53 protein-coding genes (2 of these 53 running past the window's edge) are annotated in these 55,902 nt (G+C 70.3%); 34 read left to right on the forward strand and 19 right to left on the reverse strand.

Annotation, left to right across the window (positions count from 1 at the left end):
• Nucleotides 1-1,641: the final stretch of a pullulanase-type alpha-1,6-glucosidase gene (pulA, locus tag HDC37_RS07955; RefSeq protein ID WP_179559876.1), read on the forward strand. Its footprint begins 4,380 nt before the window's first position; 1,641 of the gene's 6,021 nt are visible here — the last part of the coding sequence; its start codon lies off the left edge, out of view; the stop codon is at nt 1,639-1,641.
• A gap of 73 nt (nt 1,642-1,714) precedes the next feature.
• On the opposite strand, the gene HDC37_RS07960 is transcribed toward pulA, so the two are convergent.
• Together HDC37_RS07960 and HDC37_RS17140 are read right to left on the reverse strand one after the other, a co-directional pair.
• On the reverse strand, nt 1,715-2,092 hold the full coding sequence (locus tag HDC37_RS07960) for a VOC family protein (protein WP_179559877.1): 378 nt from the start codon (nt 2,090-2,092) through the stop codon (nt 1,715-1,717).
• A 26-nt stretch (nt 2,093-2,118) separates the two neighbouring features.
• Nucleotides 2,119-2,253, reverse strand: a complete 135-nt coding sequence (locus tag HDC37_RS17140) for a hypothetical protein (RefSeq protein ID WP_257021371.1) — start codon at nt 2,251-2,253, stop codon at nt 2,119-2,121.
• Between the two features lie 165 nt (nt 2,254-2,418).
• On the opposite strand from HDC37_RS17140, the gene HDC37_RS07965 reads away from it, so the two are divergent.
• The gene (locus HDC37_RS07965) at nt 2,419-3,045 is read left to right on the forward strand and encodes a hypothetical protein (RefSeq protein ID WP_179559878.1); all 627 of its coding nucleotides are present in this window, start codon (nt 2,419-2,421) and stop codon (nt 3,043-3,045) included.
• A gap of 124 nt (nt 3,046-3,169) precedes the next feature.
• Here HDC37_RS07965 and HDC37_RS07970 read toward each other — a convergent pair whose 3' ends face one another.
• Complete coding sequence (locus tag HDC37_RS07970; RefSeq protein ID WP_179559879.1) at nt 3,170-6,655, reverse strand: choice-of-anchor I family protein; 3,486 nt, start codon at nt 6,653-6,655, stop codon at nt 3,170-3,172.
• A 232-nt stretch (nt 6,656-6,887) separates the two neighbouring features.
• Here HDC37_RS07970 and HDC37_RS07975 point away from each other — a divergent pair, with 232 nt between their 5' ends.
• The 3 genes from HDC37_RS07975 to HDC37_RS07985 are packed head-to-tail and all read left to right on the forward strand — an operon-like array spanning nt 6,888 to nt 9,696.
• Nucleotides 6,888-8,018: an acyl-CoA dehydrogenase family protein gene (locus HDC37_RS07975; protein WP_257021372.1), complete on the forward strand. Its 1,131-nt coding sequence runs from the start codon at nt 6,888-6,890 to the stop codon at nt 8,016-8,018.
• 2 nt (nt 8,019-8,020) lie between these two features.
• Nucleotides 8,021-8,923, forward strand: coding sequence for a 3-hydroxyisobutyrate dehydrogenase (gene mmsB / locus HDC37_RS07980; protein WP_179560082.1), 903 nt, complete (start codon nt 8,021-8,023; stop codon nt 8,921-8,923).
• Nucleotides 8,920-9,696 carry an enoyl-CoA hydratase-related protein gene (locus tag HDC37_RS07985; RefSeq protein WP_179559880.1) on the forward strand — a complete coding sequence of 259 codons (777 nt, stop codon included), beginning with the start codon at nt 8,920-8,922 and terminating at the stop codon, nt 9,694-9,696. Before mmsB ends, HDC37_RS07985 begins: the two co-directional genes overlap by 4 nt.
• A gap of 1 nt (nt 9,697) precedes the next feature.
• Here the strand turns inward: HDC37_RS07985 and HDC37_RS07990 are convergent, their stop codons facing one another.
• Nucleotides 9,698-10,228 (reverse strand): MarR family transcriptional regulator, encoded by a 531-nt coding sequence (locus HDC37_RS07990; RefSeq protein ID WP_308472137.1) that lies wholly within the window; start codon nt 10,226-10,228, stop codon nt 9,698-9,700.
• A 101-nt stretch (nt 10,229-10,329) separates the two neighbouring features.
• Here HDC37_RS07990 and HDC37_RS07995 point away from each other — a divergent pair, with 101 nt between their 5' ends.
• The 6 genes from HDC37_RS07995 (at nt 10,330) to HDC37_RS08020 (ending at nt 16,787) form a co-directional block, all read left to right on the forward strand.
• Entirely contained in the window at nt 10,330-11,106 is a 777-nt protein-coding gene (locus HDC37_RS07995) for an electron transfer flavoprotein subunit beta/FixA family protein (protein ID WP_179559881.1), read from the forward strand.
• Between the two features lie 7 nt (nt 11,107-11,113).
• Nucleotides 11,114-12,091: an electron transfer flavoprotein subunit alpha/FixB family protein gene (locus HDC37_RS08000; protein WP_179559882.1), complete on the forward strand. Its 978-nt coding sequence runs from the start codon at nt 11,114-11,116 to the stop codon at nt 12,089-12,091.
• Nucleotides 12,092-12,889: 798 nt separating this feature from the next.
• Nucleotides 12,890-13,783: a cytochrome b/b6 domain-containing protein gene (locus HDC37_RS17515; RefSeq protein ID WP_308472138.1), complete on the forward strand. Its 894-nt coding sequence runs from the start codon at nt 12,890-12,892 to the stop codon at nt 13,781-13,783.
• 93 nt (nt 13,784-13,876) lie between these two features.
• On the forward strand, nt 13,877-15,208 hold the full coding sequence (locus tag HDC37_RS08010) for a histidine kinase (protein ID WP_179559884.1): 1,332 nt from the start codon (nt 13,877-13,879) through the stop codon (nt 15,206-15,208).
• On the forward strand, nt 15,196-15,903 hold the full coding sequence (locus tag HDC37_RS08015; protein WP_179559885.1) for a response regulator transcription factor: 708 nt from the start codon (nt 15,196-15,198) through the stop codon (nt 15,901-15,903). Before HDC37_RS08010 ends, HDC37_RS08015 begins: the two co-directional genes overlap by 13 nt.
• The gene (locus tag HDC37_RS08020; protein WP_179559886.1) at nt 15,900-16,787 is read left to right on the forward strand and encodes a DUF4097 family beta strand repeat-containing protein; all 888 of its coding nucleotides are present in this window, start codon (nt 15,900-15,902) and stop codon (nt 16,785-16,787) included. Before HDC37_RS08015 ends, HDC37_RS08020 begins: the two co-directional genes overlap by 4 nt.
• On the opposite strand, the gene cofE is transcribed toward HDC37_RS08020, so the two are convergent.
• Entirely contained in the window at nt 16,763-17,563 is an 801-nt protein-coding gene (cofE, locus tag HDC37_RS08025) for a coenzyme F420-0:L-glutamate ligase (protein WP_179559887.1), read from the reverse strand. The genes HDC37_RS08020 and cofE overlap by 25 nt on opposite strands.
• A 7-nt stretch (nt 17,564-17,570) precedes the next feature.
• On the reverse strand, nt 17,571-18,077 hold the full coding sequence (locus HDC37_RS08030) for a GNAT family N-acetyltransferase (RefSeq protein ID WP_124292371.1): 507 nt from the start codon (nt 18,075-18,077) through the stop codon (nt 17,571-17,573).
• Between the two features lie 118 nt (nt 18,078-18,195).
• Here HDC37_RS08030 and HDC37_RS08035 point away from each other — a divergent pair, with 118 nt between their 5' ends.
• Complete coding sequence (locus HDC37_RS08035; protein WP_179559888.1) at nt 18,196-18,756, forward strand: acyl-CoA thioesterase; 561 nt, start codon at nt 18,196-18,198, stop codon at nt 18,754-18,756.
• Between the two features lie 6 nt (nt 18,757-18,762).
• On the opposite strand, the gene HDC37_RS08040 is transcribed toward HDC37_RS08035, so the two are convergent.
• Entirely contained in the window at nt 18,763-19,062 is a 300-nt protein-coding gene (locus HDC37_RS08040) for an ATP-dependent DNA ligase (protein ID WP_141939847.1), read from the reverse strand.
• 133 nt (nt 19,063-19,195) lie between these two features.
• On the opposite strand from HDC37_RS08040, the gene HDC37_RS08045 reads away from it, so the two are divergent.
• A complete protein-coding gene (locus HDC37_RS08045; RefSeq protein ID WP_179559889.1) occupies nt 19,196-19,966 on the forward strand; it encodes an EAL domain-containing protein in 771 nt (256 codons plus the stop codon).
• A 15-nt stretch (nt 19,967-19,981) separates the two neighbouring features.
• Here HDC37_RS08045 and HDC37_RS08050 read toward each other — a convergent pair whose 3' ends face one another.
• Nucleotides 19,982-20,251 carry a hypothetical protein gene (locus HDC37_RS08050; RefSeq protein WP_257021374.1) on the reverse strand — a complete coding sequence of 90 codons (270 nt, stop codon included), beginning with the start codon at nt 20,249-20,251 and terminating at the stop codon, nt 19,982-19,984.
• A 48-nt stretch (nt 20,252-20,299) separates the two neighbouring features.
• On the opposite strand from HDC37_RS08050, the gene HDC37_RS08055 reads away from it, so the two are divergent.
• Nucleotides 20,300-20,593: a hypothetical protein gene (locus HDC37_RS08055; protein ID WP_179559890.1), complete on the forward strand. Its 294-nt coding sequence runs from the start codon at nt 20,300-20,302 to the stop codon at nt 20,591-20,593.
• A gap of 25 nt (nt 20,594-20,618) precedes the next feature.
• Here HDC37_RS08055 and HDC37_RS08060 read toward each other — a convergent pair whose 3' ends face one another.
• A complete protein-coding gene (locus HDC37_RS08060; protein WP_308472139.1) occupies nt 20,619-22,565 on the reverse strand; it encodes a diguanylate cyclase domain-containing protein in 1,947 nt (648 codons plus the stop codon).
• Between the two features lie 145 nt (nt 22,566-22,710).
• Between HDC37_RS08060 and HDC37_RS17520 the strand changes: the two genes are divergently transcribed.
• From HDC37_RS17520 to HDC37_RS08100, 8 genes are all read left to right on the forward strand, one after another.
• The gene (locus tag HDC37_RS17520; protein ID WP_179559892.1) at nt 22,711-23,265 is read left to right on the forward strand and encodes a hypothetical protein; all 555 of its coding nucleotides are present in this window, start codon (nt 22,711-22,713) and stop codon (nt 23,263-23,265) included.
• 21 nt (nt 23,266-23,286) lie between these two features.
• Nucleotides 23,287-27,003: a bifunctional proline dehydrogenase/L-glutamate gamma-semialdehyde dehydrogenase gene (locus HDC37_RS08070; RefSeq protein WP_179559893.1), complete on the forward strand. Its 3,717-nt coding sequence runs from the start codon at nt 23,287-23,289 to the stop codon at nt 27,001-27,003.
• Between the two features lie 321 nt (nt 27,004-27,324).
• On the forward strand, nt 27,325-27,759 hold the full coding sequence (locus HDC37_RS08075; RefSeq protein WP_179559894.1) for a hypothetical protein: 435 nt from the start codon (nt 27,325-27,327) through the stop codon (nt 27,757-27,759).
• Entirely contained in the window at nt 27,759-27,983 is a 225-nt protein-coding gene (locus tag HDC37_RS08080) for a helix-turn-helix transcriptional regulator (RefSeq protein ID WP_179559895.1), read from the forward strand. Before HDC37_RS08075 ends, HDC37_RS08080 begins: the two co-directional genes overlap by 1 nt.
• A gap of 1 nt (nt 27,984) precedes the next feature.
• Nucleotides 27,985-28,977 (forward strand): NAD(P)-dependent alcohol dehydrogenase, encoded by a 993-nt coding sequence (locus tag HDC37_RS08085; protein WP_179559896.1) that lies wholly within the window; start codon nt 27,985-27,987, stop codon nt 28,975-28,977.
• A 125-nt stretch (nt 28,978-29,102) separates the two neighbouring features.
• Nucleotides 29,103-30,008 carry a dimethylargininase gene (gene ddaH, locus HDC37_RS08090; RefSeq protein WP_179559897.1) on the forward strand — a complete coding sequence of 302 codons (906 nt, stop codon included), beginning with the start codon at nt 29,103-29,105 and terminating at the stop codon, nt 30,006-30,008.
• The gene (rocD, locus tag HDC37_RS08095; RefSeq protein WP_179559898.1) at nt 30,005-31,231 is read left to right on the forward strand and encodes an ornithine--oxo-acid transaminase; all 1,227 of its coding nucleotides are present in this window, start codon (nt 30,005-30,007) and stop codon (nt 31,229-31,231) included. Before ddaH ends, rocD begins: the two co-directional genes overlap by 4 nt.
• Nucleotides 31,232-31,237: 6 nt before the next feature.
• Nucleotides 31,238-32,032: an IclR family transcriptional regulator gene (locus tag HDC37_RS08100; RefSeq protein WP_179559899.1), complete on the forward strand. Its 795-nt coding sequence runs from the start codon at nt 31,238-31,240 to the stop codon at nt 32,030-32,032.
• A 6-nt stretch (nt 32,033-32,038) separates the two neighbouring features.
• Here the strand turns inward: HDC37_RS08100 and HDC37_RS08105 are convergent, their stop codons facing one another.
• From HDC37_RS08105 to HDC37_RS08130, 6 genes are read right to left on the reverse strand one after another with little or no spacing between them, the layout of a single operon-like run.
• Complete coding sequence (locus HDC37_RS08105; RefSeq protein ID WP_179559900.1) at nt 32,039-33,211, reverse strand: acyl-CoA dehydrogenase family protein; 1,173 nt, start codon at nt 33,209-33,211, stop codon at nt 32,039-32,041.
• Entirely contained in the window at nt 33,211-34,095 is an 885-nt protein-coding gene (locus tag HDC37_RS08110) for an amidohydrolase family protein (RefSeq protein WP_179559901.1), read from the reverse strand. Before HDC37_RS08110 ends, HDC37_RS08105 begins: the two co-directional genes overlap by 1 nt.
• On the reverse strand, nt 34,092-35,714 hold the full coding sequence (locus HDC37_RS08115; RefSeq protein ID WP_179559902.1) for an AMP-binding protein: 1,623 nt from the start codon (nt 35,712-35,714) through the stop codon (nt 34,092-34,094). Before HDC37_RS08115 ends, HDC37_RS08110 begins: the two co-directional genes overlap by 4 nt.
• Nucleotides 35,711-36,619, reverse strand: a complete 909-nt coding sequence (locus HDC37_RS08120) for an SDR family oxidoreductase (protein WP_374939159.1) — start codon at nt 36,617-36,619, stop codon at nt 35,711-35,713. The genes HDC37_RS08115 and HDC37_RS08120 overlap by 4 nt, the downstream gene beginning before the upstream one ends.
• Before the next feature lie 5 nt (nt 36,620-36,624).
• Entirely contained in the window at nt 36,625-37,074 is a 450-nt protein-coding gene (locus tag HDC37_RS08125) for a MaoC family dehydratase (protein WP_179559904.1), read from the reverse strand.
• Nucleotides 37,071-38,219 carry a zinc-binding dehydrogenase gene (locus tag HDC37_RS08130; RefSeq protein WP_308472140.1) on the reverse strand — a complete coding sequence of 383 codons (1,149 nt, stop codon included), beginning with the start codon at nt 38,217-38,219 and terminating at the stop codon, nt 37,071-37,073. Before HDC37_RS08130 ends, HDC37_RS08125 begins: the two co-directional genes overlap by 4 nt.
• A gap of 161 nt (nt 38,220-38,380) precedes the next feature.
• Here HDC37_RS08130 and HDC37_RS08135 point away from each other — a divergent pair, with 161 nt between their 5' ends.
• The 9 genes from HDC37_RS08135 (at nt 38,381) to HDC37_RS17525 (ending at nt 45,937) form a co-directional block, all read left to right on the forward strand.
• Complete coding sequence (locus tag HDC37_RS08135) at nt 38,381-38,926, forward strand: UGSC family (seleno)protein (RefSeq protein WP_179559905.1); 546 nt, start codon at nt 38,381-38,383, stop codon at nt 38,924-38,926.
• Complete coding sequence (locus HDC37_RS08140) at nt 38,923-40,038, forward strand: hypothetical protein (RefSeq protein ID WP_179559906.1); 1,116 nt, start codon at nt 38,923-38,925, stop codon at nt 40,036-40,038. Before HDC37_RS08135 ends, HDC37_RS08140 begins: the two co-directional genes overlap by 4 nt.
• Complete coding sequence (locus tag HDC37_RS08145) at nt 40,035-40,292, forward strand: hypothetical protein (RefSeq protein WP_179559907.1); 258 nt, start codon at nt 40,035-40,037, stop codon at nt 40,290-40,292. The genes HDC37_RS08140 and HDC37_RS08145 overlap by 4 nt, the downstream gene beginning before the upstream one ends.
• A gap of 8 nt (nt 40,293-40,300) precedes the next feature.
• Complete coding sequence (locus tag HDC37_RS08150) at nt 40,301-41,581, forward strand: aconitase X catalytic domain-containing protein (protein ID WP_179559908.1); 1,281 nt, start codon at nt 40,301-40,303, stop codon at nt 41,579-41,581.
• A complete protein-coding gene (locus HDC37_RS08155; RefSeq protein WP_179559909.1) occupies nt 41,578-42,000 on the forward strand; it encodes an aconitase X swivel domain-containing protein in 423 nt (140 codons plus the stop codon). The genes HDC37_RS08150 and HDC37_RS08155 overlap by 4 nt, the downstream gene beginning before the upstream one ends.
• Before the next feature lie 115 nt (nt 42,001-42,115).
• Nucleotides 42,116-43,213 carry an ABC transporter substrate-binding protein gene (locus HDC37_RS08160; RefSeq protein WP_179559910.1) on the forward strand — a complete coding sequence of 366 codons (1,098 nt, stop codon included), beginning with the start codon at nt 42,116-42,118 and terminating at the stop codon, nt 43,211-43,213.
• A gap of 78 nt (nt 43,214-43,291) precedes the next feature.
• Nucleotides 43,292-44,122 (forward strand): ABC transporter ATP-binding protein, encoded by an 831-nt coding sequence (locus HDC37_RS08165; RefSeq protein ID WP_179559911.1) that lies wholly within the window; start codon nt 43,292-43,294, stop codon nt 44,120-44,122.
• A 1-nt stretch (nt 44,123) separates the two neighbouring features.
• Nucleotides 44,124-45,017: an ABC transporter permease gene (locus HDC37_RS08170; RefSeq protein ID WP_218869492.1), complete on the forward strand. Its 894-nt coding sequence runs from the start codon at nt 44,124-44,126 to the stop codon at nt 45,015-45,017.
• Nucleotides 45,018-45,094: 77 nt separating this feature from the next.
• Nucleotides 45,095-45,937: an IclR family transcriptional regulator gene (locus tag HDC37_RS17525; RefSeq protein ID WP_179559912.1), complete on the forward strand. Its 843-nt coding sequence runs from the start codon at nt 45,095-45,097 to the stop codon at nt 45,935-45,937.
• Here the strand turns inward: HDC37_RS17525 and HDC37_RS08180 are convergent.
• The 3 genes from HDC37_RS08180 to HDC37_RS08190 all read right to left on the reverse strand — a co-directional run bounded on the left by HDC37_RS08180 (nt 45,883) and on the right by HDC37_RS08190 (nt 50,760).
• Nucleotides 45,883-47,253, reverse strand: a complete 1,371-nt coding sequence (locus HDC37_RS08180; protein WP_179559913.1) for an FAD-dependent oxidoreductase — start codon at nt 47,251-47,253, stop codon at nt 45,883-45,885. The two genes, HDC37_RS17525 and HDC37_RS08180, sit on opposite strands and share 55 nt — an antisense overlap.
• Nucleotides 47,250-49,013, reverse strand: coding sequence for a dihydroxy-acid dehydratase (locus HDC37_RS08185; protein WP_179559914.1), 1,764 nt, complete (start codon nt 49,011-49,013; stop codon nt 47,250-47,252). The genes HDC37_RS08180 and HDC37_RS08185 overlap by 4 nt, the downstream gene beginning before the upstream one ends.
• Nucleotides 49,014-49,179: 166 nt before the next feature.
• Entirely contained in the window at nt 49,180-50,760 is a 1,581-nt protein-coding gene (locus HDC37_RS08190) for a molybdopterin-dependent oxidoreductase (RefSeq protein ID WP_308472141.1), read from the reverse strand.
• A gap of 130 nt (nt 50,761-50,890) precedes the next feature.
• Here HDC37_RS08190 and HDC37_RS08195 point away from each other — a divergent pair, with 130 nt between their 5' ends.
• Entirely contained in the window at nt 50,891-52,066 is a 1,176-nt protein-coding gene (locus tag HDC37_RS08195; protein WP_179559916.1) for an alpha/beta fold hydrolase, read from the forward strand.
• 8 nt (nt 52,067-52,074) lie between these two features.
• Here the strand turns inward: HDC37_RS08195 and HDC37_RS08200 are convergent, their stop codons facing one another.
• Nucleotides 52,075-53,286, reverse strand: a complete 1,212-nt coding sequence (locus HDC37_RS08200) for a carbamoyl-phosphate synthase large subunit (protein ID WP_179559917.1) — start codon at nt 53,284-53,286, stop codon at nt 52,075-52,077.
• A 95-nt stretch (nt 53,287-53,381) separates the two neighbouring features.
• On the opposite strand from HDC37_RS08200, the gene HDC37_RS08205 reads away from it, so the two are divergent.
• Nucleotides 53,382-55,169: a circularly permuted type 2 ATP-grasp protein gene (locus HDC37_RS08205; RefSeq protein ID WP_257021375.1), complete on the forward strand. Its 1,788-nt coding sequence runs from the start codon at nt 53,382-53,384 to the stop codon at nt 55,167-55,169.
• Nucleotides 55,163-55,902, forward strand: the 5' portion of a protein-coding gene (locus HDC37_RS08210; protein WP_179559918.1) for an alpha-E domain-containing protein. The gene runs 193 nt beyond the window's last position; 740 of the gene's 933 nt are visible here — the first part of the coding sequence; the start codon lies at nt 55,163-55,165; its stop codon lies off the right edge, out of view. The genes HDC37_RS08205 and HDC37_RS08210 overlap by 7 nt, the downstream gene beginning before the upstream one ends.

Consider the following 55,902-nt stretch of genomic DNA (forward strand, 5'->3'; position numbering starts at 1 on the left):
TTGAACCTCGCCGGCGCGGTGGAGACCTCCACCTGCTGCCAGAACGTCGCGACCGAGCACGAGCTCGCCGAGAAGCTGATGGTCGACTCGGTGGTGCTGTGGGCGAAGGAGTACAAGGTCGACGGGTTCCGCTTCGACCTCATGGGCCACCACTCCAAGGCGAACATGCTCGCCGTGCGCGCCGCGCTCGATGAGCTGACCCTCGAGGAGGACGGCGTCGACGGTTCGGCGATCTACCTCTACGGCGAAGGCTGGAACTTCGGCGAGGTGGCGAACAACGCCCTGTTCGAGCAGGCCACGCAGGGCCAGCTCGGCGGCACCGGTATCGGCACCTTCAGCGACCGACTCCGCGACGCCGTGCACGGCGGCAGCCCGGTCGCGGGCGAGACCGTGCAGCAGCAGGGCTTCGGCACCGGTCTCGGCACCGACCCCAACGGGGTGCCGATCAACGGCACGCCGGAGGAGGCGCTCGCTGACCTCGGGCTGCAGACCGACCTGGTGAAGCTCGGTCTCGCCGGCAACCTCCGCGACTTCACGCTCACCGATCACACCGGTGCCGTGAAGGCCGGTGACGAGCTCGACTACCGCGGGTCGCCCGCCGGCTACGCCGAGCAGCCCGATGAGATCATCACCTACGTCGACGCGCACGACAACGAGACGCTGTACGACCTGTCGGTGCTGAAGCTTCCGGCCGACACCGCCATGGCCGACCGCGTGCGCATGAACACCCTGTCGCTGGCGACCACAGCGTTCGCGCAGACGCCGTCGTTCTGGCACGCCGGCACTGAGCTGCTGCGCTCGAAGTCGCTCGATCGCAACAGCTACAACTCCGGTGACTGGTTCAACCGCATCGACTGGACGGGGCAGGAGTCGACCTTCGGCTCGGGCCTCCCGCGCGCGGCCGACAACGAGGACAAGTGGGCGATCATGACGCCGCTGCTCTCCGACCCGGCGCTGAAGCCCGCCGCTTCGGACATCGCCGCGGCCGAGGCATCCGCTCTGGATCTGCTGCGGACGCGCGAGGATGTCGATCTGCTCCGCCTCGGTTCGGCTGAGCTCATCCAGGAGAAGGTGTCGTTCCCCGGCAGCGGACCCGAGGCGCCGGCGGGGCTGCTGGTGATGCTCATCGACGACCTTCTCGGCGAGGATGTCGACCCCGAGCTGAGCGGTGCGCTGGTCGTCTTCAACGCCTCGCCCGGGGCGCTCTCGCAGACCCTGCCCGAGCTCGAGGGGCGGGAGTTCGCCCTGGCGCCGACACTCGCGGACGGCACCGACGAGGTCGTCAAGGGCACGAGCTGGGATGCCGCGACCGCGGCCTTGACGGTGCCGGCGCGCTCGGTGGCGGTGCTGGTCGCGGGTCAGGCGGACGACGGATCGGGTGAGGAGCCTGGCCCCGGTGACGGTTCGGGCGAGGAGCCCGGTCCCGGTGACGGATCGGGCGAGCCTGGCCCGGGTGACGGCTCCGGCGATGGATCGGATGACGGCGGCGCGGCGAGCGGCGGCGAGTCGGCCACCCCGGGTGTGCTGGGGGTGACCGGTTCGGAGCTGCCGTTCGGTCTCGCCATCGCCGCGGTGCTGCTCCTCCTCGGCGGAGCGCTCATGGTGCTCCTCCGTCGTCGAGCGGCCGCTCGGAACAGCTGACCGCGTCGCGGCCTTCACATGTCGGGGGTGTGCGGCTTCTCACCCGGGAAGTTCTGCACAACCCCGACATGGGTCACGATCGGAGCGCCGAACCGACGCGCAGCAGGTTGCCGTCGGGGTCGACGAGCGCGAACTCGACGAGGCCGTAGTCGGTGCGGGCAGGTGGCATGATGCGGTGACCCGTTGTCGGGTCGGGCACCACGTGCGCACGCCACTGCTCGTACAGCGCCTCAGCGTCGTCGACGTAGAGGTAGCACATCGATGCCGTGGTGAGCGGGTCGAGTTCGGCATCCTCGGAGAAGTGCAGCGCGATGTCGCCTCGCGCGAGGATCAGGTAATGCCACTCCTCGGGAGGCCGCGAACCGCGGTCTTGGAAGCCGAGGGCCTCGTAGAACCGCAGGGTCTGCCGGAGATCGCGGCTCAACAGGATGGGAACGGCCGACTCGCGCACGCCGCCAGGGTAGCGCGGGGCTCGGCTCACACGCTGCCCAGCACCGGTCCGCCGAAGATCAGCAGCGCCGCTGCGGCGGCGGTCGCGAAGGCGGCGAGCAGCAGGGCGATCACGAAGACCGTGCCGCCGATCGAGAGAAGGAATGCCGCTGGCTTACTCATACCTCGACGCTAGGAAGCGGATGCCGCGGCGACATCGACCCCGGGGTGTATCCCCGTCCTCCGCGAGGATGACCTTCGTGCTGCGGTCGGGGTGGCGGTCGTTGAGCGAGCGGAGCGAGACGAAACGCACCGGCCGTCGAGCAACGCGCGGGATAGTCTGCTGGCATGACGCGCGGCACAACGTGGATCATCGGCGGCACCGGGCTCATTCTGAGCGGGGCCGTCGGACTCCTCGGTGCCGGCTCCGTCGGCCTTGCGGGGTCGAGCATTCTGGTGACCGTGCAGAACGTGGTATTCGCGGCATCCGTCCTTCTTCTTGCCGTCGGGATGAGGCGAGCCGACAGCGTGGTCGCGAGGCGGCCGACCGGCGTCGTCGCGCTCGCCGTCCTCGCAGTGTGGCCCTTCGTCGCTGACGGCGCGGTCGCGGCGGTCGGTTCGGTTCAGCCGAATGGCGGAGCGGGGTGGGCGGTACTCGGTTATGCGTCCCTCCTCATTCCGACGGCGGCCGGGCTCGTGGGCGCTGTCGCCATCCTCCGTGCCGGCGCGGTGCCCGAGCCGTGGCGGTGGGCACCCCTGTGGGCCTTCGCTCTCCAGGTCGGCGTGTGGGCTCTGACGCAGGCGCTCGCCGTCGCGCTCGGCGCCGATGTGCTGAGTGTGAGCGGCGTCTTCGTGCTGCTCGGGGCGGTGGCGTTCCTCACGGGGACCGTCGGCCTGGGGGTCGTCGCCGTCATCCTGGGTGCGCGTCGCCGCGGCGCGACGGTCGAGGTCTTCCGGTCGCCACCCGGAAGGTGAGCGCGGCGCGTTTCGTCTCGGTCGCTGCGCTCTCTCGCTCAACGACCGGGGGGTGATCCGCCCGACACGAGGGAAGGCCCCCGGACCGTGGTCGCGGGGTCCGAGGGCCTCCCGTGTGAGGCGATTACTCGCCGGCAGGCGTCCGGCGGCGGAGGGCGAAGAGCACGCCTCCCGCGACCAGCAGCAGCGCCGCGCCCAGGGCAGCGCCGAGCGGCAGCTCCGCACCCGTGACACCGAGCTGGCCCGCGGTCGAGCCCGTGCCCGAACCGCTGCCCGCGCCCGACCCGCTGCCCGCGCCGGTGCCGGGGGTCGAGCCGCCGTCGCCGTCGCCGGGCGCGGGGGTCTCACCCACGACCGCGCGGCCGAGCGGCGCCGGCTCGACGACCTCGAACTCCTCGAAGTACGCCACGGACGCCGCAAGGTCGACCTGGCCTGAATCGGCGACGTTCGTGCCCTCGGCGAGAGTGGCGAAGTTGTCCCCACCGGCGGCGAGGAACGAGTTCGTCACGATGGTCAGCTCATCGTCGGCGCCGATCGCCTCGCCGTTCAGCGTCATCGACAGGATGCGCGAGCCGGCAGCGGCGTTCGGGTCGTAGACGTAAGAGAACCCTTCCGACACACCAAGGTGCAGCTTCGGCCGCGACGACCCTTCGGGCTGCCACTGCTCCTCGAGCACCTGCTCGAGCTGCGCGCCGGTGAGGGTCAGCGTGACGAGCGTGTTGGCGAACGGCTGCACGTTGGCGACGTCGCGGTAGGTGACCGTGCCGTCCTCACCGAACAGCAGATCGGCCCGCAGGCCACCGGGGTTCATCAGGGCGATCTGAGCGGGCGTGCCGGCGTACGACTCGTTCGAGGTCGCCCACAGGTACATGTCGGCCACGAGGTTGCCGAGCGACGACTCGACGCCGCGGTCGTCACCCGGAGGGGTGCCGCCGCGGACGATGTCGCCCGTGATCGACCCGACCTCGACGCTGCCGAGCTCATCGGCCACCTCGACGGCGTCGACGACGATCGCCTCGACCTCGGCGTCGGCCGGGAAGAGCGCGGCCCCGTCTGCCACCAGCGGCACCAGCGACCCGCCGACAGAGACGAGCTCGCCCGTGGCCGTGTCGACCGAGATGTCGAGCTTGCCGAGCATCGTGCCGTACTGGTTGGCCTGGATGACCGGGCGCTCCGTGCCCGCAACGCCGTTCACCGGCACCTCGCAGGCGTACGGCTGGTGGGTGTGACCCGAGACGATCGCGTCGATCTCGGCCGAGGCTCCCGTGATCAGGGCGGCGTAGTCGCTGTCGCCCTGCGCAATGGTTGCGCAGTCCTCGGTCGGTGCACCGTCGTGGGTGAGGAGCACGATCACGTCGGCGGCCTCGGCGGACGTGATCTCGGCGGCGACGCGGTTCGCCGCCTCGAGCTGGTCGCCGAACTCGATCTCGGTGATCCCCGCGGGGCTCACGAGTGTCGCGGTGTCAGCGGTCACCGTCCCGATGAACGCCACGCGGACGCCGTCGACCTCCTCGACCACGTACTCCTGCAGCGCCGGCTCGTCGGTGCCGGCGAGGTAGACGTTCGCACCGAGCGCGTAGGGAGCGCCCGCCGCCTCGTCGCCCTGACCGTAGCGAGGGATGACGCGGTCCACCAGGTCGGCGAAGCCGGCGTCGAACTCGTGGTTGCCCACGGCTCCGAGGTCGAGTCCTGCCTCGACGAGCGCGTCGATCGTCGGGGTGTCCTGCTGGATGAACGACGTGAAGGTCGAGGCGCCGATCATGTCACCGGACGAGACGAACAGCGTGTTCGGGTTCTCCGACTCGAACTGCGACACCGCACCCGCGATGACTGCTGCCCCGGCCTCGCCGCTCCCGAAGTTCGGCTCCAGCCGGCCGTGGAAGTCGTTGATCGTCAGCACCTGCACGTCGGTCGTGGTGTCAAGGGTCGAGTCCACGGAGTAGACGGTGGTCGACCCCGAGACCTCGTTGCCGACCGCGAGGAGCGGGGCACCGGTGGGGGAGTCCTCCGCGGCGATGAAGGCGATGCCCTCGGGGCCGAGGTCACCCGCGGCGGCCAGGCCCGCCGCATCCGTCGCGTCTTCGCCCGACACCGAGAAGTCGCGGTTGTTCAGATAGGTCACGAACGAGGCATCCGCGGGGCTGCTCAGGTCGAAGACCATGATGCCGCCGACGCGCTCGAGCCCGACGAAGGCGTATGGGACGCCGTCGACCTCGCCCACCGTGACGCTCTCGGGCTCGGGACCCTTGGCGTCGCTGCGCGTGTCGAACTCGGAGGCGCCGTGGTCGGAGTTGAAGTTCGCCGGGAGGAGCTCGGCGGTGAGGCGCTCGAAGGCGTCACCCGAATCCCAGACCAGCTCACCGGCGGTGTTCCAGATCGAGAACGAGCGGGCGCCGTAGGAGTACAGCTCCTCGTAGCAGCCGTCGTCGGCGTTGAAGCCGTCCTCCTTCGACACGGCCAGGCGACCGAGGTCGGCCGTGCCGGTCAGCGAAGCCAGTGGGCTGTCGGCGCACACCGGGCCGTAGCCGTCGGTGGCGAGGTTGGCCATGCGCGACTCGTCGATGTACTCGCCCCACTCGCGCACGTCACCCTCGTTCGCGGTGACGAGGTAGGTCTGACCGCCCGTGGTGTACGCGTCGATGGCGTCGGGCATGTACATGCCGTTCAGGCCCGGGTAGGTGTCGATGTTGACGGCGGGGCCGTCCGCGGCGCCGTCGCGGTCGCTGGCGTCGAGGCCCGCGCCGGCGGCGCCGTGGTCCTTCGTGCCGAGCGGGACGATCGCCGACACGGTCGCCGAGGCGAGGTCGACGACGGCGAGCGAGTTCGCCTCCTGCAGGGTCACATAGGCGGTGGCGCCGTCGACGGTGATGTACTCGGGCTCCAGGTTGCGGCTGACCGGGAGGTCGCCGGCGGGGTTCGGCCCGAACACGCGAACACCGTCGGGGAGCGTCTGCGATCCGCCCGCCTCGAAGTCGTTGAAGTCGGCGGTGGCGACGGCGCCCTGACCCGGCGCGGCCACACCCTCGGGAAGTGCGACGACGCTGATCGACCCCTCCGGGTCGACCGTGAAGTCGTCGTTGGGCTCGCCCTCGTTCGCTGCCACGGCGTACTGCCCGTCGGCCGAGATGGTCACCATGTCGGGGAGCGCCCCGACGGTGACCGAGCCGAGCGCCGCCGACGCGGCATCCACCGCATTCGCGTCGAAGAACAGCAGCGATCCGGGCTCGGTCTTCGTCGCCGCCTCGAGGGCGATGACACCCAGCCCGTCGTCGCGGACGGCGACGGAGTTCGCCACGCCCGCTCCGCTGATGTCGAACTCCTTCACGATGCCGGCTGGGTCGGAGTAGTCGAGCACCGACACGGTCGCCGCCTGCGCGTTGACCACGAACAGGCGGTCGCCGTAAGAGGCGACGATCTCGGCGGCGCCCTCATCGAAGACGCCGGTCTCGAACGAACCGAGCGGCGTCAGCGACACCGCTGCGTCGTCGGCGGAGCTGGTGATGGGGTCGGTGACGATGGCGCCGAACGCCGCACCCGGCGCGAGCGCCAGGGAACAGGCGACGGCCGCCGCGGTGAAGCCGGCCGCGGCGCGTCGATGAGATGAAGGCATGAATGTCCTCAGGTCGGGCGTGCCGGGGCGCACGCCTTCCGTGTCTAGCCACGGCACCTTGCGACGAGGTGAACCACCCGGAAACGATCGGATACTCCGGAGACCTCGCAAATACATGGATGTCCATCTAAAATGAGCAACGTGCCAAGGACGGCCCGGAAGGAGCGGACGGATGTCGCAGATGATCACCCCCCACGCACGCGAAACGCCTCGGCGGCCGCAGCCGGTTGCGATGAACGCAGATGACCGCGCCGCCATCCTCGAGGCGGTGCGCGACTTCGCAACGACCGAGATCGCACCGCACGCGCTGGAGTGGGATGAGAAGAAGCACTTCCCCCGCGACGTCCTCGCCCGCGCCGGCGAGCTGGGCCTGGGCGGACTGTACGTCGCGGAGGACGTCGGCGGCACTGCTCTCGCGCGCGTGGACGCCGTCGCCATCGTCGAGGAGCTCGCCCAGGCCGACCCCTCGATCGCCGCCTACATCACGATCCACAACATGGTGGCGTGGATGATCGACACCTACGGCACCGACGCGCAGCGCGACGAGTGGCTCCCGCGTCTGACGGCCATGACCGATTTCGGCGGCTACTGCCTCACCGAACCCGGCGCGGGCTCCGATGCCGCCGCCCTCACCACCAGCGCCGTCCGCCAGGGCGACGAGTTCGTCCTCACGGGCGTGAAGCAGTTCATCTCCGGCGGCGGTGAGGCCTCGGTGTACGTCGTGATGGCGCGCACCGGCGAGCCGGGAGCCAGGGGCATCACCGCCTTCCTCGTCCCCGGTGACGCGCCCGGCCTGTCGTTCGGGGCCAACGAAAAGAAGATGGGCTGGAACGCCCAGCCCACCCGTCAGGTGATCCTCGACGAGGTGCGCGTCCCTGCCGCGAACATCCTGGGCGAAGAGGGCCGCGGCTTCCGCATCGCGATGACGGCGCTCAACGGCGGCCGCATCAACATCGCGGCCTGCTCGCTCGGCGGGGCTCAGTGGGCGCTCGACCGTGCGATCCGGTACGTGCACGAGCGGTTCACGTTCGGCGAGCCGCTCGCCGAGAAGCAGGCCGTCGTCTTCGCTCTCGCCGACATGGCCACGGAGCTGCGCGCCGCGCGCGCGATGGTGCGGGATGCCGCGCTGTCGCTCGACCGGCACGCCCCCGATGTCGCCATGCAGTGCGCGATGGCCAAGCGGTTCGCCACCGACGTCGGCTTCCGCGTCGCCAACGACGCCCTCCAGCTGCACGGCGGGTACGGCTACCTGCACGACTACGGCATCGAGAAGGTGGTGCGCGACCTGCGGGTGCACCAGATCCTCGAGGGGACCAACGAGATCATGCGCGTCATCATCGGTCGCGAGCTGCTGGAGGGATGACGATGCGCGTCGCCCTTCTCGGGCTCGGCCACATGGGAGCCCCGATGGCCCGCAATCTCGCTGCCGCCGGGCACGACGTCATCGGCTTCGATGTCTCCGGTGCGGCGCGCGAGAGCGCGGCAGCGTCGGGCCTGCCCGTCGTCGACACCGCGCACGAGGCGGTGGCCGCGGCATCCGTCGTCGTCACCATGTTCCAGACGGGCCGTCAGGTCATCGACGCCTACGAGGGCGGACTCCTTGCGGCGGCACCTGCCGACACGCTCTTCATCGACTGCTCGACCATCTCGGTCGAGGACGCCCGCACGGCGCACCGTCTCGCCGAAGCGGCCGGTCACCGGGCGCTGGACGCGCCGGTCTCAGGCGGTGTCGTCGGCGCCGAGAACGCCACCCTGGCCTTCATGGTCGGCGGAAGAGAGGATGACTTCGCCGCGGCCGAACCGCTGCTGTCGGTCATGGGGCGCCGGGTCGTGCACTGCGGCGGCGCAGGTCTCGGGCAGGCCGCGAAGGTCTGCAACAACATGATCCTCGCCGCCTCGCAGATCGTCGTCGCCGAGGCGTTCGTGCTCGGGGAGCGCCTGGGGCTCAGCCACCAGGCCCTCTTCGACGTCGCCTCGAACGCGTCGGGTCAGTGCTGGGCGCTCACCACCAACTGCCCCGTGCCGGGACCGGTGCCCACGAGTCCGGCGAACCGCGACTACCAGCCCGGATTCGCCGGCGCCCTGATGGCCAAAGACCTCGGGCTCGCCGCCGACGCGATCGCCGAGACGGGGGTCGATGCCCGTGTTGGCCTCCTCGCCCGCGATCTGTACCGCGCATTCGCGGACGGCCCCGGGGCCGGGCAGGATTTCTCCGGGATCATCACGATGATCCGATCCGGCAGCGACGACCCTGGAGGACGAGGATGACCGAATACGAGACGATCCTGGCCGAGACGCGCGGCCGGGTCGGGTGGATCACGATCAACCGGCCGAAGGCCCTGAATGCGCTGAACACCACCGTGATGCGCGAGATCGTCGACGTGACGACCCGCTGGGACGCCGACGACCGCATCGGTGCGATCGTCGTCACGGGCTCGGATCGGGCGTTCGCCGCCGGCGCCGACATCAAGGAGATGGAGGAGAAGTCGGGCCTGGAGATGCTCATGACCGATCACTTCGGCGGCTGGGCGCGCTTCGCGGCGCTGCGCACCCCCGTGATCGCCGCCGTCTCGGGCTACGCGCTCGGCGGCGGGTGCGAGCTGGCGATGATGTGCGACATCATCCTCGCTGCCGACACCGCGGTGTTCGGCCAGCCCGAGGTGAACCTCGGCGTGATCCCGGGAATGGGTGCGACCCAGCGTCTCGTCCGCGCCGTCGGGCCCTACAAGGCCGCCGAGCTGATCCTCTCGGGGCGGAACATGACCGCCGACGAGGCGGAGCGTGCCGGCCTGGTGTCACGCGTCGTCCCGGCATCCGATCTCCTCGACGAGGCGACCGCGCTCGCCGACCAGATCGCGGCGAAGTCGCTGCCGTCGCTCTACGCGGCGAAGGCGGCTCTGGATGCTGCGCAGGAGTCCTCGCTCGCCGAGGGACTGCGTTTCGAGCGTCAGGCGTTCGCTGCACTGTTCGACACCGCAGATCAGAAGGAAGGCATGCGCGCGTTCCGCGAGAAGCGTCCGGCGGAGTTCCAGAACCGGTGAGCTACAGCGGTTCGGGGGTCGGCCGCGGGTCGTCGAAATCGCCGGCCGCGCGGCGCATGCGGGCGATGATCGAGACGAGCTCGTCGGTGTCGTCGCTGCTCAAGCCCGGCTCGGCGAACACCTGGGCATTGAGGGCCGCCGTCGCGCGCTCGGCGAGGTCGCGTCCGGCGTCGGTGAGGACGACGAGGGTGGCCCGCCCGTCGACGGGGTGCGGCTCACGACGGACGTACCCGTCGGCCTGCAGCCGGTCGACGGTGTTGGTCACGCTCGTGGGGTGGACCTGCAGGCGGGCGGAGGCCGACGCCATGGGCATCCGCCCGGCCCGGCTGAAGCTCAGGAGGGTCAGCAGTTCGTACCGGGCGAAGGTCAGGCCGAGGGGCCGGAGCGTCGCATCCACCCGTGCGAGCATCAGCTGCTGCGCGCGCATGATCGAGGTGACGGCGGTCATGCCGGCAGCGGCATCCGTCCAGCCGTGCGCGAGCCACTGGCGCTTCGCTTCGGCGATCGGATCGACCGGCAGACGTCGGGCCACGGCGGCTCCTTCCCGCTTCCACGGTACCGGGATCCCGGCGCCGGCCCCGCTGCCCGCGACTCCGGCGGCAATAGACTCGACCAGACGGACAAGGAGGCTCCATGAAGATCGTGGTGCTGATCAAAGAGGTACCCGACACGTGGGGTGATCGGAAGCTGAGCCTGGAGACCGGGCTCGCCGAACGCGACGCCAGCGATCGCGTGCTGGACGAGATCTGCGAGCGCGCGCTCGAGGTGGGCCTTTCGTACGCCGACGGGCATGAAGGCACCGAGGTCGTCGTTCTGTCGATGGCGTCGGAGGCGTCGACCGCGACGGTGCGCAAGGGGCTCGCGATGGGCGCAGCGTCGGCGGTGCAGGTGGTCGACGGCGATCTCCTGGGAGCAGACATGGGGCTCACGGCCGAGGTGCTCGCGGCGACGCTGCAGCGGATCGGGTTCGATCTCGTGATCGCCGGCAACCTCTCCACCGACGGCTCGGGGGGGATGGTCCCGGCGATGGTGGCCGAGATCCTCGACGTGCCGAGCGCGACGAACCTCACGTCGGTCGAGATCTCCGATGGCGCCGTCGAGGGGGTCCGGCTGAGCGATGCCGGGTCGATGCGGCTGCGGGCGGAGCTGCCGGCGGTGATCTCGATCACCGAGGCGCTCCCCGACGCGCGATTCCCCAACTTCAAGGGCATCATGGCGGCGAAGAAGAAGCCGTTCGAGACGCTCAGCCTCGCCGACCTCGGCCTGGATGCCGCCGACCCCGAGGCGGCGCGCTCGATCGTCATCTCGCTGGCCGAGCGGCCGCCGCGTGAGGCGGGCGTGAAGATCGTCGACGAGGGCGACGCCGGGCGGAAGCTCGCCGACTTCCTCGCAGAGAACCGGCTGGTGTGAGGGCGTGATGGCTGAATACGCGGATGACGCGATCCTGGTGCTTCTGGACGTGATGCCATCGGGGGAGCTGGCCAAGAGCGCCGCGGGACTCGTCGGGGCGGCTGCATCGGTGGGGACACCGGTGGCGCTCGTGGTGACGGACGACGGAGAGTCGGTCGCCGCTGCGGCCGCGGCGCTCGGCGCCGGCACGGTCCTGGTCGCGGCTCCCGGCGAGGGGCTTTCGGTTCCGGTCGTCGATGCGCTCGACGCAGCCGTGGCCGAGGTGCGGCCCGACGCGGTCCTGATCTCGCACTCGGTCGAAGGACGCGAGGTCGCCGGCCGCTTCGCCGCACGCTCCCGGTCGGGTCTCTGCGCCGACGCGGTCGGGGTCTCCCGCGACGCCGAGGGCGTCGTTGCGCACCACTCCGTGTTCGGGGCGGCCTACAACGTCGACGCCGCGGTCACCTGGGGTGCGCCGGTCATCACGGTGCGGCAGGGAGCGATCGAGGCGCGCGCCGAGGCGGTGGCGGCCCCGGTCGTCGAGACGCTGACCGTGTCGCGGTCGGGTCGGCGCGCGGCATCCGTCCTCTCCGTCGAAGGGGCCGTCGCGACCTCCAGCCGGCCGGAGCTGCGGGGAGCGACGAAGGTCGTCTCGGGCGGCCGGGGACTCGGATCGGCCGACAAGTTCGCGCTCGTGGAGCAGCTGGCCGATGTGCTCGGTGCGGCGGTGGGCGCGTCGCGAGCGGCCGTCGACGCCGGTTATGTGCCGCAGTCGTATCAGGTAGGGCAGACCGGCGTCTCGGTGTCACCGCAGCTGTATGTCGCTCTCGGCATCTCGGGGGCGATCCAGCACAAAGCGGGCATGCAGACGGCGAAGACGATCGTCGCGATCAACAAGGACGGCGACGCGCCGATTTTCGGCATCGCCGACTTCGGCATCGTCGGTGACCTCTTCACCGTCGTTCCGCAGCTGATCGAGGCGCTCGAGGCGAAGAAGAAGGCGTAACGGATGGCGACGTTTGCGCGGACCGTGCGCCGCGGCCTGCCGCGGGTCGCCGGCGGCGACCCCTGGCCTCCCGCGGGTGCGGAACCTCCGGTCGCCCCGCGAGCGGAGCGAGCCGAAACGCCGGCCGAAGTCGAATCACCGGTCGCCCCGCGAGCGGAGCGTGAGGAGATGCCCGCACCGACGGCTCGCGAGCCGAGGAGGATGCGACAGGGGCTGCCCCGGGTCCCGGGCGGCGAGCCGTGGCCGCCGGCGGCGGAGGTGCCTCTCGTCTCGGGCGCTGCGCGCCCTCGCGGGGCGACCGATGCTTCGCCGTCGCCGGTCGTTGAGCGAGCGCAGCGAGACGAAACGCTCGCCGCCCCGTCAGAAGACGTCTCCGCCGCGTCATCCGAGCAGCACACATCGACGGCTCGCGTGGGAGTGACCGTCCGACGCGGCCTGCCGCGGGTCCCAGGCGGCGAGCCATGGCCTCCTCCCGGTGAGGTGCGTTTCGTCTCGGGCGCGTCGCGCCCTCGCTCAACGACCGCCTCCCCGGTCGGTGAGCGAGCGCAGCGAGTCGAAACGCCCGCCGCGTCCGCCGACCCGGTCGTTGAGCGAGCGCAGCGAGTCGAAACGCCCGCCCCGTCCGCCTCCCCGGTCGTTGAGCGAGCGCAGCGAGTCGAAACGCCCGCCCCGTCGCACACCGCCCCCCGCGCCCCGCTGCCGTTCACCCCGACCGTGTTCCCCGGTGCCGCCGCTTCCGCTCGTCCCTCGCCTCCGCGCGAGCCGCGCCGCATCGGTCCTTACACTGCGTTCCAGTGGGTGGGGGTGGCCGCCGTCGGCGGCTTCACGCTGCTCGTCGCCGCGGGCCTCGTCGTCGTGATCGTACGGTTCCTCCTGAGCATCCCGCCTCTGCAGGGGTTCGTCCAGGAGTTCCCGGGCGATTACCACCTTCCCGAGTGGGCGCCCGTCGGCATCCCTGCCTGGCTCGGCTGGCAGCACTTCTTCAACGTCTTCCTGATGGTGCTGATCATCCGCACCGGACTCCAGGTGCGCACCGAGAAGCGGCCGACGGTGTTCTGGAGCCCGAAGGGCAACAAGCGCCGCAAGATCAGCCTCAACCTGTGGCTGCACCAGGCGCTCGACGTGCTGTGGGTGACCAACGGCCTCATCTACGTCGTCCTGCTCTTCACCACCGGTCAGTGGGTGCGCATCGTGCCGACGAGCTGGGAGGTCGTCCCGAACGCCATTAGCGCGGGCCTGCAATACCTCTCGCTCGACTGGCCGACCGAGAACGGCTGGGTCAACTACAACTCCCTCCAGCAGCTGGCCTACTTCGCCACCGTGTTCGTCGCGGCGCCGCTGGCGATCATCACCGGAGTGCGCATGAGCGGCTTCTGGCCGAAGGACGCCGAGCGCCTGAACCGGCTCTACCCGGTCGAATGGGCGCGGAAGGTGCACTTCCCCGTGATGATCTACTTCGTGGTCTTCATCATCTTCCACGTCACCCTCGTCTTCGCCACCGGGGCGCTGCGCAACCTCAACCACATGTACGCCGCGCAGGGCTCGGTCGATCCGAATGCCTACAGCGACAACTGGGCGGGGCTCATCATCTTCACCCTGGGGCTCGGCGTCATCGTCGCCGGGTGGGTCGCCGCCCGGCCCCTCGTCGTCGCTCCGATCGCGCGCCTCTTCGGCACCGTGAAGAGCCGGTGAGCCGGCGGGGGGAATCCCCCGGGGGATAACCCCCGGTGAAGAGTCCGGATGCCTCGGGCGCGCCGAACAGGCCGCAGTTCTACCGTGGGTGTCATGACCACAGCACCTCTCACCCCCGCCGCACCGCGCGAGGCACCCGGACCGGCGCCGACGCGCCCCGCGAAGGGCACATCGCAGATCGCCTCGCCCTCGCGCATCGCCTTCGCCATCGCCCACCTCGCCGCGCTCGGCGTGATCGGCTCCGCGCTCTTCGGGTTCCTCTTCTCCCTCCTCGGGCTCGGCCTCGGCTTCCTGCTCGTGATCGGCATCGGGCTCCTCTTCCTCGTGGGCCTCGTCTACGTCCTGTTCGCGCTCGGCTGGCTCGAAACCGCCCGCGTCGACGGGCTCTACCACTTCGGTCTCACCCCGCGGCGCCTGCGACGCAGCGGCCGCCCCGGCTTCGGTGGCTGGATCCGCTCCCTCGGCCAGCAGGCGATCGACCCCAGCATGTGGCGAGCCATCGCGAACCTCGCAGTGGCGACCCTCCTCGGCGGGATCACCCTGTTCCTTTTCCAGGCCATCTCGAGCGGCATCGTCTTCACCTTCAGCCCGCTGTTCGCCACGGACGGCGTTCTCCGGATCTTCGGGACGGGTTTCGTCGTCGCGAGCGGCTGGGCCGTCGTGGTCGGCATCCTCATCGCGGTTCTCGCCGCCGCGGGCATCATCGGCCTCGCGATCCTCCACGGCGTGCTCGCCCGCGCGATCGTGGTGCCCTCCCGCGAGGCGCAGCTGGCGGAGGAGGCCCGGACGTCGAACGCGCAGCGGGCCGGCGCGGTCCGCGCCGCCGACGTCGAGCGCACGCGCATCGAGCGCGACCTCCACGACGGCGTTCAGCCGCGACTGGTCTCCGTCGGGATGACGCTGGGACTCGCGCAGCAGAAGCTCGACACCGATCCCGCGGCGGCCAAGGAGCTCATCGCCGAAGCCCACACCTCCACGAAGGCCGCGATCACAGAGCTCCGGCAGCTCGCCCGCGGCATCCACACGTCCGTCCTCGACGACCGGGGTCTGGACGCCGCCCTCTCCGCGCTCGCGGCGCGATCGGTCGTGCCGGTGCAGCTGGACGTGCGGATGGACGGACGCTGCTCCCGAGATGCCGAGGCGGCTGCGTACTTCGCGATCGCCGAGGCCCTCACCAACGCCGCCAAACACGCCCGCGCCTCGGAGTGCCGCGTCGTCGTACGGCTCCGCGATGAACCGCAGACGGGGTCGCGCACCTTGTGGGCCCGCGTCGAGGACAACGGCGTCGGCGGCGCGCAGGTGATCGCCGGCGGCGGTATCGACGGCATCATCAACCGGGTCCTGGCGGCGGGCGGCACGGCGCGGCTCGACAGCCCCGTCGGTGGACCCACCTCGGTGGAGGTGAGCATCCCGTGCGCATCCTGATCTGCGAAGACTCCGCGCTGCTGCGCGAGGGCCTCGGCCGGCTCCTCGCCGACGCCGGGCACGAGGTGGTCGCCGCTCTTCCCGACGCCGAACACCTCGACGAGACGGTGGACCAGGTCGCCCCCGACCTCTGCATCCTCGACGTCCGGCTCCCGCCGACGTGGTCGGACGAGGGCATCCGCGCCGCGCTGTCGCTGCGGGCCCGGCTCCCGCAGCTGCCGGTGCTCGTGCTCTCCCAGTACGTCGAGGAGCGTTACGCCGCCGACCTCATCGCCGCCAGCGGCGGGGCCCTCGGCTACCTGCTGAAGGACCGCGTGGCCGACGTCGGGGAGTTCCTCGACGCGGTCGGCCGGATCGGAGAGGGCGCCACGGTCCTCGACCCCGAGGTGGTCGCGCAGCTGCTGGCCCGGCGTCGCCGGGACGAGCGGATGCAACGACTCACCGACCGGGAGTCCACGGTGCTGTCGCTCATCGCCGAAGGGCGATCGAACCAGGCCATCGCCCGCACGCTCCACGTCAGCGAGGGGAGCGTCGAGAAGCACATCACCGCGGTCTTCCAGAAGCTCGACCTCGAACCCGACGACTCCGGCAACCGCCGGGTGCTCGCCGCCCTCGCCCACCTCGAACACGGCGGCCCCGCCGCTCCCGCATCCCGTCCGCAGAGCGGACCCTCCCAGACAGGAACGAACCGATGAGCACCGTCCCTCCTCCGGCCCCCGAGTCGGCACAGCCCATTCCGCCCGCGCCCCCCGAGCCTCCGGCCCGGCCCGGCGCCCCCCGCTCGGCTGCGCCCCGCGTGGTCGCAACGCTCGTCGGCGCCTTCGGCGCCCTGGTCATCCTCGGCAGCCTCGGGAGCACGGCCATCGCGACCGCCTCGGCCGCTGTGAGCGGCGGCGGCGGGGGAAGCAGCTCCACCGACAGCACGGTCGACGCCGCCGGCGTGGCCGAGCTGGAGACCGAGGTGGGAGCCGGGAGCCTGAGGATCGAATTCGCCGAGGTCGACGACGCCACCCTCGAGGTGACCCGCGGGTGGGGCGCCGATCAGTGGCGCCTCGAGCGCAACGAAGACACCATCCGCGTCTCCTCGCCCGACCGGTGGTGGGGCGGGTGGATGTTCGGTGACCGCTCGGAGGCGGTGCTCACGCTCCCCGACACCCTCGAGGGGATCGACGCCGACCTGACGATGAACGCCGGCGACCTCCGGGTCATCGACGGTGACTTCGGCGACCTCGATCTCGACCTCGGTGCGGGCAGCATCGACATCACCGGCTCCGCCCGCTCGGTCGACGCGACGGTGTCGGCCGGTCAGGCCGACCTCGAGCTGTCGGATGTCGCCGAAGCCGACGTCACGCTCAACGCGGGCGACATGGACCTCGTCCTCACGGGCACCCAGCCGAGCGAGATGACGTTCGACGTCAGCGCGGGAAGAGTGACCGCGACCGTACCCGAGGGTGAATACGACATCACCTCGGAGGTTTCGGCGGGCGACTTGGACAACGGCCTCGGCTCGACCCCGGGTGCCCGCAGCACGGTCGAGGTGAGCGTCACCGCCGGTCAGGTGGAGCTGCGCGCCGGCTGAGAAGCGGGATCGTCCAGGGGTTCGCCACCGGCACGGCCGGCGGCGAACCCCTCGGCGTAGGCTTCGTCGGCGCCGAGGCGGAACATGTCGCGCTCCCACGGGCGCACGATCGACCGCGCACCGGGCAGCTCGAGGTCGCCGACCAGATCGCCGCGGCCTCGTACGACGGCGACGGGCCGGCGACCGACCTTCCCCTTCACCAGATCGGCCGCGGCGCACAGTTCGTCTGCCACGCACGGCATCGTCACCGCGAGGGGCCGGCCCTCGGCATCCGTCGTCCCCCGGAGGTCTTCGAACACGACCACTCCGCCGGCTCCGATGGCGTGATCGGTCTGGCCCTCGCGCCACGCGCGTCCGAGCGTGTCGGAGACGAGCACCCCCACCCGCACGCCGAGCCGTGCACGCAGGCCCGCAGCCAGCGCGCGGGCGGACCGGTCGGGGTCTTCGGGAAGCAGCAGCACGGTGCCCTCGGGGGTGTTGGACGCGTCCACCCCGGCGGCCGCGGCGATGATGCCGAGCCGATTCTCCACGATGCGGGTGACGTGTCCGCTCGGGCCTTCGCGGCGTGCGACGACCCGCACCGACTCCGCGGTGATGGCATCTTCGCGGTCGTCCGCCTTCACGAACCGGCCCTCGGCCTTGGACACGACCTTCGAGGTGACGACCACGATGTCGCCGTCCTGCAGAGTGTCGTCCGCCGCGGTGCCGATGATCGCGACGAGATCGTCACCGGTGGTGATCTCGGGGATGCCCTCCAGCGCCCAGACGCTCAGCACGGCGGGTTCAGCGGACGAACCGGACCTCGGTGAGCGTCTCGCCGAGGAAAGGCTCGGTGTGCGAGGCGCCGTCGAGGCTGAAGCCGTTGCGCTCGTAGAAGCGGTGCGCGCGGGGATTGTCTTCGGCGACCCAGAGGTAGAGGGGCTCGCCGTTCTCGACCGCGGCGTCGAAGAGCTTCTGCCCGATCCCCTTGCCGTGATACGCGTCGAGGAGGTAGATGAAGTACAGCTCGCGGTTGCGGGGCGCATCCTTGTCGCGAGCCGGTCCCGAGCCGACGAATCCGACGATCTCGCCGTCGACCAGGGCAGCACTCATCTTGAACTCGGGGCCCTGGACCGCCCAGTGGGTCCAGAGTTCGGCCAGTCGGCGGGGCGAGATCTTCTCCAGCGCCGCCTTGCTGATCACCTGGTCGTAGGTCTCATGCCAGCACGTGGCGTGCACCTGTCCGAGAGCGACGGCGTCGACGTCTCGCACCGGCCGCACCACGACATCCGTTCGCAGTTCAGCGTCCATGGCCAGACTCTACGCGCGGGTTCCGACGTCGCGAAATCGCGCTCAAGGCCGCGGGAAAACTGTCGATTCTGCACAACCGAATCGGGGTGATCACCGTTCCTGGCTACCATCCGAGACCGTGAACGTCCTCTGGCGCACCCTGCTCGTCCACCTCCTCGCGCGACTGCGCCTCCGCCGTGAGGGGTGGTTGACCTTCCATGACGTCGGCCGCATTCGCCTCACGACCCTGCCGACCGACATCGACGTGCTGCGTCACATGAACAACGGGCGCTATCTGTCGCTGTTCGACCTCGGCCGCTGGGACCTCCTGGTGCGCACCGGCATGGTCGACGCGATGCGCCGGCACGGGTGGTACGGGGTGGTCTCGAGCGAGACCATCACCTTCCGCAAGTCGCTGGAGCTCTGGCAGCGTTTCGAACTCCAGACCAGGATGCTCGGACACGACGACCGCGCCCTGTACCTCGAGCACCGGGCGCTGGTGGGCGGGGAGATCTACGCCCGGGCCATCATCCGCATCCGGATGCTGAAGCGGTCGGGCGGGACCCTTCCCCACGAGGAGCTGTTCGCCGCGGTCGGACGCCCCGAAGGGATGCCGGACGTCGAGCCCTGGGTGCACGACTGGGCCGCGGCATCCGCACTGCCCTCCACCCGGCAGCCGGCCCCGAGCGACTGGGGCTGATCCGCTCTACTCCTCCGGCTCGGGGACGATCATCAGTCCCCCCGGCGAATTCGCCGACTTGGACAGGGCGTCCAGCCACGCGGGGTTGAGCTTCGGCGTGCGACTGCCGAAGTACTCGAAGGCCACCGGGATGTTCGGGCTCAGCCACACCGAGGTACGACCCATGCCGTTGCGCGTGGGGTCGGTCCAGGTGAAGGAGAACTGCTCGCCACGGCGGAGCTTCGACCACACCACGGCCTGCAGGTGCGCGAGGACGCGGTCGTCCAGCGCGACGGTCAATTTGGAGTCGTAGGTCAGAGTTCCCATCGTGACCAGCGTAATCTCCCGCGGGACTGCAGTGATCGGATCGGGGCGATCCGGTAGGGCGCAGCATTATAGGCACCCGGTGGCCGTTTGTCTGGTGTTGCCGGAAATGGGCATACTTGTGAGCCTGGGAGACATGGACCCCTGTGCAACCCTCGCCACTGAGTTGCGCGCGGCCGTGCCCGCCGGCGGACTCTCCATAGAGTTCCAGCCGCTCTTCGACCTCGAGGGGTCCGGTCAGCCGGAGCGCCCTGTCGCGGTGGAAGCGCTCTGCCGCTGGAATCATCCTCGGTTCGGCACGATCTCGCCGGTGCAGTTCATCCCCCTCGCCGAAACCCACGGCATCATCGCCGACCTCGGCGCCGCCGTTCTCGCCCGTGCCGGCGCGCAAGTCGCTGCATGGCAGCGTGCCGGTTACGACCTCGGCCTGTCGGTGAACGCCTCGCCGTCGGAATTCTCGGCCACCTGGGTCGACACCGTCGCCGAGCGTGCCGCCGACCTCGGCCTGTCGGCAGGCAGCCTCACGATCGAGATCACCGAGTCCCCCGCACCGCAGCTGCTGCCGAGCGTGCTCGCCGTGCTCGAGCGTGCGCGTGCCGCCGGCCTCGGCCTGTCGATCGACGACCTCGGCGCCGGCGACACCACCATCTCGATGCTCGACGAGCTTCCGCTCACCGAGGTCAAGATCGACCGCTCACTGACGCAGCGGGACGACGCGGACGCCGATGAGGCGGTCGCCGCCGTCGTCGAGCAGGCCCGGCACAACGGCTGGTCCGTCGTCGCCGAGGGGATCGAGACCCAGGACGACCTCGATCGCGCGCGTCGCCGCAGGTGCGACCGGGGGCAGGGGTTCTTCCTCGGAAAGCCGATGCCTGCCGCGGAGCTGACGGCCCTGCTGTCAGCCTGATCGTCGGAGACCGGGTCAGATGCCGCTGTAGTCGTCGATCACCATGTCGGTGTCGTCGTGGCCGTTGCCGTGAGCATGGTCGGACGGCACGTCGATCTGCGTCCAGGTGACGGGCATACCGGGGGAGAAGAGGATGTCGACGCCCGGGCCGCCGCGCAGCGGCGGGATGTTGACGTAGCCGCCGCCGGCCTTGATGGCGTCGAGGATCTTCTCCTTCAGCTCGGTGACCGGGTCGGGAAGGAAGTAGTCACGCCCGTCGACGGTGAGTCGGTTCACGATGGCCATCCCACCAGAGTACGGGAACGCGCCACGACGAACGTAGGATCGACAACGATGGGTACTTTGCATTATGGCGCGCCTTCTGTCGCCGTTCCGATCGATGACCGCACGCTCGCGCACATCGAACTGGTGATCGTTGCCAAGCTCCGCCGACGCGAGAGCACGTCGCTGGCCGTGATCGACGACAACACCAACCGGCGTCAGGCGCTGTGGATCTCTCCCGCGAGTACGCTCCGCTTCGAATACGACGGGCCCATGCCCGAGATCAACAAGGCGTGGCTGCAAGACCTCGTCGACTCCGCCAACTCTCCCGGCGGCCTGCGACTCCTGCCCGAACCCGGCGCCTGAGGTCGTCGACAGGGAACGCGAAGGCTCAGCGCGAGACGCGACCGCGCCCGGCGCGCTTCGCGCGGTACATCGCCGCGTCGGCGGCTTCCAGAAGCTCGGATGAGGTCGGGCGCTCGGCGGCCGCGACGACACCGGCCGACGCCGTGATGCGGATGGACAGGTCCTCGACCACGACCGGTTCGGTGAGGGCCAGGAGCGCGCGCTCGGCGATGGTGTGCGCATCCGCCTCGCTGACGTCCTGGCAGATGAGGATGAACTCGTCGCCGCCGAAGCGCACGATGACGTCCTCGGCCCGGGCGCTATGGGTGAGGCGCTTGCCCACCGCCACCAGCACCGCGTCGCCGACCTCGTGTCCGTGGGTGTCGTTGACGACCTTGAAGTCGTCGAGGTCGACGAAGATCATGGCGACGCCGCTCTCGGTCTCGCGCAGGAGCTCTTCGAGCCGGTCGTCGAGGAATCGACGATTCTGCAGTCCCGTGAGCGGGTCGTGGAACGCCAACTCGGCGAGTTCTGCCTCGTTCCGCCGTTCGATGGCCGCTCGGATGTCGAGGGCCAGGTCCTCGGCATCCTTCACCAGGTCGCCCCAGGGCAGGCTGCGACCGGTGACGCTCTCCTTCCACGCCGAGAACGATCGACGCGGCGACAGCGGGTGGTCGCGGTTGTCGGCGGTCTGATCGCCCAGCCAGTCCACCTCGCGCGTCACCTCGCCGCGGACGAACACGAGACAGTCGCCGGGCTCGCCGAGGGGGACGCTGAGGATCCCGGCGACGCCGGGGATCTCGACGGCGAGCTCGGGGCGCTCGATAGGAAGCGCCTCGGAGCTGAACGGCGCGGTGCCCAGATCGTCGATGACCGCACCGAGCAGCTCGGGCTCGGGCACCTCGCCGATCGTGCGGGCCACGCCGCCCAGGCGCAGGTACGCGCCGTCGGCCGGCACCGCGTCGAGCACGGTCCTCGGGCCGTCCAGAAGCGCCGCGTGCACGTCGAGTGCGCCGTAGAGCGGCGCGACGACGGTGGACCGGCGCTCGCGGGCCGTGAGCTGCCGACGAAGCTCATCGATCTGGCGGGCGGCGGTGAGCTGCATGGTGACCTGGCTGGCCAGCACCTCCAGCGACCGGCGAAGGAGCACCGGCACCCGCCGCACGGTGCGGTGAGCGCACGTGAACATGCCGACGAGCCGGTCGTCGGCGACCAGGGCGAACGAGACGGTGGCGGCCTGGCCCATGTTGCGCATGAACTGCAGGTGGTGCGGTGAGACGGCCCGCAGTTCGGTGGTGCTGAGATCGAGCGGTCCCAGTTCGGGCAGAAGAGTGACCAGTGCCTTACCGTCGTCGCGGGTGTCGACGATCGCCCGCGAGCGCTTCCGCAGGTACAGCGCTCGCGCCTGCGGTGGGATGTCGGATGCCGGGAAGTGCAGACCCAGGTAGGGCTCCATGTCGGGTTCGCGCTCGTCAGCGACGATCTCGCCGTGACCGTCGTCGAAGAAGTCGTAGCACATCACCCGGTCGAAGCCGGTGATGGCCTTGATCTCAGCGGCGGCACGCCGGCGGAGTTCGGTCGCATCGGCGATGCCCGCGAGCCGCTGGATGGCGGTGACGACGCCCGTGCGCATGTACTCGAGGTCGGGGGTCGTCCGTTCGAGCTCGATGATCACCGGATCGGCCCCACGGTGCACGATGGCATCGTGATCGACGCCGTTGAAGCTCACCCGGATCGGGTCGAGCGCGGCGCCGCGTGCGTAGGCGTCGCGGAGCCGGTCATCGCCGATCTCGTCGATGGTCAGGCCGAGGGCATCGACGGCATCCTCGCTGGTGACCACGACGGCGTCCGTCTGCGCATCGACGGCGAGCAGGGTGCCGAACGACTGGATGCGCCCGGGGGTGGCCAGGGGCTCTGTCGCGCATTCGAGGAGTCGCTGGCGCTCGTCGGGGCCCCACGCGCTGTCCGTCGGCGTGAATGGGGTGGTGTTCACCGGTGCCTTCCCTTGCGAGAAGAGTCCGCCCGAAGCGACGCCACAATCCGCGCAGCGTCCATGGTAAACACAAAACCTCCTAGCGTAGGGCCGCGCGGTCCACAAGCGCCTTCCGCACACCCGTGGGGCACGGTTCGGTAAGAGAGTGGACACAACTACTCTCATCTGGGTCATCGTCGCGGTCGTCGTGGTGCTCGTCATCGCCGGGATCGTCATCGGTCTCGTCGCCCGCCGGCGGTCGACGGCGCATCGAGAGGCACAGCATCGGCGCGCAGAGGAGATCCGCGAGAAGGCGCGCGAATCCGAGATCGCGGCGCAGGAACGCGACGCCGAGGCAGCGCGCGCACGCGCCGACGCCGCCGCGGCGGCTGCCGACGCCGAGCGCGCGAAAGCCGAGGCCGCTCGCGCGGAGGTCGAAGCACGCCGTCGGGAGGGGGACATCGCCGAGCACGAAGCGGACGCCGCCCAGCGGCGAGCAGAGTACGAGGAGAGCCTGGCCAAGGCCGATGAGATCGACCCCCTGGTGAAAGACCGGGACCGGACGTCGTCCGCCGACCGGACGGGAGGCGAGCCGGCGCCGGTCGCCGACCGGCGGAACGACCCGCACGACGGCCCCCGCATCGACGCCGGCGGCGACGACCGGGCGGACCGGACCGACACGCGCACAGACCGCCGCGATCCCGGCGCGTCGGGGGCGTGATCGCGTTCTAGTCTGGGTGCCATGGTGACCGACCCCTTCCGGGGCGACACCGACCTGGCGGCATCCGGCGACGATCTCGCCGAGAGCGCCGTACAACTGGCGCAGCGGTGGATCACCGAGAGTGCCCAGGTCGACGTCGACCCCTCCGCCGCCCGCCTTGCCGGTGTCCTGAAGGACCCCGATGGCCTGCCCTTCACGATCGGGTTCGTGGACGGTGTCATGCGTCCGGAGAGCCTCGGTGCCGCAGCATCCCAGCTGCACCGGGTCGCCCCCCTCGTGCCGCGCTTCCTCCCCTGGTATCTGCGCGGAGCGGTGCAGGTCGGCGGCGCGGTCGCGCCGGTGCTGCCGACGCCGGTGGTGCCCATCGCGCGCCGAGCGCTCCGTGAGATGGTGCGCCACCTCATCGTCGACGCCCGGCCGAAGAAGCTCGGCCCCGCCATCGCCGAGCTTCGTGCGGCCGGTGCGCGGCTGAATCTGAACCTGCTGGGTGAGGCCGTTCTCGGCGAGGACGAGGCGCTGCGCCGGCTCGACGGAATCCACGACCTCATCCGCCGACCCGACGTCGACTACGTCTCGGTGAAGGTGTCGGCGATCGCGAGCCACATCTCCATGTGGGCCTTCGACGAGGTGGTCGACAAGGTCGTCGACCGGCTCATGCCTCTCTATCTGTCGGCGGCGTCGGACGGCACCTTCATCAACCTCGACATGGAGGAGTACCGCGACCTCGACCTCACCATCGCGGTCTTCACCCGCATCCTCGAAGATCCGCGGCTGCGGGGTCTCGACGCGGGGATCGTGCTCCAGGCCTACCTCCCCGATGCGCTCCCGGCACTGCGGGAGCTCACGGCGTGGGCGCGGGCGCGCGCGCGCGACGGAGGCGCGGGCATCAAGGTGCGCCTGGTGAAAGGTGCGAACCTCGCCATGGAGCGGGTCGACGCCGTCATGCACGGCTGGGAGCTGGCGACCTACGGCTCGAAGCTCGACAGCGACGCCAACTACCTGCGCTGCCTCGATGAGGCGCTGCGCGCCGAGAGCGCCGATGCGGTGCGGATCGGCGTCGCCGGGCACAACCTCTTCGACATCGCCTACGCGTGGCTGCTCGCCGGCGACCGCGGCGTGCGCGACCGGGTCGAGTTCGAGATGCTCCTGGGCATGGCGCAGGGGCAGGTGGAGGCGGTGTCGCGCGAGGTCGGCCCGGTGCTGCTCTACGTGCCGGTCGTCGCCCCCGACGAATTCGACGTCGCCATCAGCTATCTCGTCCGCCGCCTGGAGGAGAACGCCTCCAGCGAGAACTTCCTCTCCGCGGCGTTCGATCTCGCCGATGACCCCGCCCTGTTCGAGCGCGAGCGCGATCGGTTCCTCGCCTCGGTCGCCCGGGCGGCCGACCCCGAGCTGCCGACGGGTCCGAACCGCACGCAGGATCGCACCTCTGCCGGGCGGGGCAGCGATGAGAGCAGGACGGATGCCGCTCCGGGCGCCCTGCTGAGGCCCGGGGGCCAGGCCGATGACGACGGGCTGACCCGCGAAGTGCTCGGCATCGCCCGCTCGGCCTCGGTCGATCCGGGCGAGACGATGCCGATCGCGCCGGACGTCGGCGGCATCCTCTTCGGCGGGCAGGAGATCGTCGAGACCGCGGTCTATGCGGCGCGCGAGTCGGGGCCCACGGCCCTCGGCGCGCCCGGGTTCGCGAACGCGCCCGACTCCGATCCCGCGCTTCCCGCCAACCGCGCGTGGGCGCGCGAGATCCTCGGCCGCGTCTCGGGGTCTCGGGCGGGGGTCGACACGATCACCGCGGCGCGGCTCGAGGATGCCTCCGAGGTCGACGCCGTGATCGAGCGGGTGCGATCGGCGGCAGAGGCCTGGGGCGCCCGGGCCGCCGCCGATCGGGCGGAGGTGCTCGCCGCGGCCGGCCGGGCGCTGGAGGCGCGGCGTGCCGAACTGATCGAAGTCGCCGCGTCGGAGACCGGCAAGGTCTTCGCCGAGGCCGACGTCGAGGTGAGCGAGGCGATCGACTTCGCGCACTACTACGCCTCCACCGCTCGTGAACTCGACAGGGTCAGCGGCGCCGTGTTCGTCCCGGCGCGACTGACGGTGGTCACGCCGCCGTGGAACTTCCCCGTCGCGATCCCCGCGGGCGGTGTGCTCGCCGCGCTCGCCGCCGGGTCGGGCGTGGTCTTCAAGCCCGCACCGCAGGCGCGTCGCTGCGCCGCGGTGGTCGCCGAGGCGCTGTGGGAGGCGGGCGTGCCCCGCGACGTGCTCGCGCTGGCCGACATCGAGGAGGGCGAGCTCGGACAGCGCCTCATCGCGCATGAGGGCGTCGACCGCGTCATCCTCACCGGCTCCTGGGACACCGCCGCCCTCTTCCGCTCCTGGCGGCCCGATCTGCCGCTTCTTGCCGAGACCAGCGGCAAGAACGCGATGATGGTCATGCCGTCGGCAGACCTCGACCTCGCGGCATCCGATGTGGTCAAGAGCGCCTTCGGCCATGCGGGGCAGAAGTGCTCGGCGGCGTCGCTGGTGATACTCGTGGGGCCGGTGGCGCGCTCGCAGCGCTTCCTGCGGCAGCTGGTCGACGCCACGACGTCGCTGCGCGTCGCACCGCCCACCGACCCGCTCGCCGAGGTCGGCCCCGTGATCGAGACACCGCGGGGAAAGCTCGACTGGGCTCTCACCACCCTCGATGAGGGCGAGAAGTGGCTCGTCGCGCCGCGCGCGCTCGACGGAGGAGACGAGTACGAGGGGCGCCTCTGGCGGCCGGGAATCCGCACCGGGGTCAAGCCCGGGTCGCGCTTCCACCGCGAGGAGTTCTTCGGGCCGGTGCTGGGCGTCATGCACGCGCACTCGCTCACCGAGGCGATCGAACTGCAGAACGCCGTCGACTACGGCCTCACCGCGGGGATCTACACCCAGAACCCCGACGACCTGGCGGTCTGGCTCGACCGGGTCGAGGCCGGCAACCTCTACGTCAATCGCGGCATCACCGGTGCGATCGTGCAGCGGCAGCCGTTCGGCGGGTGGAAGCGCTCCTCGGTCGGCGCGGGCGCCAAGGCGGGAGGCCCGAACTACCTCATCGGGCTCGGGTCGTGGCGACCGTCGACAGGGGCGCCGCCGTCGGCGACCCTGCACCTGCGCGGCCTCGACTCGCGCATCACGACGCTGATCGAGGCAGCGCAGCCGACACTGGACTATCAGGCCTTCGAGTGGCTTCGCCGCGGCGCGCTCTCGGACGCGATCGCGTGGGACCGCGAGTTCGGTCGGGTGAAGGACGTCTCGCAGCTGGGCGTGGAGCGGAACCTGTTCCGCTACCGCCCCGTCGACGTCGCCATCCGGGCGACCGGGGACGCCCCCTGGCAGGCGCTGCTGCGGGTGATCGTCGCGGCGCTCCGCGCCGGGTCGGAGGTCACCGTCAGCGCGCCGGTGGGAATGCCGGCCGGGGTCCGCCGCGTGCTCGGCGAGGAGCAGGTGTCGGTGTTCGTCGAGAGCGATGAGGAGTTCGAGGCCCGGATGACCGAGGCGCGCCCGGCGCGCGTGCGGCTCGTCGGGCCGCCGGCCTCGGCCGCCGCCGCCCACGCGTCGCTCGCCGACGCCCTGTCGGGCGACCCTGATGTCGCCGTCTACGCCGGCGAGGTCACGACCGCGGGCCGCATCGAGCTCCTGCCCTTCCTCCACGAACAGTCGGTCACCATCACCGCGCATCGCTTCGGCAACCCCGACCCCTGGTCGGCCGAGGTCATCTGATGCCCTTCGAGGTCGCTCCTCCCCTCTGAGCGAGGGTCGCGCTGTCCCCAACTCCTGCAGATCGGGCGCCGGCGCGGCCGGGAAGCGTCGAATGAGGGGCTTCGCGCCGATTCTGCAGGAGTTGGGGACGACGGCATCGGCGCAACTCCTCAGATTCCGCGCCGAACCGGTCGGAAACCTTTTTCACGCGGGGTCTCGGCGCCGTCAGTGAGGAGTTGTGCAGGTCGGCGCGCCGCGGGCCGCTCGGTGTAAAAGATTCTTGACACCAAGCAGTCTGGCGCCGTACGGTGAGTGTCAAGAATCTTTGACATCGGAGGCGTCATGGCCTACATGGAGCGCACGATCTGGGCCCAGCTCATCGCAAGCGTCATCGGCCTCATGGCCTACCTGGCGCTCGTCGTCCCGCAGCTGTTCACCACACCGGTCGGCGACATCGACTGGGCATGGCCGATGATCTGGACGATCGCCGGGGCCATCGTCCTGTCGATCGTGCTGAGCATCGTGTGGGGGATCGTCGCCCGCATGCGCGACCCCGAGCTCGAACACACCGCCGACCAGCGCGACCGCGAGATCGAATGGTTCGGCGAGCGGGTGGGGCAGAGCTTCCTCGCCATCGGCGGGATCGCCGCCCTCATCCTCGCCATGGTCGAGGCCCCCTGGTTCTGGATCGGCAACACCCTGTTCCTGGGCTTCTTCCTCTCGGCCGCCCTCGGCAGCATGGCTCGGCTCGGCGCCTACCGGAGAGGATTCCAATGATGGTCCGACCCACGAAGGTCACCAACACCATCCGCGCGGTCCGCGAAGCAGCGGGGATGACGCAGGCAGAGGTCGCCCGGCGCGTGGGCGTCACGCGCCAGACCCTCATCGCCATCGAGCAGGGGCGGTACTCCCCGACCCTCGAGCTCGCATTCCAACTCGCCCGTGTCTTCGATGCGCGCCTCGACGATCTCTTCCACTATCCCGACCCGACGGAGGACTGACATGACCACCCACACGATCCCTCGCACCATGACGGCGTGGCGACAGCACGCGTACGGGCCGGCCGACGTGGTGCGGGCCGAGACGGTCCCGGTCCCCACGCCCGGTCGCCGGGAGGTGCTGCTGCGGGTCGCCGCCGCGTCGCTGAACTCCGGCGACATCCACCTCATGCGCGGTGAGCCGCGCGTCGTCCGGCTCTTCTTCGGCATCCGGCGCCCACGCACGCGGGGCCGGGGGATGGATGTCGCGGGCACGGTCGTCGCGCTCGGCGCCGACGTCGACGGTCTCGCCGTCGGCGACCTCGTGGTGGGGGCGGGCAGCGAGACGCTCGCGGAATTCGTCGTCATGAAGGCCGACCGGCTCACGACGCTGCCGGCCGGGCTCGACCCGGTCGTCGCGGCGACCCTCCCGGTCGCGGGGAACACCGCCGTCACCATCCTCGACGCCTGCCGGGTCGGCCAGGGATCGAAGGTGCTGCTCGTCGGGGCCGGAGGCGGGGTCGGCACCCTCACCGCCGCGCTCGCCGTCGAGCGCGGTGCGGACGTGTGGGCGACCTGCGGGTCGCGGGCCGAGCAGGTGCTCCGCGACCTCGGCGTCGCGCACACCGTCGACTACCGCACGCACGACGTCGCCACCCTTCCCGCGGGCGCTTTCGACGCCGTCGTCGACATCGCCGGCGAACCCCCGCTCGAGGTGCTTCGAGACCGCCTCCGCGAAGGCGGCACGGTCGCCCTCGTCGGCGGCCACGGACACCCCTTCTGGGGCCCGTTCCCCCGCATCATCCGCGCGCTTCTTCTCAGCCGGCGTGCGCGGCGCTTCCGCTCGGTCACCGCGGTCACGAAGACGCCGGTGACCGCCGAGCTCGTGCGGATGGCGGCGGCCGGCGTCCTGCGTCCGGTGATCGAGAGGACCTTTCCGCTGAGCGACGCCGGAGCGGCGATCGCCCACGTCGATGCCGGGCACACGGTGGGCAAGGTCGTGGTCGTCGCGGACTGAGAGCGCGGCGTCACAGGTGGCCGGAAGGGTGCCGTGGCACAATGGTCCCGGCGTGCCCGGGTCGACGGCTTCGAAGCCCCGCCGGGCCTCTGGACAGCGTCCGCCGCACCTTCGCAAGGAGACCGATGTCCACTCAGAACACCGCGCCGACCGTCGAGGCCACCACCGCCGCCGCGAGCCCCACAGCGCGCATCGCGCAGCACCGCCGTTACCTCATGTGCCGGCCCGAGTTCTTCACCGTCAGCTACACGATCAATCCGTGGATGGAGCCGGCGAACCCCACCGACACCGCCAAGGCCGTCCGGCAGTGGCAGGCGCTCTACGACGCCTACCTCGAGCTCGGGCACGATGTGGAGCTCATCGACCCCATCGACGGGCTGCCGGACATGGTCTACACCGCCAACGGCGGGTTCCTGATCGACGGCATCGCCTACGGCGCGAAGTTCCGCTTCGACGAGCGCGTACCCGAGGGCCCGGCGTTCATGGACTGGTTCCGCGACAACGGCTACGACGTCGTCGTGCCCCGCGAGGTCAACGAGGGCGAAGGCGACTTCCTCCTCGTCGGCGACACGATCCTCGCCGGTACGGGATTCCGCTCGACCGGTGACAGTCACCGCGAGGTGGGGGAGGTCTTCGGCAAGGAGGTCGTCTCGCTGAACCTCATCGACCCGCGGTTCTACCATCTCGACACCGCCATCGCGGTGCTCGATCCGGTGCAGGGGCCGGGCGGGGTCGAACGGGCGAACATCGCCTACCTCGAGCACGCGTTCGACGAGCGCGGCCAGGCGATCCTCGCCGAGCGCTACCCCGACGCGATCCGGGTGTCGGATGAGGACGGCGCGGTCTTCGGGCTGAATTCCTCCAGCGACGGCTACAACGTCATCATCTCACCGCGGGCGACCGGTTTCGAGGCGCAGCTGCGCGAACGCGGGTACAACCCGATCCTGATCGATCTGTCCGAGCTCCTCCTCGGCGGCGGCGGGATCAAGTGCTGCACCCTGGAGCTCCGCCGCGAGACGGAGGGATCGTGAGCATCTCCGAGCTCCCGACCGACACCGCGACGCTGCGGGTGATCGACGCCGAGGAGCAGCACCTCGCGCACAACTACCACCCGCTTCCCGTGGTGGTGTCGCGCGGCGCAGGCGCGTGGGTCACCGACGTCGAGGGCAAGCGCTACCTCGACCTCCTCTCGGCGTACTCGGCGCTGAACTTCGGCCACGGTCATCCCGCCATCGTCGCCGCCGCGCAGGAGCAGCTCGGCCGCCTCACCCTGACCAGCCGTGCCTATCACAGCGACCGACTGGGCGAGTTCGCCGCTGCGCTCGCCGAGCTCTGCGGCAAAGATCTCGTCCTGCCGATGAACACCGGCGCCGAGGCCGTCGAGACCGGCATCAAGGTCGCACGCGCGTGGGGGTACCGCGTGAAGGGCATCGCCCCGGATGCCGCGACGATCGTCGTCGCACACGGGAACTTCCACGGGCGCACCACCACGATCGTCGGGTTCAGCGACGACCCGGTCTCGCACGACGCCTTCGGCCCCTATGGCGGCGGGTTCGTGCAGGTCGCCTACGGCGACGCCGCCGCGATCGAGGCCGCGATCGGCGAGAACACCGCGGCGGTGCTCATCGAACCGATCCAGGGCGAGGCGGGGGTCATCATCCCGCCCGAAGGGTACCTCCGCGCGGTGAGGGAGATCTGCACCCGGCGCGGCGTGCTCTTCATCGCCGACGAGATCCAGTCGGGCCTCGGCCGGGTGGGCACGACGTTCGCGTGCGACCGCGAAGACGTCGTACCCGACGTCTACCTGCTCGGGAAGGCCCTGGGCGGCGGCATCTTGCCGGTCTCGGCCGTCGTCGCCGACCGAGACATCCTGGGCGTCATCCGTCCTGGCGAGCACGGGTCGACCTTCGGCGGCAATCCGCTCGCCGCCGCCGTCGGCACGCGCGTGGTCGAGATGCTGCAGACGGGTGAGTTCCAGAAGCGCGCGGCCGCCCTCGGCGAGCACCTCGAGGCGAAGCTCAACGAGCTCGTGGGGCACGGTGTCACCCAGGTGCGCATCGCGGGGCTCTGGGCCGGGATCGACATCGATCCCGCCGTCGGCACCGGCCGTGAGGTCGCCGAGCGCCTCCTCGCTCGCGGCGTGCTAGCGAAGGACACGCACGGGCAGACGCTTCGGATCGCGCCGCCCCTGGTCATCCGCGCCACCGAGCTGGACTGGGCGGTCGAGCAGCTGAAGCTCGTCCTGGCGGGCTGAGGTCAGATGACGCAGGAATCGCTGCAGGAGCCGTCCGGAGACGGATCACGGTCGCTGATCGACCGGGCCTTCACGATTCTCGGCACCTTCTACGGCGGCCGCGTCCGGCAGTCGCTCTCGGACATCAGTCGCCGCAGCGGACTGCCGATCGCGACCTGCCACCGCATCGTGGGCCGCCTGACCGAATGGGGAGCGCTCGAGCGCGACACCGACGGGAACTACAACATCGGGTTGCGACTCTGGGAGGTCGCCTCGCTCGCCCCGCGGTCGGTGGGGTTGCAGCGACTGGCCCGACCGTACATGCAGGATCTGTACGAGACCACCGGCTACGCCTCGCATCTCGCGATCCGCGAGGGGTTGGAGCTGGTGTCCATCGAGCGGTTCCAGAGCCCGCGGCGTCAGGTGCGGCGACCCCAGGTCGGGAAGCGATACCCGCTGCACGCCACCGCGATCGGGCTTGTTCTGCTCGCGAACGCTCCTGATGAGGTGCGCGCGCAAGTGCTCGCCGGCGAACTCGAGGCCTTCACGCCGCGCACCTTCACCGACCCCGTCGTTCTGGACCGCCTGCTGGATGACATCCGCCACACCGGCTACGCGGTCAGCGACCGGCAGGTCGACGACGTCCACATCGGTGTGGCCGCGCCGGTCCGCGGCGCAGACAAGACCGTGGTCGCCGCCGTTTCGCTCGCCCTGACCGAGCAGGACGTCGACGGCAAGAACATGATCCATCTGGTGCGGCTCACCGCGGCATCCATCTCGCGCGCACTCGACAACGCCGGATTCGGACGCGCCGAAAGCTGAGCGGCCTCAGCGGGTGAAGGCGCTCAATCCCGTGATCGCCCGGCCGACGATCAGCGAGTTGATCTCGTGGGTGCCCTCGAACGTGTACAGCGCCTCGGCGTCTGCGAAGTAGCGCGCGACGTCCGAGTCCACCCGGATCCCCTCGGCACCGCACACCTCGCGCGCCAGGGCGACGGTCTCGCGCGCGCGGTCGGCCGCCCACGTCTTCGTCAGCGCGGAGTGGAGCTCTTCCGCCGTGCCCGCGTCGCGCAGCGCGGTGAGCCGGACCGCCATCGCGAGCGTCGCCGTGGCGTTGCCGAGCATGCGCGCGAGCTTCTCCTGCACCAGCTGGAACCCCGCGATCGGGCGTCCGAACTGCTCGCGGGAGAGGGTGTACCGCAGAGCCGCCTCGTAGGCGCCTGCCTGCAGACCCGCGGCGTTCCACCCCGCGACGTAGCGCAGATCGGCGAGGATCGCTGCGATGTCACGAAACGAATCGATGCGCCCGAGTCGGTCCGACTCCGCGACGCGGACGTCATCGAGCACGATGTCGGCGTTGCGCACCATCCGCAGCGCGATCTTGCCGCGGATGTCCTCGAGCGAGACACCGTCGGCGTCACGGGGGACGACGAACGCCTTCGCGTTCCCGTCCGCGCTGTCGCGCGCGACGACGACGAAGACGTCCGACAGCGCGGCATTGCCGATCCAGCGCTTGCGGCCGGTGATCCGCCATCCGTCGCCGTCGCGGACCGCGGTGGTGGTCAGGCTCCCCGCGACGTCCGAGCCGTGACCGGGCTCGGTGAGCGCGAAGCAGCCGGTGAACGCGAAGGAGGGGATGTGCGGATCCCAGCGGGCGACCTGCTCGGCCGATCCGCCCTTGCGGATGAGGGTTCGGAACATCGCGACCTGACCGCCGTAGAGCGTTCCGATCGACATGTCGAAGCGGGCCAGCTCGAAGTGCCGGAATCCGAGATAAAGGGCGCGCGGCAGGTCTCCGCCGTCGAGCAGTGCGGGGTCGTCCTCGAGCCGCAGCGCAGCCAGGTCTGCGCGCAGATGCGCCGGGCATTCACCGTGCTCCCACCACTGCGCCAGCTGAGGACGAGCACGCTCCTCGAGCAGGGCGCGCAGGTTCGCGAGCTTCGCCGATTCGGCGTCGGTGAGCAGTCCGGTGTAGCCGAAGAGGTCGGTCGGGGCGGTCATCAGGGCTCCAGCCCGAGCAGGCGGACGGCGTTGTCCTTGAGGATCATCCGCTGCACGTCGTCCGGGTACTCCAGCAGCGCGAAGTCCTTCAGCCACCGGTCGGGGGTCAGCGCGGGCAGGTCCGAGCCGAACAGCATCTTGTGCTTCAGGTAGGTCCGCGCCGCGCGGACCAGGGCGGGGGAGAAGTACTTCGGTGACCACCCCGACAGGTCGATCCACGTGTTCGCCTTGTGCGTGGCGATCGAGAGCGCCTCGTCCTGCCAGGGGACGCTCGGGTGGGCCATGATGATCTGCAGATGCGGATGCCTGGCGGCGACGTCGTCCAGCAGCATCGGGTTCGACAGCGACAGCCGAAACCCCCACCCGCCCGGCGTTCCCGCCCCCGCCCCGGTCTGACCGGTGTGGACGATGATCGGCACCTGCAGTTCCTCGATCGCCGCCCACAGAGGGGTGAACTCCTCCGCCGACGGATCGAAGGCCTGCACCGACGGGTGGAACTTGAACCCGCGGACGCCCAGTTCCTGCACCTGGCGTCGTGCTTCGTCGACGGCAGCCGCGCCCTGCAGCGGATCGACGCTGCCGAAGGCGATCAGCACATCCGCGTTGCGCCGCGCCCCGGCAGCGAGGTCGTCGATGCTGTTGGGTGCGTGACCGAGGTTCGTCGTCGCGTCGACAGTGAACACGACCGCGGCCATTCCCCGTTCGCGGTAGTACGTCGCCGTCTGATCGACCGTGCGGGGCTTCTCGCTGCTGCCGAAGTACGCCGCCATCGCCTCGGTCAGGGCACGCGGCGAGGCGGTGCGACCGCTGTCGTCGATCTGCACGTGGACGTGGACATCGATGGCCGTCACGGCGGCGATGTCGATTCCCGGGCCGGTGCTCATCGAACGACCTCCTCCGCTGCCCGCCCCGCCAGCTCGCGGGCGGCATCCTCCTTCACGCGGGCGAGCTCGATCTTGCCGGTCGCTGACCGGCCGAGGCTGTCGCGGACGAAGAAGTGGCGCGGCTTCTTGAAACCGGCCAGGTGCGCCTCGAGGTGCACCACGAGGGCCGCGGTATCGATCGTCTCACCGGGCACCGGCGCGATCATCGCGCACACCGACTCGCCGAAGCGCGTGTCGGGAAGACCGAAGACGATCGCATCGTCGACGCTCGGGTGCGCCAGCAGCACGTCTTCGACCTCGGCCGGGAACACCTTCTCGCCGCCGGTGTTCACGACCGCGCTCAGTCTGCCGAGCAGCTCGATCGATCCGTCGCCTCGCGAACGCGCCCAGTCGCCCGGCATCACGTATCGCCGGCCGTTGATGACGGGGAACGAGCGGGCCGTCTTCTCGGGGTCGCCGTAGTAGCCCGACGGGAGCACGCCGCGGAAGGCCAGGATGCCGAGGGCGCCGGCGACGGGCGCCACTTCGTTGAGGTGGGGATCCAGCAGGACCGTCTCGGGCGTGGTCACGAACCTGGCCGGCAGGTCTTCGGCGCGATGGGTGACACCGAATGCGAAGGGACCCCCCTCGCTGGAGGCGAGGAGGTCGACGATCATGACGTCACCCTGCGCATGCAGTCGGCGTTTCACGTCGTCGCTGAACCGCATGCCCGAGCTGAGGACCGACCTGAGGTCGGCCAGATGCCGGCCGCTGCGCTCGATCGCCTCGACGAAGGGCAGCGCCACGGCATCCCCCGCCACGATGATCCGAGTCACCCGGTTCGCTCGGGCCAGCCGCAGCGCTTCGTCGACGTCGAGGCGCGCCCCGCTCTGCAGCACGACCGTGCCGCCGAGGGCGAGCGTGCCCATGGTCGTCGACTGGGCCGTGCCGTGCAGCAGCGGCGGCAGCGGCAGAGTCACCACGCGCGGGGTCGCCGGGTCGACGGCGATGCGCACCGCCTGCGCCAGATCCTCGGGCGGCTCGAGTCCCACGATGCCCCACGTCGACTGTCGGCGGGCGTGGAGCAGGGTGTCGACGTCCCACACCACCGCTTTGGGTGCCCCCGTGGTCCCGCCGGTGTACAGGCGCATATCGGCGCCGGTCGGCGCACGCTCGGGCATCGCGCCGCCCTCGCGGACGATATCGGTCCACGAGGCGGCGCCGTCGATCGCCGGACCGCCGTCATCGACCGAGATCACCGGCACGGGCTGATCCAGGCCCGCGTTCGCCTCGCGCACCACGTGACCCAGTGAGGTCGGTGCGAGCAGGACGCGTGCGTCGCAGTCCTGCAGCAGGGCGCGCACTTCGCCGGCGCGGTAGCGGTAGTTGATGGCCACCGGCGCGACGCCGATGGACAGGCACGCCCACAGGAACGTCAGGTACTCGGCGCGGTTGTACAGCAGCATCGCCGCCGCGTCGCCGACCACGAGTCCACGCTCCTGCAGGTGGCGAGCGAGGGCACCGGCCTCGGCGGCGAAGCGCGCGTACGACATCTCCCCGTCCGAGGTGATGATCGCCGGCCGCTCCGGATCGGCGCGCGCGATGCCCTGCCAGAGATCGCTGTAGTGCACCGCGATCACGATGCGGGCTGCTCTCTGACCGGAGGGCCGCTCGGTTGCGCGAGAGGAGCGAACCGGGCGCGCCACACCTCGTCGATCCCCGCGGCGTCCCACCCGCCGGCCGCGTAGGCCGCGTCGAGCGGGGCGGGGTGCGCGTACAGGGTGAGCTTGTCGCCGCCGATGCCGATCGCCTGCCCGGTCACGCCCTGCGACGCCTCCGATGCGAGCCACACGATGAGCGGTGCGACGTCCTCGGGAGTCCCGAGTGCGTTGTCGCGGCGGAACCGTTCGGGTATCGGAACGCCGGCCAAGTAGTCCTGATAGACCTCCGCGTAGGCGGGGATCGTGGCGGTCATCGGCGACAGCGCCGTCGGGATGACGGCGTTCGCGGTGATCTCTGCGCGCGCGAGCTCCAGAGCCCAGGTGCGCGCCATCGCGACGAGCCCGGCCTTCACCGCGGCGTAGTTCGTCTGCCCGAAGCTGCCGAACTGCCCCGCGGGTGAACCGATGAGGATAATCCTGCCCCCCTCGCCCTGCTCCCTCATGAACGACGCCGCGGCCCGTCCGCAGGTGAAGGATCCGCGAAGGTGCGTGTCGACGACGAGGTCGAAGTCCGCGTCATCCATCTTCCACAGCACACGATCGCGCAGGACCCCCGCGTTCGCGACGAGGACGTCCAGACGCCCGAAGTTCTCGCGAGCGGATGTCACGAGCGCGTCCGCGGTCTGCGTCGGACCCACCGCACCGACGGATGCGACGGCACGGCCTCCCGCCGTGACGATCTCCTCGACGACCTCGGTCGCGGCGGCTTCATCGATGTCGTTGACGACGACCGCCGCTCCGGCATCGGCCAGCGCGAGGGCATACGCTCGCCCGAGGCTGCGGCCGGCACCCGTGACGATCGCGACCCGGTCGGTCAGCTTCACCCCGCTCATCGGTAGTGCCTCAGGACGAGCTCCGCCACGACCGCCGGTTTGGTCGCACCCTCCACCTCGAAGGTGAGCAAGAGCGTGGCCTGATACCCGCCGGCGACCTCCGTCACGTCGGCGACCTCGCCGGCCACGCGGATGCGGGCGCCAGCAGGGACAGCCTGGGGGAAACGGATGCGGTTGTAGCCGTACACGATCCCCATCCCCGCCCCGGTCACGCGGTAGATCTCTCGGAGAGGTCGCACGACCATGCTCAGCGTGAGCATGCCGTGGGCGATGCGCCCGCCGTAGGGTGACGCCGCCGCGGCCTCGGCATCCACATGGATGGGATTGTCGTCGCCGGTCAGATCGGCGTAGACGTCGATGTCGTCCTGCGTGATGGCATGCCACGACGACGGCCCGAGCCGTCTTCCGACCGCGTCGGGGAGATCTTCCAAGGTGAAAGCCGTCATTGCTGCTCCTCTGCTGCGCGCGCGGCGCTCATGGTGATGATGGCGCGACCCGTGATCTCGCCACGGGAGAGCGCCCGGTAGGCCTCGTCCGCCTGGTCGAGCGTGTATCGGCGGGAAACGAGATCTGCGGGATCGAAAGAACCGGATGCGGCGAGCGCGGCGACCTGCGGCAGGTCGGTGCGTGTCCGCGCGCCGAACGACCCGATGATCTGCTGCCCCCGGCGCACGAGCGGGGTGATCTCGATCTCGGCGACGGCGGCCCCCGCCGCGATGCCGATCGCCACCATCCGCCCGCCGTCGGCGAGCATCCCCACCGCCTGGGCGAATGTCGCGGGCCGTCCGAGTGCCTCGAAAGCGACGTCCACCCCGCCCGTGAGTTCGCGAACACGCGCCACGGGATCCTCCCTCGCGGCATCCACCACGTCGGTCGCGCCGAGGTCCTTCGCGCGCACGAGCTTCTCCTGCGCGATGTCGATCGCCACGATCCTCTCGGCGCCGGCCGCGCGGGCCATCGGGATCAGGCTCGTCCCGATGCCGCCGACACCGACGATGGCCACGGACATCCCCGGTGCGACCGCGCCGGCCCGGAAGACAGCTCCGTACGAGGTGAGCCCGGAGCAGCCCAGGATGCACGCGGTGTCGAGGTCGAGGTGGTCGTCGAGGCTCGTGAGGGCGGTCAGGGGGACGACGGCGTACTCGGCGAGGCCTCCCATCGAGTACATCGCCAGGAACGAGCCGTCCGGCATCGCCAGCCGGCTCCTGCCGTCGTACAGCGTTCCCTCGAGCCGATTGCGGCGGAAGAATTCGGTGCAGAGGTCGTCGCGGTCGCGCGCGCACTGGGCACACGTGCCGCACGGCATGATGAACCCGGCCGCGACGCGGTCGCCCACCTGCAGCCTGCGCGTATCGGCGGTGCCGGCACCGATGGCCACGATCGATCCGCTCACCTCGTGACCGAGCACCGCCGGCCGCGGAAAGCGCACCTCGCCTTTCATGACGTGCAGGTCGGTGTGACAGACGCCGCACGCGCTCACGCGGAGGAGGGCCTCGCCCGGTCCGGGAACAGGGGTGGCGATCTCGCGCACCTCCAGTCGGTCCTCCGCCAGGATCGCCGCCCGCATCGTCGCGGGAGGGGGAGTGGGCACGGGTCCTCCTCAGGTCGGCTTCAGGTCGTCGCCCCATCCTGGCCAGGGCGCCCCGCACAGGGCACGCACTCTTCCGCACAGCGAAAACGAGGGTGCAGCCCGATGCGGCCGCCGTGCCATCCTGTCGACGTTCCGACCGAGACGCACCGAGGGAGATCGCGATGGCACAGCTGGAAGCGCTGCTGGACCCGACAGGGATGGAGGCGGGCGCAGCCGACACCACGCTGTCGCCGCGACCGGTCAGCCTCAGGGGGCTCACGATCGGCCTCCTCGACAACACCAAACCCAACTCCACCCTGCTGCTCGAGACGATCGCCGCGCAGCTGCAGGAGCAGCACGGCGCCGGCGAGGCGCGGCTGTACACGAAGGACTACTTCGGAACGCCCGTGAAGCAGACGCTGCTCGAGGAGATCGTCCGCGAGTGCGACGTCGTCATCACCGCCGTCGGAGACTGCGGATCCTGCAGCGCGGCCACGGTCGCAGACGGGATCATGTTCGAGCGCGCGGGCGTGCCGACCGTCAGCATCACCTCCGACTCGTTCCTGATGTCGGGTCAGGCGATGGCGTCGGTCCAAGGCTTCCCGGGGTTCGACTTCTACGCGGTGAAGCACCCGATGGCGAGTCTGACAGCCGACGAGGTCCACGAGCGCGCGATGACCGCGATGCCCGAGGTGTTGAGGATCCTCGGAGTGGAGGAGGGACGATGAGTTCGCCGACGACCATGGATGACACCACGACCGCCGAGGCCGACGCGCTGCGAGAGATCGTCGAGCACTACTTCGACAAGGAGTGGACCGACGGCCTCCCCGTCGTTCCCGTGACCGAGACGCTGCTGGCGGAGTTCCTCGCCACCGTCGCGCGCGACCCCGACGAGGTGCTCTTCTCCATCACCCATCTGAACCGTCATCTGACGGTGCGGCTGGCGGCGATCAACGCGGCGATGGCGGGGTGCCGCAGCGAATACTTCCCCGTCGTGGTGGCCGCGTGGGAGGCCATCGCGAAAGAGCCGCACCCCGCGCGGGGGATCTGGCAGTCCACGACCGGCACGGCGCCGCTTCTCGTGGTCAACGGCCCCGTGCGCGAGCGGATCGGGCTCAACAGCACCGGCAACATCTTCGGCTCCGGCTTCCGTGCGAACGCCACCATCGGACGTGCCATCCGCCTGGGCTGCATCAACGTCTTCGGACTGCACCCGCACAAGCTCGACCAGGCGACGCAGGGCACTCCGGCGAAATACTCGGCGTGCATCGCCGAGAACGAGGAGCAGAGCCCGTGGCCGGCGCTTCACACCGAGCATGGCTTCGAAGCCTCCGACGACGTCGTGACGGCGTTCGTGATCCGCTCGGTCATCCACATCGAGGCGCGGCACACGCAGTCGCCCGAACAGCTCGCGCGAGATCTCACGGACACGATCGTCCGCACCGGAGCGTTGATCCACGAGTACACCAGCGCGCTGCTGGTGCTCACGCCCGAGCACGCGGACGTGTTCGCATCGGCCGGCTGGAGCAAGGACGACCTGCGGTCCTTCGTGTACGAGAACGCGGTGCGCAAGCGCGAAGACCTCGTCGCGGTCGGCAAGGACGCGCTGTCGCACAAGACGCGCTGGCGTCTGGCGGCGACGCATCCCGACTCCATGCCCGACTCCGCCAGCCAGACGGACGCGCCCGATAAGGTCCGGGCGCTGAGCAACCCCACCTCGATCCAGATCATGGTCGCCGGGGCCGACAATGCGGGGGTGTCGGCCGTCGTCGAGATCTTCACGCTCAACCCGCCCCGTGTGCACCCGTACTCGCATCAGCAGATCGGAGCGACAGCATGACCGAACCCACGAAGCCGCAGACGGTCGATGAAGCGCTGCGGCAGTTCACCGACATGATGGCCGCCGACGGCTACGTCCTCAGCTGGGAGCCGTCGGACCCGCAGCGGATCGTGGTGCGGATCGATGCGACCGAAGGCGCGTGCGCCGACTGCCTCGTGCCGGCCAACGTCATGGAGGCGATCATGGCCAAGGCGCTGGAGCCCACCCCCTACGCCCTCGACCACGTCATCCTGCCCGCAGACGCCGCGCACTAGGCGAGCCCATGCGTCTCACCGACGATGAGAAGCGGATGCGCGACGGCGCTGAGGGCGAGGCCGTCGCCGCAGCGATGGACCTGCTGGTGCGCTACGGCGACGCGCTCGGCGCCGAGCGGCTCGTGGAGACCCGCAACGTCGCGGGCACGATGACCCAGCCGTCCCCGGCGAAGGCGAAACTCGTCGAGGAGGGCGGGTGGGCGAAGGCCTACGCGGTGATCAACCTCGACTGCGATCGAGACATCGAGATTCCGCGCATGAAGGTGCCGACCTGCCAGCTCCAGCACGGATTCGCCGGTGACGCCGCGGGGCTCACGCACTATGCCGACTCCTCCATCCGCCTGCAGGACGACGCCGAGTCGTACTTCAGCGACCGCGGCGTCAACATCCTCGCCACCTGCACCCCTTACCAGGTCGGCAACCTGCCCGTTCGCGGAGAGCACTGCGCCTGGATGGAGTCCTCGGCGGTGGTGTACTGCAATTCGGTCCTCGGGGCGCGCACGAACTGCGAGGGCGCATCGTCGACCGGTGCGGCTGCCCTCACCGGCAAGATCCCCTACTGGGGCAATCACCTCCCGGAGAACCCTCACGCCACTCATCTCGTCCGTGCCGACGTCACCGTGGACGGTTTCCAGGAATGGGGGATGCTCGGCTACTTCGTGGGAGAACTGGTGCAGGAGGCGCGGCCTGCGGTCGTGGGGAAGCTGGGCCAGCCCGACCTGGCCGACCTGAAGCACTTCGGCGCCGCGACCGCCACCTCCGGAGGGGTGGAGCTCTACCACCTGCCGGGCATCACTCCGGAGGCACCGACGCTCGAGGCCGCCTTCGGCGGAGCCCGCATCACGGAACCGGTCTCGTACGGTGCCCGCGAACGAGCCGCGGTCTACGACGCGCTCAACAGCCGCGGGACGAGCCGCGACGTCGACTTCGTGCTCCTGGGATGCCCGCACGCCTCCTTGGATCAGGTCGCTCAGCTCGCCGCACGGCTGGAGGGTCGCCGCCTGCACGCTGACACCGAGCTGTGGGTCATGATGCCGCGTGCGCTGTCATCCGTCGCCTTCCGCAACGGATACACCCGCACGATCACGGCCGCAGGGGGCCGTGTCCTGACCGACTCCTGCCCGGCGATGTCGCGGGCGGCTCCGCCCGGGACGCGCGTCTTCGCGACCGACTCCGCGAAGCAGGCGCACTATCTGCCGGCGATCCTCGGGATCGAGGCCTGGTTCGGAACGCTGACGGAGTGCGTCGACGCCGCGCTCACCGGGCGCTGGGGAGGCGGGCTGCGGTGATCGAGCTCCGCGGGCGCGGGATCGTGCCCGGCGTCGTCGAGGCGCCCGCGCTGGTCACCCGCGAACCCATCTCGGGCTTCGGTGGAATCGACGTCACCACGGGAACGGTCATCGAGCCGCGGCACGAGCTCTTCGGAGTGTGCTTCACCGGTCGTGTGCTGGTGTTCCCTGGCGCCAAGGGCTCATCCGGCTGGTCGGGCTTCTTCCAGAGCACCCGGCTGATGGGAACCGCGCCGGCCGCGATGGTCTTCGATGTGCTCACCACCAAGGCGGTGCTGGGCGCGATCGTCACGCGCGTACCCACGGTGGTACAGGCGCTTCCCCGCCCCCTGGAGACCATCCGCACAGGTGACTTCGTGCGCGTCGACGGCGAGAGCGGTGTCGTCACGATCCTCGAATCCGCTTCGTCCTCGATGTGATCCACACGGCATTCCATACAATGAAAAGGTCATTGGACGACACGAAAGCGCTCTGCAGACTCGTCACTGCCGCCCGCAATGGCGTGGGCGGATCATCCCGACACAGGAGTCAGAAATGAGCAGAGCAGTGCGTCCCCCGGCCACGTCCCGCAGGCGGATGAACGCCCGCGTCGCCACCGCGCTCCTGGCTGCAGGCGCGCTGGCGCTGACGGCCTGTTCCACGGGAGGAGCCCCCGCGGCATCCGACGGCGACGAGCAGGAGACCGAACTCACGAAGATGCTCGTCGTGACCTTCCTCCCGCTGGAGTCGTTCAGCTTCACGCCGGAGATGTTCGCGTACTCGGGCGGATACTTCGAGAAGCACGGGCTCGACGTCCAGCTGCAGCCGGTGCAGGGCACGGCCGCGGCCATTCAGGCGCTCCTGGGTGGGGCGACCCCGATCACCCGCGCCAGCACGGTGGATGTCTTCCCCGCCATGGAGCAGGGGCAGGAGCTCCGCTCGATCGGGACGATGGCCTACAAGTCGAACCTGCGGGTGGCCTCCACCGTAGACAACTCCATCACCTCCACGTCGGACATGGAGGGTGCCACGATCGGGATGGGCTCGCTCGGCGGGACGAGCGAGAAGATGCTCGATCTGGCGCTCGGCGCGGACGGCGTCCCGCTGGACTCGGTGACCCGGCAGGCCGTGCCGGTGACGGGCGCCACCATGGAGGTGGTCCGCCAGGGGCAGCTCGACGGGTACATCGTGAGCCTGGACACGTCGCTCGCGATCGCGCAGCAGAACGACGATGCGGTCGTCGATCCCGCGGGTCTGACCGACGCTCCCGACATCCAGACCTGGATCACCACCGCCGACAATCTCGAGGATCCCGAACTCGTCGAAGACCTCGAGGCGTTCCTCGCCGCGATCGACGAGGCAGTGCAGGACGTCATCGACGACGCACCCAACGACTTCGAGAACGTGCTGCAGACGCTGCGTGAGAGCGGCGACTGGTCGTTCCCGGCGCTGGAGGACGACCAGGTCGCCGTCGAGGCCCTGAAGATCTACACCACCGAGACGTGGGTCAACGAGGCCGCCGACGTCCGCCTTCTGGAGAACGACATGGAGGCGTGGCAGACCACGTACGACACCTACGTCGATGCCGGACTCCTGCAGGGCGGCAAGGACCCGCAGGAGTGGATCACGAACGACTACGTGCCCGGCGACTGAAACGATGGTGACCCCGCCCGCTTCCCGGGCGGGGTCACCACTCTCCCCCGATCATCACGACGACACAGGAGGCCGACGATGGCCAGCGAGACCGTCGCATCCGTTCTTCCCCCCACCACCGAGGTCGACAGACCCAGGCTCAAGATCCAGGGCATCGGCCGCGACTTCCACACCAAGTCCGGCGTCACGCACGCGGTATCGGGAATCGACCTCGATATCCAGCGGGGCGAATTCGTCGCGCTCATCGGACGTTCCGGTTGCGGCAAGACGACCCTCCTGCGCATGATCGGCGGGCTTCTCGCCCCCAGCGCCGGAACGATCGAGGTCGACGGCAAGCCGCTGTGGAAGGGCAGCCGCGTCGATCCGACGGCGATCACCAAGCTCGGATTCGTCTTCCAGGAGAGCAACCTCTTCCCCTGGTTCTCGGTCCTGGACAACATCGCCCTTCCCCTGAAGCTCCGCGGAGTGGGCAAACGGGAGCGACGTGAACGCGCGCAGGAGCTGGCCGCGCTCGTCGGGCTCGCGGGGTTCGAGAAGTCCTACCCCCGCGAGCTCTCCGGTGGTATGCGTCAACGTGCCGCCATCGCCCGCGCATTGAGCACCCGCCCCGACCTCCTGCTCATGGACGAGCCGTTCGGCGCTCTCGACGCGCTGACCCGGGAGCGGATGAATCTCGAGTTGCAGCGCATCGTGCTGGAGACGAACTCGACGGTGGTCTTCGTCACGCACGACATCCCCGAGGCGGTCTTCCTCGCGGATCGGGTGGTCCACATGACGCCGCGGCCGGGTCGGATCCGTCAGATCCTCCCCGTCGACACGCCCAAGCCCCGCACGATCGATCTGCAGACCACCCCCGAATTCAACGACATCGTCCGCGCGCTGCGCCAGGACCTCGACGAGGAGCACTGAGATGTCCCAGACGACCCGGACACATGAGCCGACCAGCGCCCCCGGCGCCCGCACGACGGTCGATGATGCGCCGACGACGCCCGTCGCGGTGCAGCGCCGGCAGCCGCAGGGACGGATGCTGAAGATCCTGCCGTGGATCGTCACCCCGTCGTTGGTGATCCTGATCATCGTGGCCTGGCAGCTCTACGTCACCCTCGGTGATGTGAACCCGTTCGTCTTCCCCCCACCGGCCGCGGTCGGGCAGGCGTTCGTCGTTCTCGTCACCGATCCCGCGACGTGGGCGGAGCTCGGCATCACCGTGAGCGAGATCCTCATCGGATTCGCCGTGGCGGTCATCCTCGGCGTCATCGTCGGCGTGGTGCTCGGAAAGCTCCCCTGGCTCGAACTGAGCATCCGTCCCCTCATCGTCATCTCGCAGGTCGCACCGAAGGTGGCGTTCATCCCGCTGTTCGTCATCTGGTTCGGGTTCGGGATGACCTCGAAGATCGTGCTCGCTGCGCTTCTGGCCTTCTTCCCCGTCATGCTGAACGTGCTCCTGGGCGTTCGGTCCGTGGAGCAGGGCCAGCGCGAGGTGATGAGCAGCCTGAACGCGTCGCGCGCCCAGACGTTCACCCAGCTCGAGCTGCGGAGCCTCCAGCCCTACCTCTTCGCCGGCATGGAGGTCGGCATCGTGCTGGCCACGACCGGAGCCATCGTGGGCGAGTACCTGGGAGGAAGCGAAGGGCTCGGTGCGATGGTGGTGAGAGCGATGAACTCCCTCGATGCTGCGAGGACGTTCGCCCTCATTCTGCTGCTGGCGCTGATCGGTCTGGTGCTCTATCTCATCGTGAATGAGGCCAAGCGGTTCTTCATCCCGTGGCACGAGTCGGTGTACGGGCTGCGCTCGGAGACGTGAGCCTCGAGCTGCGCGCGCCCCGGTCTTTAGGATGAGAGCGGGGCGCGCGAGCGCGAGACGACGCGGGTGGGAGAACGGTGGCCGAAGAACGATCACGCGACCGTATCCAGAGCATCGAGCGTGCGGTCGCGGTGCTGCGGGCCTTCGGCGGCCATGACGCCGCGCTCAGCGTGAGCGGTGTGGCCGACAGGGTCGGGCTGCCGCGCCCGGTGGTGCGACGCATCCTGCTGACCTTCGAGCACCTCGGTTACGTCCGCGTGCAGAACGGCAGGTGGAGTCTGACCGCGCGCATCCTGGAACTGGGTGCCGGCTACTTCGCGTCATCGTCGCTGCCGGAGATCGCCCACCCCGTCATGAGCGACGTCGTGGCCCGGACGGGTGAGACGTGCAGCCTCGGGGTGCTCGACGGCTACGACGTCATCCACGTCGCGCGTGTGGAAGAGAGGCGTCCGTTGCCGGACGCGGTGCGCATCGGCATGCGGCTGCCAGCCCACGCCACGGCGGTGGGCCGGGTCCTCCTCGCCAGCCTCGATCCGGTGTCGCGGGAGCATTACCTCGACGGTCAGCCCCGCGAGCGCTTCACGCCACGGACGATCGTCGAGGCCGCGCACCTGCGGGCGCACCTCGAAGAGGTACGCCGTCGGGGGTACGATCTGTCGCTCGAGGAACTCCATCCCGGCATGATCGCTGCGGCCGTGCCTGTGGTCGTCGACGACGTCGCGGTGGCGGCGCTCACCGTGTCTTCGACGACGGTGAGGTCGGATGCCGCGACCCTCACCGCGGAGATCGTGCCGGTGCTGCGTGAGGCGGCGGCGCGGATCGCCGCGCGTCACCGCGCCGCGAACCCCCACCTCTTCCGCTCCGGTCAGGCCGGCGTCGGAACCGCCATCGAGGCGGACGGCAGCTCGGTGCCCAGGTAGACACCGGCGGAGACGAGCCGCTGCTGCAGGAGGCCGACGTCGACGCGCGCGACGTCGCTGTCCGAAGCGAGCGCAAGATCGGCGGCCGTGCCGGCTGCCTGCCCCATGACGAAGCACGGACCCGTGACCCGGCCGGAGGATTGGCCACGCTGGGTCATCGATGCGCACCTGCCGGCGACCAGGAGATTCGGCACACCCTGCGGCACCAGCATGCGGTAGGGCAGCTGGTTGAAGCCCCGGCTCGCGCTGTCGGCGAAGCGGAACTCGACGTCGCCCGCGACGTGCGCCTCGACCGGCCACCCGTTCACGCCGATCGTGTCGTCGAAGTCCGCGCAGCCGAGGATGTCCTCCTCCGTAAGGCTGTAGGAGCCGATGATCCGCCTCGTCTCGCGGATGCCGATCTGCGGCGCGATGTCGACCACGTACGACTCTTCGAACCCCGGTGTGCGCTCGCGGATGAAGGCGAACGTGTGCTTCACCTGCTGCCGCCCCTGCAGTTCCCCATGGGTCAGCTGCTTCACGTCGGTGCCGTCGACGGCGCTCCCGTCGTCATTGCTGAGCTGCGTGAGGTTGGAGCGCCACTCGATCGGATGACGCTGCGGCCTCACGATCGGCTTCTTGCGCGGGAACCGGTGCGTTCCCGCCTCCTCGGCCTCTTCCATGATCCGTCGGATCGTCTTCCACGCGGGCCCCGCCGCGACCGGGTCGACGCCGTTGATCCGGAACATCAGCGAGGGGTAGAGCAGATGCTCGGACCGTTCCACGGGAGCGCCGGCCCACACGGCGAGATCGGCATCACCCGATCCGTCGACGAAGATGCGTCCGCGGACCGCCTGGCGGCCGGACTTCGACTCGATGATGACCGCATCGATCCGGTCGCCGTCCATCACCGCCCCCACGGCCGTGGCGTGGAAGAGCAGGTCGACGCCGGAGGCGCCGATCAGCTCGTCGGCGGCGATCTTGTACGCCGAGATGTCGAAGGCCTGCGCCATGATGCGGTTGTCGACGCTCAGGTGAGGAGGGTTGAGCCCGTCGAGCGCTTCGAGGCGATCGAGCAACTCGTCGGTCAGTCCGCGGATCACCCGTACGTCGTCGCCGTACACCCGGGCGTGCAGCCCGCAGAACGTGCTGAGGCCGCCCATCGTCCCCGCGCCGCCGAGGAAGCCGTACCGTTCGATCAGGAGCGTGGACCGCCCTGCGCGTCCGGCCGCGGCTGCGGCGAAAAGACCGGCGGGCCCGCCCCCGACCACCACGACGTCGTACTCGCCGATGACCGGAACATCAGCGGCCGGCACTCGGATGCTGGTGGTGTTCATGCGCTCTCCTCCGTTGTGGGCTCCAGACCGGCGTCGGGCCGGGTCGCGCTGCGGGCGGAATCCCGTCGCGCGCACAGGTCGGCGTTCGGGCGTGCGCAGAGCACCGCGCCGCAGCTGAGCGGCTGCACCAGCTGCTCGTAGTGATCGAGCATTCCGCCGCCCGTGTCGCGATCGAGCGGAGCCCGGTACGGTTCCCTCGCTGCCAGCTCCTCGGCGGGCACGAGGAGGTCGACCCGCCCGTCTGCGAGGTCGATGTCGATGATGTCGTCCTCCTGCACCCGGCCGAGCGGTCCGTCGGCGGCCGCCTCGGGGGAGACCTCTCCGATGGAGATGCCCTGGTTGACGAGGCCGCTGAACTGCCCGTCGGTCACGAGCGCAACGTGCTCGGCCAGGCCGCGGGCGTGGAGGGCGAAGATGAAGGCGGATGTCAGCCCCATTCCGGGCGCGCCGGCGACGCCGATGCCGCGGATGACCGCGACGTCGCCGCGGCGGAGGCGACCGTCGGCGATCGCTGCGATCGCCTCTTCGCGATTGCCGAACACGCGTGCCGGACCTCGGAACCGATGCGGCCCGGGATCGGGCACCGGTCGTTTGGCAACGGCGCCGCCGGGTGCGAGGGTACCCCGCAGGACGGAGATCGCCGGATCCGTGCCGAACGGATCGGCGAGGGACCGGATCACCGTGCCGTCCGCGGCCGGAGCACGGTTCGCGTTCTCGGCGACCGTCGTCCCGGCGACGGTCATCTCGTCGCCCGCCAGAAGCGGAAGCAATTCCCGCAGCACCGTCGCCCCGCCTCCGGCATCTTCGAACTGCTCCACGAGCCACGGGCCGTTCGGTCGCACCGCCGCCAGCAGGGGCGTCTGCCGCCCGAGCGTGCGGAACAGCTCCCACACGTCGACGTCGAGGCCGGATTCGACGGCGATCGCCTGCAGGTGCTTGATGGTGTTCATCGAACCGCCCACGGAGAGCATGGTCCTCACCGCATTCGTGATCGACCCGGCGGTGATGATGTCGCGGGGGCGTACGTCGCGTGCGATCAGGTCGGAGAGCGCGGCTGCGGACGCGCGGACACCCGCCCACATCCGTTCGCTGTTCGCGCGAACGGGCGCGGACCCCGGCATCGCCATGCCGAGCGCCTCGGCGACCATGTGCATCGAGTTCGCCGTCGCCAGACCCGCGCACACCCCCGGTCCGAGGATCGCATCGTCGGCGAGGTCGGCGAGATGGTCGGTCGGCGCGCCGGTGACCGCCGCCTGGGCGGCGAGGAGGAAGACCTCCTCCACATCGGCCTCGCGGCCTTCCGCGAGACCGGAATGCTGATACCCGCAGGGGATGATGACGGTCGGGATGTTCAAGCGGCCCGCCGCCATCAGATGCGCGGGGGTCGTCTTGTCGCACGAGCTCAGACAGATCATCGCGTCGAGCTTCGCGCCCTCGACGGCCGCTTCGATGTCGTCGACGATCAGGTCGCGGCTCGGGAGGATGTAGCGGCCGGCGCGTCCGGCGCTCGTGACGAAGTCCGAGGGGGCGACCGTGCGTATCTCGAACGGAAGAAGTCCGTGGTCGCGCAGTTCGGACTTGAGGACCGGGACGATGTCATCGAGATGCGCGTAACACGCCGCCAGGTCGGACGACGTGTTGACGATCGCCACCTTCGGCTTGGTGAGGTCCGACGCTGCGATGCCGAGCGACCTCCACTGCGCGCGCCGGGCGATCCCGAGCGCAGAAGTGGGCGGCAGGTTGCTTCTCAGCTCGGGCATCGTCGACCTCGTCTCCCTCGGGCGACTCTCGGCCAGACACCGCCCGCCCTGTCAGTGTACGCAATGCGTCTAGAAGACCGCAATGCGTACATTCGGCAGGACGCACCACATCATCGTCACCGGGCGCCACCTGTCGCGACGGGGGACTCGCCCGTCCGCCCGCGGCTCAGAAGACGTCGACGGGGAACTCGTGCCAGCCCGTCGCGCCGTCGGGCACGACACCGGCGACATCGGAGGTCTGCGTCTCGCCGAGAGCGTTGGTGGCGCGGCAGCGCAACACGTGTCGCCCGGTCGTCGCCCGCCACGGCAGGCTCCACTGCACCCACGTGTCATACGAGATGGCCGTGGCGAGGGTCGCCTCTTCCCACGGGCCGTCGTCGACCTGCACCTCCACGCGTGAGACGCCGACGTGCGGCTGCCAGGCGACCCCCGCGATGACGGTGTCGCCCGCGCTCAATCCCTGACCGGGACGCGGCACGTCGATGCGCGACTGGAGCTTGACCGGGCCGCGTTCGGACCATCCGCGGTCGGTCCAGTACGCGGTCGCCCGGTCGAAGCGGGTCACCTCGAGGTCGACGACCCATTTCGTCGCCGAGACGTAGCCGTACAGGCCCGGCACGACCATCCGCACGGGGAACCCGTGTTCCAGGGGCAGGGGCTCGCCGTTCATGCCGACGGCGAGGATGGACCAGCGTTCGGGGTCGGTGAGCGCCTCGAGGGGTGTCGACGCGGTGAAACCGTCGATCGACCGGGACAGCACCATATCGGCGTCCGCCATCGGACGGGCGCGCGCGAGCAGTTCACGGATCGGGTATCCAAGCCACAGCGCGTTGCCGATGAGCGTTCCCCCGACCTCGTTCGACACGCACGACAGCGTGGCGTACCCCTCTTCGAGCGGGAGGGCGACGAGTTCGTCCCAGGTGAGGGTGATCTCGTTCTGCACCATCCCGCGGATGCGCAGCGACCAATCGGCCGGGTCGACCTGCGGCACGACCAGTGCGGTGTCGATCCGGTAGAACGAGTCGTTCGGGGTCACGACGTCGGCCAGTCCCGGGATGTTCAGCTCGGCCCCGCCGGGGACCGGGGGCGCGGCAACAGCCGGGCTCGGCAGGCGCAGCGCCGCGCGGATCGCCGCGACCGCGCGGCTGCTCCCGCTCACGATCGTCGCCCCGAGGACGGCGACGAGCCCGATCGCGGCCGCGCCACCCGTCCAGGCGAGGAATCGCCGACGATCCATCTCCTGCGGGCGGTCGAGGGGAGCATCGGCGGGCGCCGCATCCGTTCGGACGGTGGGCTGCGCGGAGAGCATCCGCATCAGCATCCGCAGGGTGAGGGCCATGGTGGCGCCGGCGATGAGGGAGGGGAGCCACGACAGCGGGCCGGCGTCGGTGCGGGTGAGCGCGACGGCGGCGCCGACGATCCCGAGGGCGACGGCGATCGCCACCCCGACCGGCGGGCGGCGTCGTTCGGCCAGTCCCGCCACGCAGGCCACCGCGAGCAGCACGATGGCGATCCCGGTGAGGAGGGCGACTTTGTCAGCGGTGCCGAACCAGGCGATCGCGGTGTCTTTGGCCCAGGGAGGAGCGGCGTCGATGAGCGCGCCGCCGATGGCGGCGAAGGGGCTGGATGCCGGGGCGATCAGCGCCGCCGAGAGCTCACCGAGGCCGGCGCCCAGAAGCGCCGCGACGGCGCCGCCGGCCGCGGCGAACCATCCGTCCCGGGTCCTCGCGCGGTCGGTCGTCGCCACATTCCCGAGCCTACGGCGCCGCGCACGTGCGGGCTCCGGGTCAGTCATTACCGAAGGCTTACGACCCACAGCCGCCTCTGCGACGATTCCGTCGTTTCGCCGCGGCATCCGGATGCGACAGAGTAGCCGCATGGCGACACGGCGCGCGGAACGCATCCTGACCGTTCGCCGCTCCGACACCGCGGACGCGCCCGCCTTCGACCTGTCGTACGTGCGCTCTGGGCCGCGCGGCGCGACACCGGTGGTCATCCTCCCCGGCGGCCCGGGCCTCGCCTCGGTCCGCCCGTACCGCAGTGTGCGCCGGATCGCGGCGGGCGGCGGCCTGGACGTCATCATGATCGAGCACCGGGGCATCGGCCTCTCCCGCGCCGATCTCGCCGGGGCGCCGCTGCCGCCGTCGGCGATGCGCATCACGTCCGTGCTCGACGACATCGCCGCGGTGCTCGAGCGGGAACGCATCGCACGCGCGGTCGTGGTCGGGTCGTCCTACGGCAGCTACCTGGCATCCGCCTTCGGCGTGCGCCACCCCGACCGTGTCGAGCGGATGCTGCTGGACTCGCCCCTGCAGTCCGCGGCCGACCTCGCGATCGAGCGGGAGCGCGTCCGGCGCGTGTTCTGGGACGCGGGCGACGGGCTCGCCGCGGACGTGCGCGCGCTCGTGGGGCGTGGTGAGGACGAGCGGTCGGTGCTCGACGTGGTCCGAGCGGCGTACGAGCTGGTCGGTCCCGAGCTGGCCGGGGCGCTGGCGCGCCGGCGGGTGCGCCGCGACGCGTCCTTCACCTGGCGAGCACTGTCGACCTACGCCACCCGGGGCGATGACATCGCCCGGATCCCGGGGGTGTACGAATTCGACCTCGCCGGGGTGATCGCCTTCCGCGAGCTCGCGTACGGGGCACCGCTCGACGGTCTGCCGCTGGACCCCGCCGCCACCTACGCGCCGTTGGCGCCACGGTTCCCCGCGTTCGCGGGGGAGCCGTACGACCTCCCCTCGCTCACTCCCGCGTTCGGGTGGCCCCTGGTCGTGATGAGCGGAACGAGAGACCTCCGCACCCCTCCCGCCATCGCCGAGCGGACAACCCGAACAGCACGGGACGCCGTGCTCATCTCGCTCGAGAACGGCCACAGCGCGCTGGACACCCACCCGGTCGCGCTCTTGAACGCCGTCCGTCGCCTCGTGCGGGGCAGGCAGTACCGCCTCCCCGGCGAGGCCGGCCTGCTCGACCGGCTGCCGCGGCGCGGTGCGGGCGCCCGCCTCCCCGACCTGTTCCGCGCGATGTCGCGCGCCGAGGGGCTCCTCGGTCGCTGACCGTCGGGTCAGACCCGTCCGGCGTGCACCGCGTCGAGGGCGGCGGCATCAGCCGAACTCATCCCGTCGATGGGCTCGCCGTTCCACACGATGTCGTCGCCGAGGGCCGCAAGGATGTCTTTGCGGTCACCGTGCTGGATCTTCGCCCCGTGAACGATGGTCGCGGGGCTCCACATCATCGCCAGACTGTCGTGCCAACCGCTTCCGACATCCTTCACGTGAAGCAGATCGTGCAGCGACGTCGGCAGGTGCGAGAGCGGTTCGGCGAAGCAGTCGGCGACCACGGCGAGCGTGATCTCCCGCTCCGCGCCGGGCTCGGCGACCACGGGTTCCTCGACGTCTCCGGTGAGGGCCCGGCCGACGTCGGCGGCATCCAGCAGGATGATGCCGTTGGTGGGTCGGGGGTTGCACTCGATGATGCGCAGTCCGTCGCCGTGGTCGACGAAGTCGAACGACAGTTGACCGGTGAAGCCCGGATCGAGGGAGTCGACGATGCGCTGGGCGTAGCCGAGGGTGTCGGTGCTGTCGACGGCCAGGAAGGCGATCGCCGTGCTGTGCGCCCACTGCTCCGCGGCGACGTATGTCGTGTGGGCGGTCACGCGACCGTCGACGATGATGCTGTACGAGCACACCATCGGTCCATCGACGAAGGGCTGCACGAGCCAGGGCTGCTCGGGGGTGGGGTGGCACTCGTCCACGGGTGTCTTGCCGGCGAGCGGGCCGGTGTTGGTCAAGAGGCCCACGCCGCCACGCGAGAACGCCGCGCGGGCGAAGTACCGGGGGAAGCGGGCGATGGTCTCCACCAGCTCCTCGTCGCTGGTGACCACCACCGTCTCGGGGATCGGCACCCCCGCCTCTTCGGCGAGCCGCTGGAAGCTGGCCTTGTCGTGCAGCCGCGCGAGATCGCCGAACGTCCCCGTGAGCACGCGCACCCCCTCGGGCAGGTCGTTCCGGCGCGCGGCGAGGTAGAAGACCTCCTCGAAGGTCGGGATGACCACGTCGATCTCGTGCGCGGTGACGAAGGCCGACACCTCGGCGATGAAGGCGTCGGTGGCGAACCGCGGCGACGAGGTCACGAGGTGCCCGGCCGCGAAGCGTGAATGGCTCCCCACCGCGCCGCCGTAGGTGTCGCTGGCGTAGACGGTGTGCCCGATGCTCCCGAGCTTGCGGATGAGATCAAGCGCGAAGGTGTTGCGGGAGCTGGTGACGAGGATGCGCATGGCGTCCTTCCGATCGAGGTGCCGCTCAGCCTAGCGAGGTCGGCGTCGGCCGGGTCGAAACACTGCGGCAACACGCCCCCGACTAGGCTCGGGGCATGGGTGACCTGTTCGACGGCTACGGCGCCACGTTGACGCCCCGTCGGTCGCCCGCGGGAATCGCCCCGTTCGACGAGATGTTCGCGGTGTCGCGGAGCGGCTCGGCGGGGGCGGAGTCGCGGGAGGCCTATCGCGAGCTCTATCAGGCCCTGGCGCAGATGACCCAGGAGGAGCTGCGCGGACGCACCGAATCGCTCGCGAGCTCCTACCTCGCGCAGGGCGTCACCTTCGACTTCGCCGGCGAGGAGCGGCCGTTCCCGCTCGACGCCGTGCCGCGCGTCATCACCTTCGACGAGTGGTCGCGCATCGAAGCGGGCGTGAAGCAGCGGGTGCGTGCCCTCGAAGCGTTCCTCGACGACGCGTACGGTCATCAGCACTGCGTGCGCGACGGGGTCCTCCCGGCGCGCCTCATCGCGTCATCCCAGTACTTCTACCGGCAGGCAGCCGGCATCCACAGCGCCAACGGGGTGCGGATCCAGGTCTCGGGGATCGACCTCATCCGCGACGAGAACGGCGAGATGCGCGTACTGGAAGACAACGTGCGTGTGCCCTCGGGCGTCTCGTACGTCATCTCCAACCGCCGCGTGATGGCCCAGACCCTCCCCGAGCTGTTCGTCTCGATGCGGGTGCGGCCGGTCGGCGAGTATCCGAACAAGCTCCTCGCGGCGCTGCGCGCCTCAGCGCCGCCCGGGGTCGAAGAGCCGAACGTCGTGGTGCTGACCCCCGGGGTGTACAACTCGGCGTACTTCGAGCACACCCTTCTCGCGCGCCTCATGGGCGTCGAACTCGTCGAGGGGCGCGACCTGCTCTGCATCGGCGGCAAGGTGTTCATGCGCACGACCCGCGGACCCAAGCGCGTCGACGTCATCTACCGCCGAGTGGACGACGACTTCCTCGACCCGCTGCAGTTCCGCGCGGACTCGATGCTCGGGGCTCCCGGCCTCATGCTCGCCGCACGGCTCGGCAACGTCACGATCGCCAACGCCGTGGGCAACGGAGTCGCCGACGACAAGCTGATCTACACCTACGTGCCCGATCTCATCCGGTACTACCTCGCCGAGGAGCCGATCCTGAAGAACGTCGACACGTGGCGGCTGGAAGACCCGGGCGCCCTCGAAGAGGTGCTCGACCGGCTCGACGAGCTCGTGGTCAAGCCCGTCGACGGGTCGGGCGGAAAAGGCCTGGTCGTGGGGCCTGACGCGTCCCCGGCCGAGCTCGACGCGCTGCGCCATCGCCTCCTCGCCGACCCGCGCGGATGGATCGCGCAGCCGGTGGTCATGCTGTCCACGATCCCGACGCTCGTCGAGGACGGGATGCGCCCGCGCCACGCCGACCTGCGGCCGTTCGCGGTCAACGACGGCGAGGACGTGTGGGTGCTCCCCGGTGGACTCACCCGCGTGGCGCTGCCGGAAGGGCAGCTCGTGGTGAACTCCAGCCAGGGCGGCGGGTCGAAGGACACCTGGATCGTCGGCGGCTCCGCGCCGTCGCACGTCGAGTACGGGCAGGGCGCGGGGCTGGCGGGGCTCGTCGCCGATCAGGCCGCGACGATCACCGCCGCCATCCCGATCATCTACGACGAGCAGGACGAGGTGACCCACTCACCCCAGGACCGCCCGCGCACGCGGACGGAGCAGCAGGAGCAGCAGCAGCAGGCGGGCTCCGACGTTTCGTCCCCCCTTCTTCCGCCGAGAATCCATCTGGGCGCCGAGGATGCGGGTGCGCCCCATGCTCTCGGCGCGCAGATGCACTCTCGCAGGATCGTCGTGGGAGGGGATGACTCGTGCTGAGCCGCATTGCGGAGTCGCTGTTCTGGATCGGGCGGTACATCGAACGGTCCGACGGCACCGCGCGCATCCTCGACGTGCACCTCCAGCTGCTCCTCGAAGACCCGTGGATCGACGAAGACACGGCGTGCCGGTCGCTCCTGAGCGTCATGGGATCCTTCGGGCCCGAGGGCATCGACCGCGTCGGCCGCGACGACGTGCTGCAGCGCCTCGCCGTCGACCGGATGAACCCCGCGAGCATCGCCTACTCGATCTCGGCGGCCCGTGAGAACGCCCGCCGTGCCCGCGAGATCGTCTCCACCGAACTGTGGGAGACCCTCAACACCACCAGCGCCCGGATGCCGCGGCGCCTCCAGCGCGACAAGGTGCACGAGTTCTTCCAGTGGGTGCGCGAGCGCGCCGCGCTCGCGGTGGGCGTCGTGGACTCCTCGACCAGCCGCGACGAGGCCTGGCAGTTCTTCACGCTCGGCCGCAGCATCGAGCGCACCGATATGACCGCGCGCCTTCTCGCGACGAGGTCGCTGACCGAAGCATCCGGACCGTCCTGGACGACCATCCTGCGCTCGTGCGGTGCCTATGAGGCGTACCTGCGCACCTATCGCGGCATGCCTAGCGCGCGCAACGCCGCCGAGTTCCTGCTGCTGGACCGGCTCTTCCCGCGCTCGATCATCTACTCCATCCAGCTCGCAGAGGAATGCATGAGCGCCATCGACCCCCGTGCCGACCGCGTGGGGCA

The sequence above is a fragment of the Microbacterium sp. AK009 genome (assembly GCF_013410955.1).
Taxonomy (GTDB): Bacteria; Actinomycetota; Actinomycetes; order Actinomycetales; family Microbacteriaceae; genus Microbacterium.

What these genes read in the sequence shown, in the direction of transcription:
- HDC37_RS17140 (WP_257021371.1), bottom strand. Translation starts at nt 2,253, where the DNA reads ATGAGTAAGCCAGCGGCATTCCTTCTCTCGATCGGCGGCACGGTCTTC.
- HDC37_RS07965 (WP_179559878.1), top strand. Translation starts at nt 2,419, where the DNA reads ATGACGCGCGGCACAACGTGGATCATCGGCGGCACCGGGCTCATTCTG.
- HDC37_RS07970 (WP_179559879.1), bottom strand. Translation starts at nt 6,655, where the DNA reads ATGCCTTCATCTCATCGACGCGCCGCGGCCGGCTTCACCGCGGCGGCC.
- HDC37_RS07975 (WP_257021372.1), top strand. Translation starts at nt 6,888, where the DNA reads ATGAACGCAGATGACCGCGCCGCCATCCTCGAGGCGGTGCGCGACTTC.
- mmsB (WP_179560082.1), top strand. Translation starts at nt 8,021, where the DNA reads ATGCGCGTCGCCCTTCTCGGGCTCGGCCACATGGGAGCCCCGATGGCC.
- HDC37_RS07985 (WP_179559880.1), top strand. Translation starts at nt 8,920, where the DNA reads ATGACCGAATACGAGACGATCCTGGCCGAGACGCGCGGCCGGGTCGGG.
- HDC37_RS07995 (WP_179559881.1), top strand. Translation starts at nt 10,330, where the DNA reads ATGAAGATCGTGGTGCTGATCAAAGAGGTACCCGACACGTGGGGTGAT.
- HDC37_RS08000 (WP_179559882.1), top strand. Translation starts at nt 11,114, where the DNA reads ATGGCTGAATACGCGGATGACGCGATCCTGGTGCTTCTGGACGTGATG.
- HDC37_RS08010 (WP_179559884.1), top strand. Translation starts at nt 13,877, where the DNA reads ATGACCACAGCACCTCTCACCCCCGCCGCACCGCGCGAGGCACCCGGA.
- HDC37_RS08020 (WP_179559886.1), top strand. Translation starts at nt 15,900, where the DNA reads ATGAGCACCGTCCCTCCTCCGGCCCCCGAGTCGGCACAGCCCATTCCG.
- HDC37_RS08030 (WP_124292371.1), bottom strand. Translation starts at nt 18,077, where the DNA reads ATGGACGCTGAACTGCGAACGGATGTCGTGGTGCGGCCGGTGCGAGAC.
- HDC37_RS08040 (WP_141939847.1), bottom strand. Translation starts at nt 19,062, where the DNA reads ATGGGAACTCTGACCTACGACTCCAAATTGACCGTCGCGCTGGACGAC.
- HDC37_RS08045 (WP_179559889.1), top strand. Translation starts at nt 19,196, where the DNA reads ATGGACCCCTGTGCAACCCTCGCCACTGAGTTGCGCGCGGCCGTGCCC.
- HDC37_RS08050 (WP_257021374.1), bottom strand. Translation starts at nt 20,251, where the DNA reads ATGGCCATCGTGAACCGACTCACCGTCGACGGGCGTGACTACTTCCTT.
- HDC37_RS08055 (WP_179559890.1), top strand. Translation starts at nt 20,300, where the DNA reads ATGGGTACTTTGCATTATGGCGCGCCTTCTGTCGCCGTTCCGATCGAT.
- HDC37_RS08070 (WP_179559893.1), top strand. Translation starts at nt 23,287, where the DNA reads ATGGTGACCGACCCCTTCCGGGGCGACACCGACCTGGCGGCATCCGGC.
- HDC37_RS08075 (WP_179559894.1), top strand. Translation starts at nt 27,325, where the DNA reads ATGGCCTACATGGAGCGCACGATCTGGGCCCAGCTCATCGCAAGCGTC.
- HDC37_RS08080 (WP_179559895.1), top strand. Translation starts at nt 27,759, where the DNA reads ATGGTCCGACCCACGAAGGTCACCAACACCATCCGCGCGGTCCGCGAA.
- HDC37_RS08085 (WP_179559896.1), top strand. Translation starts at nt 27,985, where the DNA reads ATGACCACCCACACGATCCCTCGCACCATGACGGCGTGGCGACAGCAC.
- ddaH (WP_179559897.1), top strand. Translation starts at nt 29,103, where the DNA reads ATGTCCACTCAGAACACCGCGCCGACCGTCGAGGCCACCACCGCCGCC.
- HDC37_RS08100 (WP_179559899.1), top strand. Translation starts at nt 31,238, where the DNA reads ATGACGCAGGAATCGCTGCAGGAGCCGTCCGGAGACGGATCACGGTCG.
- HDC37_RS08105 (WP_179559900.1), bottom strand. Translation starts at nt 33,211, where the DNA reads ATGACCGCCCCGACCGACCTCTTCGGCTACACCGGACTGCTCACCGAC.
- HDC37_RS08110 (WP_179559901.1), bottom strand. Translation starts at nt 34,095, where the DNA reads ATGAGCACCGGCCCGGGAATCGACATCGCCGCCGTGACGGCCATCGAT.
- HDC37_RS08125 (WP_179559904.1), bottom strand. Translation starts at nt 37,074, where the DNA reads ATGACGGCTTTCACCTTGGAAGATCTCCCCGACGCGGTCGGAAGACGG.
- HDC37_RS08135 (WP_179559905.1), top strand. Translation starts at nt 38,381, where the DNA reads ATGGCACAGCTGGAAGCGCTGCTGGACCCGACAGGGATGGAGGCGGGC.
- HDC37_RS08140 (WP_179559906.1), top strand. Translation starts at nt 38,923, where the DNA reads ATGAGTTCGCCGACGACCATGGATGACACCACGACCGCCGAGGCCGAC.
- HDC37_RS08145 (WP_179559907.1), top strand. Translation starts at nt 40,035, where the DNA reads ATGACCGAACCCACGAAGCCGCAGACGGTCGATGAAGCGCTGCGGCAG.
- HDC37_RS08150 (WP_179559908.1), top strand. Translation starts at nt 40,301, where the DNA reads ATGCGTCTCACCGACGATGAGAAGCGGATGCGCGACGGCGCTGAGGGC.
- HDC37_RS08160 (WP_179559910.1), top strand. Translation starts at nt 42,116, where the DNA reads ATGAGCAGAGCAGTGCGTCCCCCGGCCACGTCCCGCAGGCGGATGAAC.
- HDC37_RS08165 (WP_179559911.1), top strand. Translation starts at nt 43,292, where the DNA reads ATGGCCAGCGAGACCGTCGCATCCGTTCTTCCCCCCACCACCGAGGTC.
- HDC37_RS08170 (WP_218869492.1), top strand. Translation starts at nt 44,124, where the DNA reads ATGTCCCAGACGACCCGGACACATGAGCCGACCAGCGCCCCCGGCGCC.
- HDC37_RS08180 (WP_179559913.1), bottom strand. Translation starts at nt 47,253, where the DNA reads ATGAACACCACCAGCATCCGAGTGCCGGCCGCTGATGTTCCGGTCATC.
- HDC37_RS08185 (WP_179559914.1), bottom strand. Translation starts at nt 49,013, where the DNA reads ATGCCCGAGCTGAGAAGCAACCTGCCGCCCACTTCTGCGCTCGGGATC.
- HDC37_RS08195 (WP_179559916.1), top strand. Translation starts at nt 50,891, where the DNA reads ATGGCGACACGGCGCGCGGAACGCATCCTGACCGTTCGCCGCTCCGAC.
- HDC37_RS08200 (WP_179559917.1), bottom strand. Translation starts at nt 53,286, where the DNA reads ATGCGCATCCTCGTCACCAGCTCCCGCAACACCTTCGCGCTTGATCTC.
- HDC37_RS08205 (WP_257021375.1), top strand. Translation starts at nt 53,382, where the DNA reads ATGGGTGACCTGTTCGACGGCTACGGCGCCACGTTGACGCCCCGTCGG.